This window comes from Cryobacterium sp. TMB3-10, assembly GCF_004402305.1.
GTDB classification, from domain to species: domain Bacteria; phylum Actinomycetota; class Actinomycetes; order Actinomycetales; family Microbacteriaceae; genus Cryobacterium; species Cryobacterium zongtaii.
This window is the reverse complement of the sequence record NZ_SOGH01000026.1, coordinates 57342-112892: the sequence shown is the minus strand read 5'-3', so window position 1 is coordinate 112892 and position 55551 is coordinate 57342. Positions and strand designations below refer to the sequence as shown.

The 55551-nt window shown below is 68.8% G+C and carries 55 protein-coding genes and 3 tRNA genes (2 of these 58 running past the window's edge); 37 read left to right on the top strand and 21 right to left on the bottom strand.

What is annotated here, in order from left to right:
- Together E3T22_RS14485 and ccsB are read left to right on the top strand one after the other, a co-directional pair.
- A protein-coding gene (locus tag E3T22_RS14485) for a cytochrome c biogenesis protein ResB (protein ID WP_134407785.1) crosses the window boundary here: on the top strand, positions 1-715 show its end. It extends 959 nt beyond the left edge of the window; only the last 715 of its 1674 coding nucleotides appear in the window; the start codon falls outside the window, past its left edge; the stop codon is at positions 713-715.
- Positions 716-766: 51 nt separating this feature from the next.
- On the top strand, positions 767-1717 hold the full coding sequence (gene ccsB / locus E3T22_RS14480) for a c-type cytochrome biogenesis protein CcsB (protein ID WP_088457807.1): 951 nt from the start codon (positions 767-769) through the stop codon (positions 1715-1717).
- A 149-nt stretch (positions 1718-1866) separates the two neighbouring features.
- Here the strand turns inward: ccsB and E3T22_RS14475 are convergent, their stop codons facing one another.
- From E3T22_RS14475 to E3T22_RS14455, 5 genes are read right to left on the bottom strand one after another with little or no spacing between them, the layout of a single operon-like run.
- Positions 1867-2847: an o-succinylbenzoate synthase gene (locus tag E3T22_RS14475; RefSeq protein ID WP_134480916.1), complete on the bottom strand. Its 981-nt coding sequence runs from the start codon at positions 2845-2847 to the stop codon at positions 1867-1869.
- Positions 2848-2889: 42 nt separating this feature from the next.
- Positions 2890-3153: a hypothetical protein gene (locus E3T22_RS14470; RefSeq protein ID WP_103430995.1), complete on the bottom strand. Its 264-nt coding sequence runs from the start codon at positions 3151-3153 to the stop codon at positions 2890-2892.
- The gene (locus tag E3T22_RS14465) at positions 3150-3482 is read right to left on the bottom strand and encodes an ATP-dependent DNA ligase (RefSeq protein WP_088454975.1); all 333 of its coding nucleotides are present in this window, start codon (positions 3480-3482) and stop codon (positions 3150-3152) included. The genes E3T22_RS14470 and E3T22_RS14465 overlap by 4 nt, the downstream gene beginning before the upstream one ends.
- A gap of 51 nt (positions 3483-3533) precedes the next feature.
- Positions 3534-4586, bottom strand: coding sequence for an RNA polymerase sigma factor RpoD/SigA (locus E3T22_RS14460; RefSeq protein WP_088454976.1), 1053 nt, complete (start codon positions 4584-4586; stop codon positions 3534-3536).
- The gene (locus tag E3T22_RS14455) at positions 4583-4936 is read right to left on the bottom strand and encodes a hypothetical protein (protein ID WP_088454977.1); all 354 of its coding nucleotides are present in this window, start codon (positions 4934-4936) and stop codon (positions 4583-4585) included. The genes E3T22_RS14460 and E3T22_RS14455 overlap by 4 nt, the downstream gene beginning before the upstream one ends.
- Before the next feature lie 198 nt (positions 4937-5134).
- On the opposite strand from E3T22_RS14455, the gene E3T22_RS14450 reads away from it, so the two are divergent.
- From E3T22_RS14450 to E3T22_RS14440, 3 genes are all read left to right on the top strand, one after another.
- Complete coding sequence (locus E3T22_RS14450; RefSeq protein WP_088454978.1) at positions 5135-6046, top strand: 1,4-dihydroxy-2-naphthoyl-CoA synthase; 912 nt, start codon at positions 5135-5137, stop codon at positions 6044-6046.
- 8 nt (positions 6047-6054) lie between these two features.
- The gene (locus E3T22_RS14445; RefSeq protein WP_174776267.1) at positions 6055-7212 is read left to right on the top strand and encodes an AMP-binding protein; all 1158 of its coding nucleotides are present in this window, start codon (positions 6055-6057) and stop codon (positions 7210-7212) included.
- 77 nt (positions 7213-7289) lie between these two features.
- Entirely contained in the window at positions 7290-8330 is a 1041-nt protein-coding gene (locus E3T22_RS14440; protein WP_088454979.1) for a 1,4-dihydroxy-2-naphthoate polyprenyltransferase, read from the top strand.
- Between the two features lie 74 nt (positions 8331-8404).
- Here E3T22_RS14440 and E3T22_RS14435 read toward each other — a convergent pair whose 3' ends face one another.
- A complete protein-coding gene (locus E3T22_RS14435) occupies positions 8405-8710 on the bottom strand; it encodes a DUF4229 domain-containing protein (RefSeq protein ID WP_088454980.1) in 306 nt (101 codons plus the stop codon).
- A gap of 70 nt (positions 8711-8780) precedes the next feature.
- Between E3T22_RS14435 and E3T22_RS14430 the strand changes: the two genes are divergently transcribed.
- From E3T22_RS14430 to E3T22_RS14415, 4 genes are all read left to right on the top strand, one after another.
- Positions 8781-9215 carry a PLD nuclease N-terminal domain-containing protein gene (locus E3T22_RS14430; RefSeq protein WP_134480915.1) on the top strand — a complete coding sequence of 145 codons (435 nt, stop codon included), beginning with the start codon at positions 8781-8783 and terminating at the stop codon, positions 9213-9215.
- On the top strand, positions 9208-10971 hold the full coding sequence (menD, locus tag E3T22_RS14425; protein WP_134480914.1) for a 2-succinyl-5-enolpyruvyl-6-hydroxy-3-cyclohexene-1-carboxylic-acid synthase: 1764 nt from the start codon (positions 9208-9210) through the stop codon (positions 10969-10971). Before E3T22_RS14430 ends, menD begins: the two co-directional genes overlap by 8 nt.
- Positions 10972-11113: 142 nt before the next feature.
- The gene (locus tag E3T22_RS14420) at positions 11114-11422 is read left to right on the top strand and encodes a hypothetical protein (protein ID WP_103460561.1); all 309 of its coding nucleotides are present in this window, start codon (positions 11114-11116) and stop codon (positions 11420-11422) included.
- A gap of 19 nt (positions 11423-11441) precedes the next feature.
- Positions 11442-11801 carry a hypothetical protein gene (locus tag E3T22_RS14415; protein WP_134480913.1) on the top strand — a complete coding sequence of 120 codons (360 nt, stop codon included), beginning with the start codon at positions 11442-11444 and terminating at the stop codon, positions 11799-11801.
- 157 nt (positions 11802-11958) lie between these two features.
- Here the strand turns inward: E3T22_RS14415 and E3T22_RS14410 are convergent, their stop codons facing one another.
- Positions 11959-13191 carry an isochorismate synthase MenF gene (locus E3T22_RS14410; RefSeq protein ID WP_241980052.1) on the bottom strand — a complete coding sequence of 411 codons (1233 nt, stop codon included), beginning with the start codon at positions 13189-13191 and terminating at the stop codon, positions 11959-11961.
- Positions 13192-13254: 63 nt separating this feature from the next.
- Between E3T22_RS14410 and E3T22_RS14405 the strand changes: the two genes are divergently transcribed.
- The 4 genes from E3T22_RS14405 (at position 13255) to E3T22_RS14390 (ending at position 17548) form a co-directional block, all read left to right on the top strand.
- Entirely contained in the window at positions 13255-13980 is a 726-nt protein-coding gene (locus E3T22_RS14405; protein WP_241980050.1) for a class I SAM-dependent methyltransferase, read from the top strand.
- A 31-nt stretch (positions 13981-14011) separates the two neighbouring features.
- A complete protein-coding gene (locus tag E3T22_RS14400) occupies positions 14012-15082 on the top strand; it encodes a polyprenyl synthetase family protein (protein WP_088454984.1) in 1071 nt (356 codons plus the stop codon).
- A gap of 10 nt (positions 15083-15092) precedes the next feature.
- Entirely contained in the window at positions 15093-16490 is a 1398-nt protein-coding gene (locus E3T22_RS14395; protein ID WP_088454985.1) for an FAD-dependent oxidoreductase, read from the top strand.
- Positions 16491-16561: 71 nt separating this feature from the next.
- Positions 16562-17548, top strand: coding sequence for an alpha/beta hydrolase (locus tag E3T22_RS14390; protein ID WP_088454986.1), 987 nt, complete (start codon positions 16562-16564; stop codon positions 17546-17548).
- Between the two features lie 75 nt (positions 17549-17623).
- Here the strand turns inward: E3T22_RS14390 and E3T22_RS14385 are convergent, their stop codons facing one another.
- Positions 17624-18112 (bottom strand): YajQ family cyclic di-GMP-binding protein, encoded by a 489-nt coding sequence (locus tag E3T22_RS14385; protein ID WP_088457811.1) that lies wholly within the window; start codon positions 18110-18112, stop codon positions 17624-17626.
- Positions 18113-18161: 49 nt separating this feature from the next.
- Complete coding sequence (locus E3T22_RS14380; protein ID WP_088454987.1) at positions 18162-19178, bottom strand: LacI family DNA-binding transcriptional regulator; 1017 nt, start codon at positions 19176-19178, stop codon at positions 18162-18164.
- A 156-nt stretch (positions 19179-19334) separates the two neighbouring features.
- Here E3T22_RS14380 and E3T22_RS14375 point away from each other — a divergent pair.
- The 3 genes from E3T22_RS14375 (at position 19335) to E3T22_RS14365 (ending at position 21933) form a co-directional block, all read left to right on the top strand.
- Positions 19335-19416: transfer RNA gene (locus tag E3T22_RS14375), tRNA-Tyr, on the top strand.
- A 100-nt stretch (positions 19417-19516) separates the two neighbouring features.
- Positions 19517-20350 carry an inositol monophosphatase family protein gene (locus E3T22_RS14370; protein ID WP_088454988.1) on the top strand — a complete coding sequence of 278 codons (834 nt, stop codon included), beginning with the start codon at positions 19517-19519 and terminating at the stop codon, positions 20348-20350.
- A 245-nt stretch (positions 20351-20595) separates the two neighbouring features.
- Entirely contained in the window at positions 20596-21933 is a 1338-nt protein-coding gene (locus E3T22_RS14365) for a M23 family metallopeptidase (protein ID WP_133159696.1), read from the top strand.
- A 130-nt stretch (positions 21934-22063) separates the two neighbouring features.
- On the opposite strand, the gene E3T22_RS14360 is transcribed toward E3T22_RS14365, so the two are convergent.
- Together E3T22_RS14360 and E3T22_RS14355 are read right to left on the bottom strand one after the other, a co-directional pair.
- The gene (locus tag E3T22_RS14360; RefSeq protein ID WP_240632336.1) at positions 22064-22825 is read right to left on the bottom strand and encodes a GTP pyrophosphokinase family protein; all 762 of its coding nucleotides are present in this window, start codon (positions 22823-22825) and stop codon (positions 22064-22066) included.
- Between the two features lie 130 nt (positions 22826-22955).
- Complete coding sequence (locus tag E3T22_RS14355) at positions 22956-24626, bottom strand: glycoside hydrolase family 13 protein (protein WP_134480912.1); 1671 nt, start codon at positions 24624-24626, stop codon at positions 22956-22958.
- A 173-nt stretch (positions 24627-24799) separates the two neighbouring features.
- Here E3T22_RS14355 and E3T22_RS14350 point away from each other — a divergent pair, with 173 nt between their 5' ends.
- From E3T22_RS14350 to E3T22_RS14325, 6 genes are all read left to right on the top strand, one after another.
- Positions 24800-26032, top strand: a complete 1233-nt coding sequence (locus tag E3T22_RS14350; RefSeq protein WP_088454990.1) for a maltose ABC transporter substrate-binding protein — start codon at positions 24800-24802, stop codon at positions 26030-26032.
- A 100-nt stretch (positions 26033-26132) separates the two neighbouring features.
- Complete coding sequence (locus E3T22_RS14345; RefSeq protein WP_088454991.1) at positions 26133-27758, top strand: ABC transporter permease subunit; 1626 nt, start codon at positions 26133-26135, stop codon at positions 27756-27758.
- 1 nt (position 27759) lies between these two features.
- Positions 27760-28677 (top strand): sugar ABC transporter permease, encoded by a 918-nt coding sequence (locus E3T22_RS14340; RefSeq protein WP_088454992.1) that lies wholly within the window; start codon positions 27760-27762, stop codon positions 28675-28677.
- Between the two features lie 7 nt (positions 28678-28684).
- Positions 28685-30640, top strand: a complete 1956-nt coding sequence (locus E3T22_RS14335; protein WP_134480911.1) for a glycoside hydrolase family 13 protein — start codon at positions 28685-28687, stop codon at positions 30638-30640.
- A 53-nt stretch (positions 30641-30693) separates the two neighbouring features.
- Positions 30694-30765, top strand: a tRNA-Thr gene (locus E3T22_RS14330).
- Positions 30766-30796: 31 nt separating this feature from the next.
- Positions 30797-30870, top strand: a tRNA-Met gene (locus E3T22_RS14325).
- A 153-nt stretch (positions 30871-31023) separates the two neighbouring features.
- Here E3T22_RS14325 and E3T22_RS14320 read toward each other — a convergent pair.
- The gene (locus tag E3T22_RS14320; RefSeq protein WP_133159695.1) at positions 31024-31767 is read right to left on the bottom strand and encodes a hypothetical protein; all 744 of its coding nucleotides are present in this window, start codon (positions 31765-31767) and stop codon (positions 31024-31026) included.
- 273 nt (positions 31768-32040) lie between these two features.
- A complete protein-coding gene (locus tag E3T22_RS14315) occupies positions 32041-33042 on the bottom strand; it encodes a LacI family DNA-binding transcriptional regulator (protein ID WP_103460550.1) in 1002 nt (333 codons plus the stop codon).
- Positions 33043-33291: 249 nt separating this feature from the next.
- Here E3T22_RS14315 and E3T22_RS14310 point away from each other — a divergent pair, with 249 nt between their 5' ends.
- The 8 genes from E3T22_RS14310 to E3T22_RS19080 all read left to right on the top strand — a co-directional run bounded on the left by E3T22_RS14310 (position 33292) and on the right by E3T22_RS19080 (position 42868).
- Positions 33292-34551 carry an extracellular solute-binding protein gene (locus E3T22_RS14310; protein WP_165791151.1) on the top strand — a complete coding sequence of 420 codons (1260 nt, stop codon included), beginning with the start codon at positions 33292-33294 and terminating at the stop codon, positions 34549-34551.
- A gap of 9 nt (positions 34552-34560) precedes the next feature.
- On the top strand, positions 34561-35574 hold the full coding sequence (locus tag E3T22_RS14305; RefSeq protein ID WP_134480910.1) for a carbohydrate ABC transporter permease: 1014 nt from the start codon (positions 34561-34563) through the stop codon (positions 35572-35574).
- Positions 35571-36455: a carbohydrate ABC transporter permease gene (locus E3T22_RS14300; RefSeq protein ID WP_088454998.1), complete on the top strand. Its 885-nt coding sequence runs from the start codon at positions 35571-35573 to the stop codon at positions 36453-36455. The genes E3T22_RS14305 and E3T22_RS14300 overlap by 4 nt, the downstream gene beginning before the upstream one ends.
- Positions 36456-36574: 119 nt before the next feature.
- Positions 36575-38854 (top strand): beta-glucosidase, encoded by a 2280-nt coding sequence (locus tag E3T22_RS14295; RefSeq protein WP_134480921.1) that lies wholly within the window; start codon positions 36575-36577, stop codon positions 38852-38854.
- A 505-nt stretch (positions 38855-39359) separates the two neighbouring features.
- The gene (locus tag E3T22_RS14290) at positions 39360-40493 is read left to right on the top strand and encodes an acyl-CoA dehydrogenase (protein WP_088455000.1); all 1134 of its coding nucleotides are present in this window, start codon (positions 39360-39362) and stop codon (positions 40491-40493) included.
- Positions 40487-41917 (top strand): bifunctional PIG-L family deacetylase/class I SAM-dependent methyltransferase, encoded by a 1431-nt coding sequence (locus tag E3T22_RS14285; protein ID WP_088455001.1) that lies wholly within the window; start codon positions 40487-40489, stop codon positions 41915-41917. Before E3T22_RS14290 ends, E3T22_RS14285 begins: the two co-directional genes overlap by 7 nt.
- On the top strand, positions 41914-42615 hold the full coding sequence (locus tag E3T22_RS14280) for a glycosyltransferase family 2 protein (RefSeq protein WP_240632337.1): 702 nt from the start codon (positions 41914-41916) through the stop codon (positions 42613-42615). Before E3T22_RS14285 ends, E3T22_RS14280 begins: the two co-directional genes overlap by 4 nt.
- Positions 42616-42706: 91 nt before the next feature.
- Complete coding sequence (locus E3T22_RS19080) at positions 42707-42868, top strand: hypothetical protein (protein ID WP_165787843.1); 162 nt, start codon at positions 42707-42709, stop codon at positions 42866-42868.
- A gap of 57 nt (positions 42869-42925) precedes the next feature.
- Here E3T22_RS19080 and E3T22_RS14275 read toward each other — a convergent pair whose 3' ends face one another.
- Together E3T22_RS14275 and E3T22_RS14270 are read right to left on the bottom strand one after the other, a co-directional pair.
- A complete protein-coding gene (locus E3T22_RS14275) occupies positions 42926-43672 on the bottom strand; it encodes an SGNH/GDSL hydrolase family protein (protein WP_240632338.1) in 747 nt (248 codons plus the stop codon).
- 69 nt (positions 43673-43741) lie between these two features.
- Positions 43742-44296, bottom strand: a complete 555-nt coding sequence (locus E3T22_RS14270; RefSeq protein ID WP_088455003.1) for a HEAT repeat domain-containing protein — start codon at positions 44294-44296, stop codon at positions 43742-43744.
- A gap of 148 nt (positions 44297-44444) precedes the next feature.
- Here E3T22_RS14270 and E3T22_RS14265 point away from each other — a divergent pair, with 148 nt between their 5' ends.
- The 3 genes from E3T22_RS14265 to E3T22_RS14255 are packed head-to-tail and all read left to right on the top strand — an operon-like array spanning position 44445 to position 47107.
- Positions 44445-45431 carry a methionine ABC transporter ATP-binding protein gene (locus tag E3T22_RS14265; protein ID WP_088457815.1) on the top strand — a complete coding sequence of 329 codons (987 nt, stop codon included), beginning with the start codon at positions 44445-44447 and terminating at the stop codon, positions 45429-45431.
- Between the two features lie 2 nt (positions 45432-45433).
- Entirely contained in the window at positions 45434-46201 is a 768-nt protein-coding gene (locus tag E3T22_RS14260; RefSeq protein ID WP_255416763.1) for a methionine ABC transporter permease, read from the top strand.
- A gap of 39 nt (positions 46202-46240) precedes the next feature.
- Positions 46241-47107, top strand: a complete 867-nt coding sequence (locus E3T22_RS14255) for a MetQ/NlpA family ABC transporter substrate-binding protein (RefSeq protein WP_240632339.1) — start codon at positions 46241-46243, stop codon at positions 47105-47107.
- Between the two features lie 50 nt (positions 47108-47157).
- On the opposite strand, the gene E3T22_RS14250 is transcribed toward E3T22_RS14255, so the two are convergent.
- On the bottom strand, positions 47158-47634 hold the full coding sequence (locus E3T22_RS14250) for a GNAT family N-acetyltransferase (RefSeq protein ID WP_088455005.1): 477 nt from the start codon (positions 47632-47634) through the stop codon (positions 47158-47160).
- A 64-nt stretch (positions 47635-47698) separates the two neighbouring features.
- On the opposite strand from E3T22_RS14250, the gene E3T22_RS14245 reads away from it, so the two are divergent.
- Genes E3T22_RS14245 through E3T22_RS14235 form a run of 3 tightly spaced genes read left to right on the top strand, consistent with a single transcriptional unit; the run spans position 47699 to position 49794 of the window.
- Positions 47699-48145 (top strand): MaoC family dehydratase N-terminal domain-containing protein, encoded by a 447-nt coding sequence (locus tag E3T22_RS14245; protein ID WP_088455006.1) that lies wholly within the window; start codon positions 47699-47701, stop codon positions 48143-48145.
- The gene (locus tag E3T22_RS14240; protein WP_088455007.1) at positions 48142-48582 is read left to right on the top strand and encodes a MaoC family dehydratase; all 441 of its coding nucleotides are present in this window, start codon (positions 48142-48144) and stop codon (positions 48580-48582) included. The genes E3T22_RS14245 and E3T22_RS14240 overlap by 4 nt, the downstream gene beginning before the upstream one ends.
- Positions 48583-48588: 6 nt before the next feature.
- Positions 48589-49794 carry a UDP-N-acetylmuramate dehydrogenase gene (locus tag E3T22_RS14235; protein ID WP_134480909.1) on the top strand — a complete coding sequence of 402 codons (1206 nt, stop codon included), beginning with the start codon at positions 48589-48591 and terminating at the stop codon, positions 49792-49794.
- 205 nt (positions 49795-49999) lie between these two features.
- Here the strand turns inward: E3T22_RS14235 and E3T22_RS14230 are convergent, their stop codons facing one another.
- The 4 genes from E3T22_RS14230 to E3T22_RS14215 are packed head-to-tail and all read right to left on the bottom strand — an operon-like array spanning position 50000 to position 53694.
- Entirely contained in the window at positions 50000-50623 is a 624-nt protein-coding gene (locus E3T22_RS14230) for a response regulator transcription factor (RefSeq protein ID WP_134480908.1), read from the bottom strand.
- Positions 50620-51873 carry a sensor histidine kinase gene (locus E3T22_RS14225; RefSeq protein WP_134480907.1) on the bottom strand — a complete coding sequence of 418 codons (1254 nt, stop codon included), beginning with the start codon at positions 51871-51873 and terminating at the stop codon, positions 50620-50622. Before E3T22_RS14225 ends, E3T22_RS14230 begins: the two co-directional genes overlap by 4 nt.
- A 46-nt stretch (positions 51874-51919) precedes the next feature.
- Positions 51920-52801 carry an ABC transporter permease gene (locus tag E3T22_RS14220; RefSeq protein WP_088455011.1) on the bottom strand — a complete coding sequence of 294 codons (882 nt, stop codon included), beginning with the start codon at positions 52799-52801 and terminating at the stop codon, positions 51920-51922.
- The gene (locus tag E3T22_RS14215) at positions 52798-53694 is read right to left on the bottom strand and encodes an ABC transporter ATP-binding protein (RefSeq protein ID WP_103460540.1); all 897 of its coding nucleotides are present in this window, start codon (positions 53692-53694) and stop codon (positions 52798-52800) included. Before E3T22_RS14215 ends, E3T22_RS14220 begins: the two co-directional genes overlap by 4 nt.
- Positions 53695-53815: 121 nt before the next feature.
- Between E3T22_RS14215 and E3T22_RS14210 the strand changes: the two genes are divergently transcribed.
- The gene (locus tag E3T22_RS14210; RefSeq protein ID WP_134408371.1) at positions 53816-54694 is read left to right on the top strand and encodes a hypothetical protein; all 879 of its coding nucleotides are present in this window, start codon (positions 53816-53818) and stop codon (positions 54692-54694) included.
- A gap of 7 nt (positions 54695-54701) precedes the next feature.
- Here the strand turns inward: E3T22_RS14210 and E3T22_RS14205 are convergent, their stop codons facing one another.
- Positions 54702-55551 carry the 3' portion of a pyridoxal phosphate-dependent aminotransferase gene (locus E3T22_RS14205; protein ID WP_088455014.1) on the bottom strand. Its footprint extends 353 nt past the window's final position, so only the last 850 of its 1203 coding nucleotides appear in the window; its start codon lies off the right edge, out of view; it ends in the stop codon at positions 54702-54704.

Below are 55551 nucleotides of genomic sequence, written 5' to 3'. Positions count from 1 at the left end.
GAAGGACCCTGAGGGCACAGTGGTGTTCACCGACTCCGTGCCGTTCCTGCCGCAGGACGCCAACCTCACCTCGCTGGGCATCGTGAAGGTGCCGGACGGCCTCGCCGAGCAGGTGGGCCTGGTCGGCTTCTTCTACCCGACCCAGGACGAGAGCAGCACCGGCTCGTACTTCTCCAGCTTCCCCGACCTTGAGTACCCGGTGCTCACCCTCAATGTGTACGCGGGTGACCTGGGCCTGGACGAGGGTGTGCCCACCTCGGTGTACTCCCTCGACACCGACTCCATGGAGCCGCTGGCCACCCGCACGAGCGACATCCAGCCGCTCGAACTCAAGCCAGGCGAAACCCAGGAGCTGCCCAACGGGCTGGGCTCGGTGACCTTCGAGAACGCCACTCCGGATGCCGCGGCGGGAGACTTCTCAGGCTCGGTGCCGCGGTTCGCGTCGTTCGATATCCACCACGACCCCACCCAGGGCTGGGTGCTGCTGTTCGCGGTGCTCGTGCTCGGTGGGCTGCTCACCTCGCTGTTCGTGCCGCGCCGTCGGCTCTGGGTGAAGGCCATTGACCAGGCGGATGGCTCGGTGCGGCTCGAATACGCCGGCCTCGCCCGCGGGGAGGACCCGGCCCTGGAGTCGGCCGTCACCGCCCTCGCCGACCGGCACATCGCCCTGCTGGAACGCTCGGCCCCGGTCGTTTCACCCGTCGAACCCGCTTAGGCTGTACTGGTGAATCTGAACGAGCTCTCGATCCTCAGCCTGTACTCGGCCATGGCCGTCTACGCGTTGGCGTTCATCGCCTTCTCGATCGACCTGGCCAAGCGCAGCTCTGCGGTGGACGCGGCCGATGTCGAGTCCGCCAAGGCCCGAGCGGGCGAGGCCACCTCGGTGGGTTCCGCCGGCGGAACCAGCACCCTCACCCGCATCAGCGCCCGGATGGTCAACGATGCGGCGACGCCGTACGGCCGCTCCGCCAGCCTGCGGGTGGGCGTCTCGCTGACCGTGCTCGCCTGGGGCCTGCAGCTCGTGGCCACGGTGTTGCGCGGCATCGCCGCCGAGCGGGTGCCGTGGGCCAACATGTACGAGTTCGCGATGACCGGAACTCTCCTCATCGTCACGGTGTACCTGATCCTGCTGACCCGCATCGATCTGCGGTTCCTGGGCACCTTCGTCACCGGACTTGTCCTGATCCTGCTCGGCATAGCCCAGCAGTATTACGTGGAAGTGGCCCCGCTGCCGCCGGCTCTGCAGTCGGTGTGGTTGGTCATCCACGTGTTCGTGGCGTCTCTCGCCACCGGGTTCTTCGCCCTCGGCTTCGCGCTCTCGTTCGTGCAGCTGCTGCAGGCCCGCCGCGAGGACCGGGTGGATACCGACAAGCCCGGCCGGCTCAAGTTCCTGAAGACCCTGCCGTCGGCGGTCACCCTGGAGAACCTGGCCTACCGCACCAACATCATCGGTTTCATCCTGTGGACCTTCACCCTCATGGCCGGCTCGATCTGGGCCGAACGGGCCTGGGGCCGGTACTGGGGTTGGGACACCAAAGAGGTCTGGACCTTCATCATCTGGGTGATCTACGCCGGGTACATCCACGCGCGGGCCACCCGGGGCTGGCGCGGATCGCGGTCGGCCTGGCTGGCGATCATCGGCTTCGCCGCCGTGATGTTCAACTTCGGCGTCGTGAACGTGTTCTTCAAGGGCCTGCACGCCTACTCCGGCCTGTAACCCGCGGCGAGGGTCGCGCCCGCTCGGTCCGCGCCCGATCGCCGGATCCGCAATGGGCGGGTGCCACGCCGTTATGCGGGTGGCGCGCCACCCGCACAACGGCGCCTAACCCGCAGAGCTCTAGGCGGGCCCTGCGTCGCGCCTCCTGATTACTCGGCGAGCAGGGCGTGCACGCGGGTGATGCGGGCGAGCCACCAGTCGCGCCGCTCAGGGCTGGCCGCGTAGGTGTCGAGAAGGTCGGCATCCGGCACCACCCGGCGCACCGGGATGCTGCCATCAACGGGCAGCAGCGGTTCATGGGTGACGTCGGCGGCCAGCAACGACGCGGTGGCCAGGCCGCAGTCGTAGTCGAGCTCGGGCAGGGCCGCCGCCAGGAACGCGCCCATCGAGATGCCGATCGAGGTGTCGAGGGCGCTGGAGACGATCAGCGGCAGGCCGGTCTCGGCCTGGATCGCGAGCACAGCGCGGATGCCGCCGAGCGGCTGCACCTTGACCACCAGGAGGTCGGCAGCGCCTGAGCGGGACACCAGCAGGGGATCGGACTCCTTGCGCACGCTCTCGTCGGCGGCGATCGGCAGGTCGAGGTAGTCGGTGCGGCGGCGGATCTCGGCCAACTCGTCGATCGACGCGCACGGCTGTTCGACGTACTCGAGGTCGAACTCGGCCAGGGCGTGGATCGCGTGCTCGGCCTCGTCGAGGTTCCAGAGCCCGTTGGCATCCACCCGGATGCGTCCCTCCGCGCCGAGTGCCTTGCGTACCGCGCGCACCCGCTCCACGTCTTCGGCGAGGGTCTGGCCGGGGTCGGCGACCTTCACCTTGGCGGTGCGGCAGCCGGGGAACCGGGCCAGAAGTGCCGGCACGTCGGCGGCGTCGATGGCCGGCACCGTCGCGTTCACCGGAACCCGGTCTCGTCGAAGGGCCGGGCTCTCTGCCCAACCGAACTCCAGCGCAGCCCGCAGCCAGGCCGACGCCTCTTCATCGTCGTACTCCACGAAGGGGGAGAACTCGGTCCAGCCGGCCGGCCCCTCGATCACTACGGCTTCACGGCTGGTGAGGCCGCGGAAGCCGGTGACGAGGGGGAGGTCGACCACGCGGGCGGTGGCGAGCACGTCGTGCAGTGAAGGGAGCATGGCTCTAGTGTGCCAGCATCCGCGGGTCCGCCCCTGAGCCGTTCATTCGGTGGAATCGGCGACGAACGTCTCCTCGGGAGTGAGCGTCACGTCCGGACCGTTGGGCTGCACGTCCACGATGGCGATCGCGGTGCCCGGAGAGATGAGCAGATAGGCATCCTGATAGCGCCCGGCGCCGCTGTTGACCCGCAGCCAGGTGGGCACGCCGGCCGCCGCCGCGTCGGAGATCTCGGCTCGGAGTGATTCGAGTGTGCGGTCGCCGAGCGTGTACGGCTTACCGCCGTAGACGATGTCGATGCGGGTCACGAATCATCCTTACCATTCGACGTGGATCCCAGGCGGTGCGGTTCCGGCACGATCTGCAGGCCGCCCGATGAATTCGCGGTCAGCATCAGCGCCTCGATCCAGTCGCGGTTGAGGCTGGGCGAACGACCGCCGAAATACTTGTAGGCCAAGGGGATGCTGGGATGCATCCAGATGGTGCTCCGTCCGTCACCGCCCTGCGGGTCGTCTCGCCAGGTGAAATAGAAGCACTCGCCCCGGCGTAGCTTGGCACCGATCACTACCTGGATGTGCGCGAGCACGCGATCATCGAAATCCGCCGTGAGGCTCGAATCGTACGTCAGCTTGCCCATTGCACCACTCCGTTGATAGGGGTAGGTGTTACGCTACGCCGGTTTTCGCTTCTAGTCCCTGAGATATCGCTCGAGTCGTGGCACCTTTAGGAGGGCCAAGGCTCGCTTCTCGATCTGTCGGACCCGCTCCCGCGTCACCCCCTGGATGACCGCGATCTGGTCGAGCGTGCGAGGTTCCTCACCGGTGAGACCGAAGCGGGCTGTGAGGATGGACCGCTCCCGGTCGGGCAGGGCATCGAGATAAAACGTGATGTCGGCAGCCCGCAGTGTGATGGTGGCGCACTCATCGGGCTGGGGCAGGTCGTCATCGATGATCAGCTCGGCGATGTCGCCGATGCCGTCGCCGACCGGTGCGTGCAGCGAGATGGGCTCGTTGTCGTACTGCAGCAGGCGGGACACGTCCCGCACCGCGATCTGCGACAGCTCGGCGATCTCCTTGAGCGTCGGTTCCCTGTCGAGGGTGCTGGTGAGGTCGCGGCGGATGCGCTTGATCTTGTTGAGCTTCTCGGCGGTGTGCACCGGGATGCGGATCATGCGAGACTTGTCGGCCATGCCGCGGTGGATGGCCTGCCGGATCCACCAGGTGGCGTAGGTGGAGAACTTGAATCCGGTCATGAAGTCGTACTTCTCCACCGCCCGCACCAGGCCGATGTTGCCGTCCTGCACGAGGTCCATGATCGGGACGCCGCGGCCGGAGTAGTGCTTGGCGATGCTCACCACGAGACGCAGGTTGGCCTCGATGAAGTGGTTCTTCGCCCGCCGGCCCTCGAACACCAGGCAGGTGAGTTCGCGCTTGAACTCGGGGGTCACCGGGGTGCCTTCGGCTTCCGCCCGGTTCATCTTCTCCTCGGCGAACAGGCCCACCTCGATCTTGCGGGCCAGATCCACCTCGTCCTCGGCCGAGAGCAGGGGGCCCTTGCCGATGCGGCGCAGGTAGTCGCCGAAGGCATCCGTGGAAGCCCGGCTGTAGCGGGAGGTGGCCGCGGCGCTGGCGGCGGCCGACGGCGAATACGACGACGGGGTCGACTCCGGCGGCGCTGCCGGGGTTTGAGTTGTGGCGCGAGCGCTCGCACGGGTGGTGGGCGGCTGGACGATGGTTGTCATGCGAGGACCCCCCGGGGGAGAAGACTGGCTGTGGCACGGTCAAAGGAAGTGAAGTAGGCGCGTTCCCGCGGACGACCGAGGTTGGTCACCTCGAAGGCGCTGCCGACGATCTGGATGAAGCCGAGTAGGGCGGTCGGGTCGTCATGCTCGATGCCATGGTCTGCGACGCGCCACTCCGTGGGGGAGAGTTCGGTGATCTCGACGTCGCCGAGGCCGAGGGCCGTGTCGTCGACGGTGCTGCCGGGTATGGGTGTCGGGTTCAGGACAGGAGCGGTGTAGGTTTCGGCGCTGGTGACGGGTGCGTATTCGGGTAACGCGGTGTCGGGTGCCGAGGGGCTGTTGTGAAACATGACCACCTCCAGGTCGTTCGGGTGACATAAGTACACAACTCGGCGTCAAGCCCGTTCAAGGGGTTGACGGGGAAGCCGCCGAGGAGGTACACCTGAATAGCCCTCATGTCTGGTGTGAGCGGTCCCAGCTGTATATCGGTCCATGTCAGGACCCGGCGACCAACCCGGCAGCCTGAGCCTGCCGCGTAGTCTGGTGCCATGCCCGAACTGGTTTCAGAGATCTTCGACCCGACCCAGTGGCGTTCGGTGGATGGCTTCGGCGCTCTTGCCGACATCACCTATCACCACGACCTCACCGGCCGCATCGCCCGCGTGGCCTTCAACCGGCCGGAGGTGCGCAACGCCTTCAGGCCGCAAACCGTCGACGAACTCTACGCCGCCCTCGAGGACGCCCGCACCAATCCGCACATCGGCGTGGTGCTGCTCACCGGCAACGGCCCGAGCGCGCGCGACGGTGGCTGGGCGTTCTGCTCCGGCGGCGACCAGCGCATCCGCGGCAGGGACGGCTATAAGTACGGTGAGGGCGAGACCGCCAGCGGCATCGACAAGGCCAGGGGCGGCCGGCTGCACATCCTCGAGGTGCAGCGTCTGATCCGTTTCATGCCCAAGGTCGTCATCGCCGTGATCCCCGGCTGGGCGGCGGGCGGCGGGCACTCCCTGCACGTGGTCTGCGACCTCAGCATCGCCAGCGCCGAGCACGGCAAGTTCAAGCAGACGGATGCCGATGTCGGCTCCTTCGACGGCGGCTACGGCAGCGCATATTTCGCCCGCCAGGTGGGCCAGAAGGCTGCCAGGGAGGTCTTCTTCCTCGCCCGCGAGTACTCGGCCCAACGGGCTCTCGAGATGGGCGCGATCAACGCCGTCGTCCCGCACGCCGAGCTGGAGAACGAGGCGCTGGACTGGGCGCGCACAATTCTGACCAAGTCGCCCACGGCCATCCGGATGCTCAAGTTCGCCTTCAACGCCGTGGACGACGGCATGGTCGGGCAGCAGGTCTTCGCGGGTGAGGCCACCCGCCTGGCCTACGGCACCGACGAGGCCGTCGAGGGCCGGGACTCGTTCCTTGAGAAGCGCGAACCGGACTGGTCGCCGTACCCCTGGCAGTTCTAGGGGATGCGGTGAGGCCCGTCCGCGCCGTTCCCGCCGGGGATCCGCTGCACCTGCTGACCGAGTTGCGCCTGGCGCTCTCCGCCACGGGTGACGCGCTGCTACCGGTGCCGGTGCCGTCGCCTACGGCCGACAACGGAACCGGGGCCGACCGGGCCGGGCTCGGACCGGTGCCGCGCCGAGTGGCCGTGGTGATCGAAACATCGGGCTCGACGGCCGCGCCCAAACGGGTGATGCTCAGCACCGACGCGTTGCTCGCCTCCGCGGCAGCGTCGAGCGTGGCCCTCGGCGGCGACGGCCAATGGTTGCTCGCCCTGCCCGCCCACTACATCGCCGGCGTGCAGGTGCTCGTGCGGTCGATCGTGGCCGGCACCGAACCCGTTCTGCTGCCGCCCGGCCACTTCGATCCCGTCGTCTTCGCCGAGTACGCCCGCCGCCTCGTCGAACCGTTGCGGTTCACCTCGCTGGTTCCCGTGCAGCTGGCCCGGCTGCTGGATGCCGCCGACGCCGACCCGGCGATCCTGACCGTGCTGCGGCGCTTCACCGGCATCCTCGTGGGCGGCCAGGCCGTGGCCCCGGCACTGATCGACCGGGCCGAACGGCAGAAGATCCGCGTGTTGCGCACCTACGGTTCGTCCGAGACCGCCGGCGGCTGCGTGTACGACGGCGTCCCGATCGGCAACACCTTGGTGCGTGCCGTCGACGGGCAGCTCGAGATCAGCGGAGCGGTACTCGCCGACGGGTACCTCGGCGTTGAGGATCGCACCGGCGACAGATTCCGGGACGACCACGGCGTGCGCTGGTACCGCACGGGCGACCTGGGTGCGGTCGCCGTCGACGGCACCGTGAGCGTCACCGGCCGGGCCGACAACGTGATCGTCTCCGGCGGTGAGAAAGTGTCGCTCGATGCCGTCGAGGCCCTCGTGCGCAGCCTCCCCGGGCTGGGCGAGGCCGTCGTGGTGCGCGCCGCCGACCCGGTCTGGGGGCAGACACCGGTGGTGGTGCTGGTAGCCGCTGCGCCGCCGGCGTTGGAAGCCGTGCGCGCCGCCGCGGCCTCGGCTCTGGGCCGCGCCGCCCGCCCCTCTCGCATCGTGACCGTCGAGACCCTCCCGCTCCTGGCCTCGGGAAAGCCGGACCGGCAGGCGTTGGAAGCGTTCATCGCACGCTGAGGGCCCGGCCCGCGGGACCGCCCGACGGCCCGGCGGTGACCCGGCGGAGACCCGAATGCGGCCGGTAACATGAGGGCGTGGCACATGGAGCGCGGCCGAACGAGCCGAAACAACAGAAGTCCCGTCAGACCAGCCAGAACGGCGCCCGGAACACGGCACCGACCGGGCCCAAGTACCCGGCGAAGTCGGGCAACCCGGCCCGGAAGAACTCTGCGAGGACCGGACCCGCACGCAGCGGGCCGGCAACTGCCGGCGACTGGATCTCCGGCGCGCGCCTCCGCACCTTGCCGCTGGCCGTCGCGCCGGTGGCGCTGGGAACCGGAGCCGCTGTCGTGGCCGGTGGCGCCGGCGAGTTCCACTGGGTGCGGGCACTGCTCGCGCTGGTGGTGGCGGTGAGCCTGCAGATCGGTGTGAACTACGCGAACGACTATTCCGACGGCATCCGCGGCACCGACAACCACCGGGTCGGCCCGGCTCGCCTCACCGGTGGGGGAGCCGCCAAGCCCCGCGCCGTGCTCACCGTGGCGCTGGCCTTCTTCGGCATCGCCGCCGTCGCCGGCCTGGTGCTCGTGGTGGTGAGCCAGTACTGGTGGTTGCTCGCCGTGGGCGCCCTGGCCATCGTGGCGGCCTGGTTCTACACCGGCGGTAAGAAGCCGTACGGCTACCTGGGCCTGGGCGAACTGTTCGTGTTCGTCTTCTTCGGCCTGGTGGCCACGGTCGGCACCACCTACGTGCAGGTGGGCACCGTCAACCTGGAGAGCTGGCTGAGCGCCGTCGCCATCGGCCTGATCGCCTGCGCGGTGCTGATGGTGAACAACCTGCGCGACATCAAGCCGGACAAGGCCGCCGGCAAGCGCACCCTCGCCGTGTGGATCGGCGCCCGGGCATCCCGCGTGGTGTTCTGCGTGTTCCTGCTGGTGCCCTTCGCCATCGCGGGCTTCTTCGCGCTGTTCTACCCGCTGGCCTGGCTCACCTTCTTCGTGCTGCTCCTGGTGCTGCCGGCCTGCCTGATCGTGGCGACCGCGAAGACGGCGAAGGAACTGATCCTGGTGCTCAAGCTCACCAGCTTGGCGGCGCTGCTCTACGGCATCACGCTCGGGCTGGCCTTCGCCCTGTAACGGCACAACTGTTGCCCGCAGCGGCAACAGGTAGCGTCGAGCCGCCCGCTCAGCGGATGACTACGAGCGGACGACTACGGCGCGGGCGGGGTGCGGCCGACGTTGGTCTGAGAAGCCGCGGCGCGGTCGACGGCGGCGTCCTCCGACTCGGCATCCGGGTGCACGGGCTCCTTGTCGCGGTGCCGCACCTCGTAAAGACCGCGGGCCACCGTTTCGCGCCGGGCGCGAAGGAAAATGTAGGACAGGCACAGGCCGATCACCGCGGCGAGCAGCGCCGCCAACCAGCCCTCGATGCCCAGCAGTGACAGCACCACGAAGGGCACGACGAACATCAGGACGCGGAGCACGGTGAAGACCAACCAGGCCGGAACAGCTTTCATACTTGCAGCTTAAACCGTGCCGCTGAGAGTACTCACCGATCTCTCGGCTGACCGGCCTACAATTAGCAGCATGTTCCGCCTGTTGTTCGGCCTCGGAGTCGTCGTCGTCATTCTCACCGTGTATGCGGTGGTGGATTGCGCGCTGTTCGACCGCAATCGTATACGTGGCGTGCCCCGGTGGGCCTGGATCCTGATGATCATCCTGCTGCCGGTGATCGGCGCCGTGCTGTGGCTGGTGATCGGTCGCGGCCGCCGCAGCACCGCCGCGAACACCGGCGGCCGGGTCACCCGGTCGATGGCCCCCGACGACGACTCCGACTTCCTGCGCGGCCTGGACCGCGTGAAGGACCAGGACCAGCGCATCCGCGATCTCGAGCAGGAACTGGCCGACTTCGACAAGATGGACCCGCCGGCCGACGACACATCCCATCCCGGCACCGCCGGAGTCGACCCCAAGAAGATCGAACCCGGTGAGGGTGACCAGCCGGGCCGACGGGATGCCTGAGACCACCGACGTTTCCGGCTCGACCACCCTGCCTGACACCGCACTCGTGCGTCCGGTCGCGCCGAGCGGCAGCCCCGCCACCGACTTCAGCGTGGCATTGTTGGCCGAGTTCGTGAGCCTCGGTGTGCGCGACATCGTGCTCAGCCCGGGGTCACGGTCCCAGGCGCTGGCGCTGGCAGCCACCGAATTCGAACGGCTCGGCCTGCTGCGCCTGCACGTGCGCATCGACGAGCGCGGGGCGGGCTTTCTCGCGCTCGGGCTCGCCATCGAGAGCGGTCGCCCCGCTCTGGTGGTCTGCACCTCCGGCACCGCTGTGGCCAACCTGCATCCCGCGGTGCTCGAGGCACACCATTCCGTGGTGCCCATGATCCTGCTCACCGCCGACAGGCCGGCCGAGCTGCGGGGCATCCGTTCGAACCAGACCACCGTGCAGCCGGGGATCTTTGCGGAGGCCGTGCGTCTCTGCGAGGACGTGGCAGCCCCCGACGGAACCGTGGGGGAGTCTGGCACCGCGCTCGCCCTGGCCCGGCTGGCCTACGCGACGGCGCTGGGCACCCAGACGAACAACCCCGGCCCCGTGCAGCTGAACCTGGCGTTCCGTGAGCCGTTGTCGGCCGCCGTCGAGCTCGAGGCCGTCGCCGCTGCTGCGTCCCTGCCGGGCCGGCCGGATGCGGCGGCGCCCGCCGATCCGCCGCATCCGTTGCCGCCGGGTCCCCGCACCGTCGTCGTCGCCGGCGCCGGTGCCGGGCCGGCCGCGGAGGAGCTGGCCCGACTCGCCGGCTGGCCGCTGATCGCCGAGGTCTCCAGCGGCGCCAGGTTCGGTCCGAACCTCGTCGTGGCCTACCGCGAACTGCTCGGGGACGCCGACTTCGGCGGCCAGGTGCAACGCGTGATCGTGTTCGGCCACCCCACCCTCAGCCGGGAGATCCCGGCGCTCGTGCTGCGTGAAGCCGTACAGACCATCGTCGTGGCCCCGGCCGGCCTCGAGTGGTACAATCCCGGGCACCGGGTAGCGAGGTTCGCGCGCGCCGTTGCCGCCACCGACGAGGCGATCGCCGTAGCGGGAACCCGCGAGGCCAGGGCCTGGGTGGGCCGGTGGGTGATGGCGAGCCGGAGCATCCTGGCCGAGGACACCGAGCTCGACGCCCCGGCCTTCAACACCCACGGCCTGTCCAAGGCCGAGTTCGCGGCGATGAAGGCCCCGGTCACCCGGGCAATGCTCGCCGACGCCGTGTGGCGCGCCTCCTGGCCGCACGACCGCCTGGTGCTGGGCGCGTCCCGGCTGATCCGCGAGCTGGACAGCCGGGTGGCGGGCAAGAAGATCCCCGTGCACGCCAACCGTGGTCTGGCCGGCATCGACGGCACCATTGCCACGGCGCTGGGCATCGCGTTGGCCAGCCAGGCGGGCCCGCATCCGCTGTCGACGGGCACGACCCGGCTGCTCGTCGGCGACGTGACCCTGCTGCACGACGCCGGCTCACTGCTGATTGCGCCCGGTGAGGTGCGACCGCGGCTGCAGGTGATCGTGGGCAACGACGGCGGCGGCACCATCTTCGACGGCCTCGAGGTGGCGACCACCGCAGCCCCGTCTGCCATCGACAGAGTGCTCTTCACCCCGCAGCAAGTGAATCTCGAGGCTCTCGCCACCGCCTACGGCTGGGACTACGCGCGGGCGGCGACCCGCAGCACCCTGGAGAGCGCCCTGACGGCGCCGGTGGCCCGCCCGACCCTGCTCGAGGTCCCCCTGGCCCGCTAACTGGAAGCCGGCCTTTTGTGTTGCCGGTGCGGACACGTGCGCCCGGCTGCGCTCTGCGCGACAGGCGGTGCGGGGCGTTGGCGGGTTTGGTACCGTTGCACTCGTTCCGTGCCAGACGTGCGGAACGGCCAAGGAGTGCCCCATGCCCGGTAGGACCGTACCACCCGCACCCGCCGCCTCTCCGCCGGCCAGGGTCAAGGCAGACACGCTCGCCCTGTCCGCCATGATCGTCGGCGTCGTCGCATTCCTCTGCGGCTGGATGCCCGTGCTCGGCCTGATCATCGGCAGCGTCGGCGTGATCCTCGGCCTCCTGGCCAGGCGGCGCTCGAACCGTCCGGAGCTCGGCCTGACCGCTCTGATCCTCTCGATCCTGGCGGTATTGACCAACATCGTCGTCGACGTGATCGTGGTCGTCCTCATTGTGACCCAGGCCAACAACCTGCCCGCCTAGGCCCGCGGTACGGTGCACCATGAGCGCGAACTCACCATGGAAGGCCCCGGCCGCATCGAGCGTCGGCGTACCTGTGCGCCATCATCCCGCGCAGACGGCGGCGCCGAAGTCCGCTGGCGAAGCCGGAGCAGATGCGCTCGGTGTGTGGGCGCTCGTTGTCGGCATGGTGGCGTTCCTCTTCGGATGGTTTCCGGTGTTCGGTCTGGTGCTCGGAGTGACCGGAGCAATTCTGAGCGTGCTCGCCAAGAGGCGATCGAATCGGCGCAACTTCGGCCGGATCGGCCTGATCTTTTCGTTGTGGGCGGTGGTGTTCAACATCGGCATGATCATCTTCATGGTGATGACACTCGTGCAGACCGCCAGCAACCTGCCCGGATAGGCCTGTCCGTGCCGGCTCGGCCGCGCGAAACATCCGCCAAATGGGCCCGCTACGGACAATTGCGTCCGGTGTGCCGGGACCATTTGTCCAGAGCGGGAACAGTTGCGGTCGGCGACTGGCCGGCGGATGACCGGATGCCCGAGCGCCCGAGCGGCTGTCAGCCGAAGGCCTCGACAACGGGGCGGAACTTCATCTTGGTTTCGGCCAGCTCACGGTCGGGGTCCGAGTCCAGGACGATGCCGCAGCCGGCGTACGCCGTGATGTTGCCGGTGGGGGACACCTGTGCGCAGCGCAGCGCGATGGCCCACTCGCCGTCGCCGTCCGCGCCGACCCAGCCCACCGGGCCGGCGTAGCGACCGCGGTCGAACGGCTCCAACTCGCGGATGAGCGCGAGAGCGTCCAGCGTGGGGGTGCCGGCGACCGCCGCGGTCGGGTGCATCGCCGCGATCAGGTCGAGGGAGGTGGACCCGTCGCTCAGGGTGCCCTCGACGTCGGTGGCCAGGTGCCACAGGTTGGGCAGCTTCACCGTGAACGGGATCTCACTCGTGGTGAGCACCGAGGTGTGCGGACGTAGCGCGGCGAGCACACTCTGCACGGCGAACTCGTGTTCGTCGCCGTCCTTGCTCGAGGTGGCCAGCGCGAGGGCGGCCTCGAGGTCGGCCGCGGCATCCGCCCCGCGGGAAATGGTGCCGGCCAGCACGCGGGCGTTGACCTCGTTGTGGTCGGCCCGGATCAGGGTCTCCGGGCTGGAACCGACGAGTCCGTCGACGGCGTATGTCCAGCAGTCCGGGTAGCCCAGGGCCAGTTCGGTCAGCAGCAGACGCAGGTCGGACTCGGCGGGCAGCCGGCCGACGAGGTCGCGGGCGAGCACCACTTTGCTCAGCTCCTGGGCGCCGATGTGGTCCACCGCGGCGGCGACGGCCGCCCGGTAGTCGGCCGGCTTCAGGGCGCCGGGCAGCAGGGAGATGCGGTACTCGTCACCGAGCGGGTGCAGCGCCAGCGGAATCTCGGGGGCGGCCTGGCCGGTGGGCCAGATCCGGGTGACCCAGCACTGACCGTCCTCGCGGCCCACGATCAGCTCGGGGACGATGAGCACGCTGGTCTGGCTGGAGGAGTCGTCGAAGGCGAAGGTGCCGAAGGCCAGCAGGCCGGTGCCCGTGCGCGCCAGCGGGTCGGTCACCGTGGCGGCCGCGACGACATCGCGCCAGGCTGCGGCGGCATCCGTCATGCGGGTGGGCCCGGAGAACTCCAGGCGCAGGGCCGTGCCGATGCCGGCGAGGCCCTGGTTGCGGCGCATCCAGAGCAGCGGCTGCCGCTCGTCGAGCAGCAGGATCAGCTGGCGAATGTCGGCAATCGGGGAGGTCTCAACCGTTAGAGCTGGCGCATTCACTTGTCTACCCTAAGCCCGCGCCCGCGGATACCCGGGCCGCGCGTCGCAATCTAGACTGGACCGGTGAGTAGAGCAGATCTAAATAAGCAGCCCGCGCAGGTCGCCGCCATGTTCGATTTGGTCTCGACCCACTACGACCGCACCAACGCGTTGCTCTCGGTGGGCAACGCCTCGTTGTGGCGCGTCGCCACGACCAGGGCCGTCAACCCGCGCCGCGGCGAGCGGATCCTCGACATCGCCGCCGGGACCGGCACCTCCAGCGTGGCCCTCGCGCACACCGGCGCGCACGTGGTGGCCGCCGACTTCTCCGCGGGCATGATCAAGGTGGGCCGCGAACGGCACGCGGACAACCCCAACGTTGAGTTCGTGCAGGCGGATGCCACCCAGCTGCCGTTCAAGGACGGCGAGTTCGACGCCGTCACCATCTCGTTCGGCCTGCGCAACGTGGTGGAGCCCAAGAAGGCCCTCGCGGAGTTCTACAGGGTCACCAAGCCCGGCGGCCGCGTGGTCATCTGCGAGTTCTCCACCCCGCCCGTCGCGCCCATCCGGGTGGGCTACTTCGCCTACCTCAATCATGTGATGCCGCGCATCGTGAAGCTGGCGTCCTCCAACGCCGAGGCCTACGACTACCTGGGCGAGTCCATCGCGGCCTGGCCGAACCAGCCCACCCTCAGCGCCTGGCTGCGCGACGCCGGATACGATGCCGTGGCGTACCGCAACCTCAGTCTCGGTATCGTGGCTCTGCACCGCGGAATCAAGACCGAGCACGCCCCCGCTTCAACCTCCTGAAACTCCCAGATCCGATCGTTAGGCTGACAGAGTGAAATTGACCGCCCCCGTGGCCCGCCGGAGCCCGTCGGTAACGTCGCAGCTGGGCCTGAGCGATCGAATCTTCTCCACCCCCGCCGACCGCGGCCTGGCTGCCAGCATCGACAAAGGCCTCGAAGAGGTGAAGACGACCCTGCTGGGTGAACTCGTCTTCGCCGACGAGATCGCCGCCGTGACCAGCCGGTACCTGCTCGACGCCGGCGGCAAGCGCGTGCGCCCGATGCTCGCGCTGCTCACCTCCCACCTCGGCGACGGCACCATCCCCGACGTGGTCCGCGCGGCCGCCGCCATCGAGATCACCCACCTCGCCTCGCTGTACCACGACGACGTCATGGACGATGCCGAGAAGCGCCGCGGCGTGCCCAGCGCCCAGGTGGTCTGGGGCAACTCCATCGCCATCCTCGCCGGCGACCTGCTCTTCTCCCGCGCCAACCAGCTGATGGGCAGACTCGGCGAACGCGCGGTGCGCCTGCAGGGCGACACCTTCGAACGCCTGGTGCTCGGCCAGCTGCACGAGACCGTCGGACCCAAGGACGGCGAGGACCCGATCGAGCACTACATCCAGGTGCTCGCCGACAAGACCGGCTCCCTGATCGCCGCCGCCGCCCAGGCCGGGATCATCTTCTCCAACGCTCCCGAGAAATTCGAGGAGCCCGTCGTGCTCTTCGGCGAGCGGATCGGTGTCGCCTTCCAGCTCATCGACGACGTGCTCGACCTGTCGCCGCAGCCCGAGGCGACCGGCAAGGTGCCCGGCACCGATCTGCGCGCCGGGGTCGCCACCCTGCCGCTGCTGCGCCTGCGTGAGCGTGCGGCAACGGATGTGCGCGCCGCCGACCTGGCCGCCCGCCTCGAGGCCGATGTGATGAGCAGCGCCGGCGTGGCCACCGAGGCCGCCGACTCCGCCATCACGGCTCTGCGCGAACACGACGTGACCACCCAGACCCTCGCGGAGGCTCACGGTTGGGCCCGTGATGCCGTTGCCGCCCTTGCCCCCCTGCCGAACGGCTCGGTCAAGAAGGCGCTCACCCGCTTCGCCGAGACCATCGTCGAGCGATCCAGCTAGAAAGGCTTCCATGACCAAGTTGCGATTGGCCATCGTCGGTGCGGGCCCCGCCGGCATCTACGCCGCAGACATCCTCCTGAAGGCCGAGCGAAACTTCGACGTTTCCATCGACCTGTTCGACCACCTGCCGGCCCCCTACGGGCTGGTGCGTTACGGCGTGGCGCCGGACCACCCCCGCATCAAGGGCATCATCAACGCGCTCCGCGACGTACTGGATCGCGGCGACATCCGCCTGTTCGGGAACGTGCGCTACGGCACCGACATCACCCTCGATGACCTCAAGAAGCACTACAACGCGGTCATCTTCGCCACCGGCGCCGTGCACGACGCCAACCTGCCCATCCCCGGCATCGAACTCGAGGGCTCCTATGGCGCCGCGAGGTTCGTGAGCTGGTTCGACGGCCACCCCGACGTGCCGCGCACCTGGCCGCTCGAGGCAAAGTCCGTCGCGGTGATCGGCAACGGCAACGTCGCCCTCGACGTCTCCCGCATGCTCGCCAAGCACGCCGACGACCTACTGCCCACCGAGATCCCGGCCAACGTCTACGACGGACTCAAGGCCTCCCCGGTGACGGATGTGCACGTGTTCGGGCGCCGAGGCCCCACCTCGGTGAAGTTCACCCCGCTGGAGCTGCGCGAACTCGGCGAGCTGCCCGACGTGGACATCATCGTCTACGACGAGGACTTCGACTACGACGACGCCGCCCGCGCGGCGGTGGCCAGCAACAAGCAGGTCTTCGTGATCGACAAGGTGCTCAACCAGTGGCGGAAGCGCGAGACCGGCCAGGCATCGCGTCGGCTGCACCTGCACTTCTTCGCCCGACCGGTGGAGGTCACCGACGACGGCAACGGCCACGTCGGCGGCTTCCGGTATGAGCGCACCGCACCGGATGGCCATGGCGGTGTGCACGGCACCGGCGAGATCCGCGAGCTGCCGATCCAGGCCATCTACCGGGCGGTCGGCTACTACGGCTCGTCGTTGCCCGGCATCCCGTTCGACAAGAAGCGCGGCGTGATCCCCAACCGCGAGGGCCAAGTGCTCTGGAAGGGTGAGCCCGGCTTCGAGTCCAGCACCGGCAGCCAGCAGATGTACGGCGTCTACGCCACCGGCTGGATCAAGCGCGGACCGGTGGGCCTGATCGGGCACACCAAGTCCGACGCGATGGAGACCGTGCGGCACCTGATCAACGACGTCGGCAACTGGTGGCGGCCAGAAGCGCCCGAGGAGCAGAGCATCGTGGAGCTGCTGGAGTCCCGCGGCGTGGCGTACACCAACCTCGACGGCTGGCACCACCTCGACCAGCACGAGCTGGCGCTCGGCGCCGAGCAGGGCCGTGTGCGCGTCAAGGTCGTCCCGCGCCACGAAATGGTCGAGGTCTCCCGAGCCCAAGTCCCCGCCGAACTGTAGGCAAGCGGCGAGCCGTGAGCAAAGCACCGAAAATCGAACGATTCGGGGGCTTAGCTCACGGCTCGCGTGCTGTGGCCTGGCAGGACGACATCCTGGGCAGTGACTACCAGGCAGCTACCCTGCCGCTGGGCAGCGACGGCGAAGGGGAGGTCGTCGCCACGCTGGTGCGGCACCGCCCGCCCCTGACCGACCTGGTGTCGCCGGCGGCCCCGGCGCACGGCACCGATGTGCTCTACCTGCACGGATGGTCGGACTACTTCTTCCAGACCGGCCTCGCCGAGCACTGGCACGGTCTCGGCGCCCGGTTCTACGCCCTCGATCTGCGGAAGTACGGGCGCAGCCTGCGGGAGCATCAGACACCCGGCTTCGTGGCCGACCTGGCCACCTACGACGCCGACATCGAAGCCGCCCTTGCCGCGATGGGCCACGGCGAAAACGCCGAACGGCCCTCGCGGCGGCGGCTGGTGCTGATGGGGCACTCCACCGGCGGCCTCACCCTGAGCCTGTGGGCCTCCAGGCACCCGGGGCGGGCCCATGCGCTCGTGCTGAACAGCCCGTGGCTGGAGTTTCAGGCCGGCGGTGTGGGCCGGGCCTTCATCACGCCGCTCGTGCAGCTGGGCGCCCGCGTGCAGCCGCTGGGCACCCTGCCCCAGGTGGACCTGGGCTTCTACAGCCGCTCGGTCTCGTCCGAGTTCGACGGCGAGTGGTCCTACGAACCACGCTGGCGCCCGCCGCGCGGTTTCCCACCGCCCCGGGCCTGGCTGAACGCGGTGCTCGAGGGACACGCCGCCGTGGCGGCCGGACTGGGCATCGAGGTGCCTATCCTCACGCTGCTGTCGGCGCGGTCCACGATCCTGCCGCGCTGGAGCGAGCAGATGCGGCACAGCGACAGCGTCCTGGTGGTGAACGACATCGCCAGGGCCGCCGTGCGGCTGGGTGCGACGGTGACGGTGGCGCGCATCGAGGGAGCCCTGCACGACGTCGTCCTCTCCGCCGAGGCGCCGCGCGAAGCGGCCTACGCCGCCCTCACCCGGTGGCTCCGCGCCTACGCGCCCTGACCATCCGCGAACCGTGAGAAAAGCCCCAGATCTCGGAAGATTCTGGGGCTTAAGTCATAGTTCGCGGAAGGGGAACTAGCGGAAGTTGACGAACTGGAGGGCCACGTCGAGGTCCTTGCCCTTGAGCAGGGCCATCGTGGACTGCAGGTCGTCGCGGCTCTTCGAGCTCACGCGCAGTTCGTCGCCCTGAATCTGGCTCTTGACGCCCTTGGGGCCCTCGTCGCGGATGATCTTGTTGATCTTCTTCGCGTTCTCCTGGTCGATTCCGGCCTTCATGCTGGCCTCGATGCGGTACTCCTTGCCCGACGGGTACGGCTCACCGGCGTCGAGGCTGCGCAGCGAGATGCCGCGCTTGATCAGCTTCGACTCGAACACCTCGAGGATCGCCTTGACGCGCTCCTCGGTGTTCGCCTTCATGAGCACCTTCTCGCCGCTCATTTCGATGGATGCCCCGACGTTCTTGAAGTCGTAGCGCTGCGCCACCTCTTTGTGAGCCTGGTTGAGCGCGTTGTCGATCTCCATGGGGTCGACCTTGCTGACGATGTCGAACGTAGAATCTGCCATGAGAGCCATGTTACCGAGAAGGGCCGGATGCCGCCCGACGGCGCTCTGATCAGTCGCCGGGGCGTGCCGTACTCGAGCGCACGATCAGCTCGAACGGCATCGGAGTGTTCAGGGCCGCCTGGTCGTGCTGGCCAGGATGCAGCTGGTCCATCAGGATCTCCACGGCCTTGGCGCCCTGGCCCTGCGGGAACTGCGCGATGGTGCTCAGGCCGAAGAAGTCCGCCAGTTCGTGGTCGTCGATGCCGATCACCGAGACGTCCCGCGGCACGACCAGGCCCAGGTCCCGAGCGGCCAGGATGCTGCCGATCGCCATCTCGTCCGACGCGGCGAAGATCGCCGTCGGACGGTCGTGCGGGCTGCCCAGCAGCTGCTTCGCCGCCTGGTAACCGCCACGGATGGTGAAGTCGGCCGGTTGGAACAGCTCGGGGGCCACGCCGATACCGGCGGCTTCCAGGGCAGCCTCGTAGCCGAAGCGCCGGTTGGTGGGCAGGTGGAAGTCGAGGTCGTAGTCCTTGGTGCCGCCGATGTGGGCGATCCGGGTGTGGCCGAGCGCGAGCAGGTGCTCGGTGGCGAGCCGGGCCACGGCCGCGTCGTCGATGGTCAGGGTGCGCACGCCCGTGATCGGGCCGCCGACGCCCACGAGCGGCTTGCCGAGCGCGTGCAGCCTGGCCACCTCGCTCTCGGTCAGTTCCAGCGAGATCGCGATCACGGCATCCACCCGCTGACGGAGCAGGAAGTGCTCGAAGACGCTGCGGCGCTCGTCGCCGCCGCCGGTGAGGTTGTAGAGGGTGAGGTCGTAGCCGTTGTGCAGCAGTTCCTTCTGAGCGCCCTCGACGACGCTGGAGAAGAACCACCGATTCAGGAACGGCACGACCACGCCGATGTTCTTCATGCGACCCGACGCCAGGCTGGACGCGTTCGACGACACCACGTAGCCCAGCTCCAGGGCCGCGGCCTTGACCTTGAGCCTGGTCGTGGGCGACACGTGGCCGTTGCCGCTCAGGGCGCGCGAAACCGTGGCGGTGGAGACGCCCGCGCGACGGGCGACCTCGTCGATTCCGACCATTCGGGTTCCTAACCGGCGTGCAAGAGGGGGTGTGAAGTGATCATATCCACCGGTTCGGCGCCCGGCCGCCCACCCTGATTTCGCACTTGGGCCCTTCGGCTTGTATTCTGTCTGAGCGTCTCCGGTCACGTGGCTACATATGGCCGGGTATGCACTGGCGAGTTACCCAAGCGGCCAAAGGGATCTGACTGTAAATCAGACGGCGTAGCCTTCGTGAGTTCGAATCTCGCACTCGCCACAGCAAGAATGGGGCAAGACCAGCACCACCACAACGCGCCGGGCCTCCGGCGCGTTTGTGCGTTAACCCGCCCGTTACCGCTCGGGCGTACCGTGGTCAGATGACCCCTTCCGCCACGACCGAACTGCTCACCCTCGCCCAGGAGACCGCGATGGTGGCCGGAGAGCTCGCCCGTCGCCGGCGGGCGGAAGGCGTGCAGATCGCCGCGTCGAAGTCGTCCCCGGAGGACGTGGTCACGCTCGCGGACCGGGAGACCGAGGCGCTCATCCGCGGCCTGCTCGCGGATGCGCGACCCGACGACGGCTTCTGCGGCGAGGAGTCCACCGCCACCGCGGGCACCTCCGGACTGACCTGGGTCGTCGACCCCATCGACGGAACCGTCAACTACCTCTACGGCATCCCCTGTTACGCCGTGAGCATCGCCGTGGTCGAGGGCGACGCCGACCCGGCCAGCTGGAGCGCCCTGGCCGGCGCGGTGCGCAACCCGGCGATCGACGAACTGTTCTCCGCCCGCGCCGGCGATGGTGCGCACCTGAACGGGCGCGCGCTGCAGGTGACGAGCGGGGTGCCGTTGTCGTTGGCCCTGTTCGGTACCGGATTCTCCTACGACTCGGTCCGGCGAACCCGCCAGGCGAAGGTCCTGCACGGTCTGATCAGCCAGGTCCGTGACGTGCGGCGGATGGGCGCGGCCTCACTGGACCTGTGCTCGGTGGCCGCCGGCCGGCTGGACCTCTACTACGAGCGCGGATTGCACCCCTGGGATCACGCCGCCGGGGCCCTCGTCGCCACGGAGGCCGGCGCCCGGGTGGGCGCGTTCGGCGCGGACCGTGAAGGCGTCAGCCTTCTCATCGCGGCCGCGCCCGATCTGTACGCCACCGCCGAGCCGCTGCTCGCGAATCTTTTCGAGCAATTTATGGCCGACGACGACATTTGAGAATCGGAGTGCCGCTGACGGCTCCGCACCCGCTGGATGGCGGGGCAGACGCCCGATCCGCTATCACGCCTGGCCCTCCTTGCGCATCCTCCACAGGGAGGGATACACCCCGTGTTCGGGTGTGATTTGCCGACATCAAATGGCCATCCGGCGCTCCGCAAGCTAGCCTTTATCTATTCGTTACTTTGGCTCACGTCAAAACGCGAGCCTCTAGCCCTGTCCAACGCGCCGAAAGTACCCGTCCTTTGTCACGTCACACCCCGTTGTCGGATGCCCCCGCAGCCGACTCCAGTGACCTCTCACAGAGCGACCTCGGCAGCACTGATTCGACCGAGCCGGCCCTCGCACCGCACCGCACGCTCACGCGTCGCGAACAGCGCGAGCTCGAGCGTCGCGCGGAGCTGGCCGCCGAACCGACGCCGGTAACCGAGCCGGCACCCACCGAAACCGCCGACTTTGTTGCCGTCTCCGACGTGGAACCCCAGCCGGTCACCGAGCTGTCGCCCGCGGCGCACCTCCTGGTCGGTGCCGGACTGGCCGAACCTCACCTCGAGACCGTCGTTCTCAAGGAACGCGATCTGGCGCTGCCTGCCGAGCCGGCCTACGAGCAGATCCCAAGCGACGTTTCCCCGAACACCACGACCACGACGATCATCCTGCCGTCTCGCGCGGCCCTGCGTGCCCAGCTGCGCGCCGTGCAGGCGATCGACGACCAGGCGCCGGCCGGCGAGCCTGCTGCGGCGTCACAGGCCCGCACGGAGCCGAGTGAGCCGGAGCACACGCTGCCCGCCTTCGTTCCTCGCACCCGGGCCCTACCGTCCTCCGCCAAGCCCGGTGTGGCATCGGCACGTTCGGGACACCACCGTATGCGCATGCTGGCCACCAAGGGTGGGTCGATCATCGCGATGACCTTCGTCGCACTGATGGCCGTCGCCACCTCGATCCCCGCCGAGGCGCTGCTGTCCTCCAGCGACGTGCAGGCCGCGGCCCTCGAAGCCAAGAAGCCCACGAGCGGCGCCGACCCCGCCCAGGTCATCAACCTGGCCAACGGCACAGACACCATCACCGTCGAACAGGACAGCTACCAGTCGCAGTCCATCGCCGAGGTCGCGGCGGCGAGCGGCATCCGTATGGAAGACACGTTCAGCAACAACCCGAACGGAACCATCCAGTGGCCGTTCGCGGTCGGCGTGCACGTGGGCGACCAGTTCGGCTACCGCAACTGCGCAGGCTGCTCGGTCAACCACGGCGGCCAGGACTTCAACCCCGGCCTCGGCGCCCCCACCCAGGCAATCGCCGACGGTGTGGTCAGCTTCACCGAGGACGGCGAGGGCAGCCTCGGCGTGCACATGATCATCGATCACATGATCGACGGCAAGCTGGTCTCCAGCGTCTATGCGCACATGATCCACGGCTCGATGCTGCTGAAGACCGGTGACGTCGTCAAGGTCGGCCAGGTCCTCGGCAAGGTCGGCTCCACGGGCATGTCGACGGGCCCGCACCTGCACTTCGAGATCCGCCTCGGTGGTATCAACGGCACCAAGACCGACCCGCTCGCCTGGCTCTACGCCAACACCAACTAGCTCGCGCTTCGCCTGATCTCGACAGGCTCGATCAACGGCGGTCTCGCGCCCCAGGCATCCCGCGAGAGCGGTCAGGTGGCCGCTTCGCGGGCGTCGAGGCGACCAGAAGCCCGCTTTCGCGAGGTCCGGGTCAGGCTTCTTTGGCGAGAAACGCCTCGAGCAGCGACCGGGGGAGCGGGAACGGTGCGACGCCGTCCGCCCCGTGCTGGGCCGGCCGTGCCTCTCGCGGCGTCACGGGCTCGGACGCTTCGCCCAACGACACGACCTGGTCGTGCAGGCGTTCCATGTCGATGTCGAGCCGGTTGGCCACGTCGGCGGCCTGCTTGAGCTCACCCACCAGCGCGGTCGGCACCGCGCCGTCGTACTTGTAGAAGATCTTGTGCTCGAGACTCGCCCAGAAATCCATGGCCACGGTGCGGATCTGCACCTCGACGGTGACGGGCTGCACCCGGTCGGACATGAACACCGGGATCGCCGCGATCAGGTGCAGGCTCTTGTAGCCGTTGGGCTTGGGGTTCTTGATGTAGTCCTTGACCTGCAGCACAGTGATGTCCCGTTGACCGGTGAGCATCTCGAGCACCCTGTAGGTGTCCGAGATGAAGCTGCAGGTGATCCGGATGCCCGCGATGTCCTGGATGTTCTCGCGGATGCCCTCGAGGTCCAGCGGGTAACCCTTGCGGTTGGCCTTCTTGAGGATGCCCTCCGGCGACTTGAGCCGGTGGCTGACGTGCTCGATCGGGCTGTAGTCATGGATCGCGCTGAATTCTTCCTTGAGGATGTTGACCTTGGTCATCATCTCGTCGGTCGCGAACTTGTACGACATCATGAACCGGGTGAGCTCGGTCCGGATTTCCCGGAGGTCACTGGGCCATTCGACAACCTGGTCAGTCACGAGCGCTCCCCAATCAACGGCGGCCCAGCGAACGCCGGTGGCCACCTCGAGTCTGCCATCCCCCGCATCGGTACTCGCTGGGAGCGAGCTGCGAGCGGGGGAGTGGCGACTACTCGGTGATGCGAGGTGGTCAGCCCTGCAGCCAGGCCGTGGTGTCACCCGGCAGCGTGCGCCCGGTGAGGGTGGCGCTGGAAAGCAGCACATCGCCGGCGGGCAGCTCGATGGGCTGGTCGCCGGTGTTGGCGACCACCACGACATTCCGGTTGCGGAATACGAGCACGTCCTCGCTGGGCGAGGGCAGCCAGTCCACCGAGCCGAAGCCGAGTTCGTTCGCGCGGCGCAGGGCGAGGGCATCGGTGTAGAGCTCGAGGGTCGAGCCCTCCACACCGGCCTGCGCGTCGCGGGCCAGGGTGGCCCACTCGGCGGGCTGGGGCAGCCAGCTCTGGGCGCTCGGCCCGAAGCCGTACGACGGCTCGGCGCCTTCCCACGGGATGGGCACCCGGCAGCCGTCGCGGCCGTAGCGCTCACCGTTGGTGCGGAACCAGGTGGGGTCCTCCCGCGACGAATCGGGCAGGTGGATGACCTCGGGCAGGCCGAGTTCTTCGCCCTGGTAGATGTAGCTCGACCCCGGCAGCGCGAGCATCAGGGCGGATGCGGCGCGGGCGCGACGCAGTCCCACCTCGGTGTCCGGCAGGCCGACGGTGTTCGGGCCGATGCCGTGACCCTGCAGGTTGTCGGCGGTGAGCGCGAGCCTGGACGCGTGGCGCACGACATCGTGGTTGGAGAGCACCCAGGTGCTCGGCGCGCCAACGGAGCTGAACGCGGCGAGCGAATCGTCGATCACGCGGCGGAGCGCGGGAGCCTGCCACGGCGTCTCCAGGTAGGCGAAATTGAAGGCCTGGTGCATCTCATCCGGACGCACCCACTGCGCTACCCGCTCGAGCGGGTCGACCCAGGCCTCAGCGGCCAGGATCCGGTCACCGTCATACTCGTCGAGCACGATGCGCCAGTCGCGGTAGATGTCGTGCACGCCGTCCTGGGCCCAATACGGGGCTCCGGCGACGGGCTCCGCCACAACGCCGGGTTCGAGCGCGGTGGTCGCGCCGCCCATGCTGCCGCCGTCGACGGGCGGGGTGTAGTCGGGCAGGCCCTTGGCCTTGATCATGCCGTGGGCGACATCCACCCTGAATCCGTCGACGCCGCGGTCCAGCCAGAAGCGAAGCACATCCCGGAACTCGGCGCGCACCCACTCGTTGTCCCAGTCGAAGTCGGGCTGGGTGGTGTCGAAGAGGTGGAGGTACCACTGGCCGGGGGTGCCGTCCGGGTCGGTCGTGCGGGTCCAGGCGTTGCCGCCGAACACGGACTCCCAGTTGTTCGGCGGAAGCTCACCGTTCTCGCCCAGGCCGTCGCGGAAGATGTAGTGGCCGCGCTCTTCGCTGCCGGGGCCGGCGGCCAGTGCGGCCTGAAACCACGGGTGGTCGCTCGAGGAGTGGTTCGGCACGATGTCGACGATCACCCGGATGCCCAGGTCGTGCGCGGCGGCCTGCATCTTGTCGTAGTCGGACAGGGTGCCGAACAGGGGATCGACATCGCAGTAGTCGGAGACGTCATAGCCGGCGTCGCGCTGCGGCGACGTGTAGAAGGGTGACAGCCAGATGGCGTCCACCCCCAATTCGGCGAGCTGCGGCAGCCTGGAGCGGATGCCGGCGAGGTCGCCCATGCCGTCGCCGTTCGCGTCAGCGAACGACCGTGGGTAGATCTGATAGATAACGGCGTTACGCCACCACTCTGTGCCTGTCATGACGGACACACTACGGCATTTTGAGATGCATGCAAGCGCTTCCACAAACGTTGCTGGCGAATGTGGCATCAGAGCTGTCGATAACCACACACTGGGTTGCCAATCGAGGAAATGGCAGGTATACATGTAACCGCTTGCACAAAATGTCAATGTTGATTATGAAAGGCACACCAATGATGGTGAAGAAGAATGGCCTGCTGGCCGCCGGCGCAATTGCCGTCGCAGCGTCCCTGGCCCTGGCCGGCTGCTCGGCCGGTTCGAACTCGGGCGACACCTCGTCGGAGGCCGACTCCAGCGCCCTGACAGTGTGGGTGGACGCCGACCGCGCCGCCGTGCTGAAGGACGCCGCCGCGGCCTTCACCAAGGAGTCCGGCGTCGAGGTCAAGCTGGTGCAGAAGGACTTCGCGAAGATCCAGGAAGAGTTCATCGCCCAGGTCCCCACCGGCAAGGGGCCGGACATCACCGTCGCCGCGCACGACTGGCTCGGTAACTTCGTCAGCAACGGCGTTGTGCAGCCCGTCGAGCTCGGCGACACCGCGGCCGACTACCAGCAGGTCGCCGTCACCGCCATGAGCTACGAGGGCACGACCTACGGCGTTCCGTACTCCATCGAGAACATCGCCCTGCTGCGCAACACCGCGCTGGCCCCCACCGCCCCGGCCACCTTCGACGAGATGACCGCCGCCGGCGTCGCCGCGGGAACCGAATTCCCCTACCTGGTACAGATCGGCCCCGAGGCCGACCCGTACCACCTGTACCCGTTCCAGACCTCCTTCGGGGCCCCGGTGTTCGGCACCAATGCCGACGGCAGCTACAACCCCGATGACCTCACCGTCGGCAACGCCGGCGGAGAGGCCTTCGCCACCTGGCTCGCCGCCGAGGGTGCGGCAGGCCGCATGAGCGTGAACCTCACGGGCGACATCGCCAAGGAGAAGTTCTACGCCGGTGCCTCGCCGTTCCTTCTGACCGGACCGTGGAACGTGCCGGACGCCCAGGCTGCCGGCATCGACGTGTCCGTTGACGCCGTGCCGTCGGCCGGTGGCCAGGCTGCCCAGCCCTTCGTGGGCGTGGCGGGCTTCATGGTGAGCGCCAAGACCAAGAACGCCATCGCGGCGAACGAGTTCCTGGTGAACTACATCGGCAGCGAAGACGTGCAGACCGCACTCTACGAGGTCGGTGGACGTCCGCCGGCACTGACCGCCGCGTTCGAGGCCGCCAGTTCCGACCCCATCACCGCCGGATTCGGCGCCGTCGGCGCCACCGCCGTGCCGATGCCCAACATCCCACAGATGGGCAAGGTCTGGCAGTTCTGGGGCGTCACCGAGGCTGCGATCATCAGCAACCAGGGTGACCCGGTGCAGCTGTGGCAGAAGATGACCGCGGACATCGCCTCCGCCATCGAATAACCAGCACCACCGAGTGCGCCCGGCCCCACCGGGTCGGGCGCACCGCACCATCCGCACGCAGCACCCGCACGATCACCGCCTGGCGGCTAGAGAGCAGACAATGATGACTACCCCCGGAACCGAGCGCGATCGGGCCCAGATCGTCGCCGCCAAGAAATCCCGGCAGGCGGGCCGCATCGCCGAAGCCGCATCCGCGGGCATCAAGGTGCTGCTGGTCAAGGTACTGCTGCTCGGCATCGTCGACGCGATCAGCGTCTACGCGCTCTTCGTGCTCTTCATCAAGCAGGACTGGCTGGTCTTCAGCCTCGTGCTGCTGGTCACCATCGTCGTCAACGGGATCTACTTCCGCGCCAAGGGCCTCCCGGCCAAATACCTCACGCCGGGTCTGATCTTCCTGATCATCTTCCAGATCTTCGTCATCGGCTACTCCGGCTACATCGCCTTCACCAACTACGGCACGGGCCACAACAGCACCAAAGAAGACGCGGTCAACTCGCTGATCCTCTCCTCGCAGGAACGCGTGCCGGACTCACCCAGCTACGCCGTCACCGTGCTCGAACAGGCCGGCGCCTACAGCTTCCTGGTCACCGACCCCGACGGCGAGATCAGCGTCGGCAACCCGGACGCGCCCCTTGAGCGCGTCTCGGATGCCGAGACGGATGCCTCCGGCCAGGCCATCGCCCTGCCCGGCTACACCACGCTGAACTTCTCCGACATCGTGAACAACCAGGAGGCCATCGCCGCTCTCGCGGTCCCCGTCTCCGACGACCCCAACGACGGCAGCCTGCGCACCCCGGACGGCTCCGCCGCCTACCTCTACCTCTCCGACCTCGTCTACGACGAGGCGGCCGGCACCATGACCGACGCCAGCACCGGTGTCGTCTACACCGAAGACCCCTCCCAGGGCTCGTTCATCGCCGAAGACGGCGCCGACCTGCAGCCCGGCTGGAAGGTGGAAGTGGGCCTGGCCAACTTCGCCAAGGCATTCGGCACCGACTCCATCCGCGGTCCGCTGATCAGCGTGACCCTGTGGACCTTCGCCTTCGCGTTCCTGTCGGTGGCCACCACCTTCGCCCTCGGCCTGTTCCTGGCGATCGTGTTCAACGATCTGCGGATGCGCGGCCGCAACGTCTACCGCGTCGTCATGATCCTGCCCTACGCCTTCCCCGCCTTCCTCTCGGCACTGGTCTGGGCGGGCATGCTCAACCCGCAGTTCGGCTTCATCAACCAGGTCCTGTTCGGCGGGGCGGAGATTCCCTGGCTCACCAACGAGTGGCTGGCGAAGTTCAGCATCATCTTCGTGAACCTCTGGCTGGGCTTCCCCTACATGTTCCTGGTCTGCACCGGAGCACTGCAATCCATCCCCGACGAACTGCAGGAAGCGGCCACCGTCGACGGCGCCAAGCCCTGGCAGGTGTTCAGGCTGATCAAGCTGCCGCTGCTGCTCGTCTCGGTCTCCCCGTTGTTGATCGCCTCGTTCGCATTCAACTTCAACAACTTCAACCTCATCTACATGCTCACCAACGGTGGGCCGCGAGACGTGACAGCGGGGGTGAACGTCGGAGCCACCGACATCCTCATCTCGATGGTCTACAAGGTTGCGTTCGTCGGCGCCAACCGGGACTACGGACTCGCGAGCGCCTTCTCGATCCTGATCTTCGTGCTCGTCGCCCTCGTGTCGATCATCAGCTTCAAACAGACCAAGGCGCTAGAGGAGTTGAACTGAGATGACCATCGCCCCGAACATCGCAGCCCCGGACAACCAGGAATACATCCCCGTCAAGCAGCCCTTCAACTTCGGCCGGTGGTTCCGCGCCACCGGCTGGCGCCACCTGGTCGGCGCTGTCATGGTGGTCTTCTCCGCCTTCCCGCTGCTCTACGTGCTCTCCGCGTCGCTGCACCCCGGCGGCACCCTGATCACCGCCAACGGCCTGTTCAGCGAGGTGGACCTGGGCAGTTACGTCACCCTGTTCAACCTGCCGCAGCAGCCGTACGCGGCCTGGTACGGCAACACCCTGCTGATCGGCGGCATCACCTCCGCCGGCACCGTGTTCCTCGGCGCGCTGGCCGCGTACTCGTTCTCGCGGATGCGTTTCACCGGCCGCCGGGCGGGCCTGCTGATGCTGGTGCTCGTGCAGATGTTCCCGCAGCTGCTCGCCGTGGTGGCGATCTTCCTGCTGCTCAACGGCATCTCCGACATCTTCCCGGCCATCGGCCTGGACACCCAGATCGGCCTGATCATGGTGTACCTCGGCGGCGCGCTCGGCGTGAACACCTACCTGATGTACGGGTTCTTCAACACGATCCCGGCCTCCATCGACGAGGCCGCCAAGCTCGACGGCGCCGGCCACGCCCGGATCTTCTTCACCATCATCCTGCGCCTGGTCGCGCCCATCCTCGCCGTGGTCGGACTGCTGTCGTTCGTGGGCACCACCAACGAGTTCGTGATCGCCAGCATCGTGCTGATCACGCCCGAGAAGCAGACCCTCGCGGTGGGCCTCTACCAGTTCGTCTCGCAGGAGTTCTCGAGCAACTACTCGGTCTTCGCGGCCGGCGCGGTGCTCGCGGCCCTGCCCGTGATGGCGCTGTTCCTCTGGTTGCAGAAGTACATCGTCGGCGGCCTGACGGCCGGATCGGTCAAGTAACCGCCGGATGCTCCCGCACCAGCCGCTCCCGCACCGCCTGCTCCCGCACAGCCCCAAGCCGCTCCTCGCCCTTCCGCACCATGACGGCTCGCCGCTCTACGTCTCAACCCAGGCGCCGGCCCTCGGCGACACCGTCACCGTGCGGCTGCGCATCCCGACCGCCTTCGGGGACGTGGCGACGGTGCGTACCCGGGCCAACCCCGACCGGGAACCGCGCTTCGAAGACGCCCGGCGGCTCGGGGGCGCCGGCGCGCCGGACCACGGCTACGCCTGGTGGGCCGCGGACCTGGTGGTGGAGAACCCGGTGCACGGCTACAGGTTCCTGCTCGGCATGGCCGACGGCGGCCACTGGTGGCTGAACGCCAGCGGTCTGCACGACATCGAAACCCTCGACTCCGAGGACTTCAAGCTCGTCGCCCACCCGGCCCCGCCGGACTGGGCGGCGACCAGCATCATGTACCAGGTCTTCCCCGACCGGTTCGCGCGGTCCGCCGCCGCCGATCACCGCGAGGCGCCGGACTGGGCGATTCCGGCCGAGTGGAACGACGCCGTCGACCAGCTCCCGCCAGGCCGTTCGCACCAGTTCTACGGCGGCGACCTCGACGGCATCACCGAGCACCTCGACCACCTCGAGCGTCTCGGTGTGACCCTGCTCTACCTCACGCCGGTGTTCCCCGGCCGCTCCAACCACCGCTACGACGCGGCCAGTTTCACCGAGGTCGACCCGCAGCTGGGCGGCGACGCGGCGCTGATCCGGCTCGTCGAAGCCGCGCACGCCCGCGGGTTGCGGGTGATCGGCGACCTCACCGCCAACCACTCCGGCCACGGCCACGAGTGGTTCCAGGCCGCGCACCACACCCCGGCGGCTCCGGAGAGCGCCTTCTACTACTGGCTCGACCCCGAGCAGCGCGACTACCAGTCCTGGCTGGGGGTGCCAGAGCTGCCCAAGTTCAACTGGAACTCAAGGGAGCTTCGCCGCCGGTTCATCGACGGCCCCGACTCGGTGGTGGCCAAATGGCTCAAGCCGCCATTCCATCTGGACGGCTGGCGCATCGACGTGGCGAACATGACCGGCCGACTCGGCGACGAAGACCTCAACGCCGAGGTGCGCCAGGCCATCCGCCGCACCATGATCGAGGTGAACCCCGACACGATCCTGCTCGGCGAATTCACCAACGACGCCTCCGGCGACTTCCAGGGCGACGCCTGGCACGGTGCGATGACCTACGCCAACTTCACCCGGCCGCTGTGGTCGTGGCTGTGCCGGCCCGACCCGGTGCCCTCCTTCTTCGGGCTGCCGCTGGGCAGCATCCCGGCGCACACCGGCGAGCAGTTCCACCGGGCGCACACCCGCTTCGCCGCCGGGTTCCCGTGGCGCACCCGGCTGGCCACCATGAACGCCCTCGACACCCACGACACGGCCAGGTTCCGCACCCACGCCGACGCCGACGCAGTGCCGGTCGCCCTGGGCCTCTCGGTGACCCTGCCGGGCATCCCGGTGGTCTTCGCCGGCGATGAATTCGGCCTGACCGGCGTCGACGGCGAACACTCCCGCACCCCGATGCCGTGGCCCAGCGCGGCCGAGCCGCCCGTCGCCGCGACCATCGACCTGTACGCGTCACTGATCGGCCTGCGCCGTGCCCACGAGGCACTCAGCACCGGCGGACTGCGCTGGCTGCACGTGGGCGATGACGCGCTCGTTTACGTGCGGGAGACCGGGCACGAGTCGGTGTTGCTGCTGGCCACCCGGGCCGCCGCAGAGGTGACCCTGCCCGACTGGGTGCTGCCGGTCGGCGGCCGTGCCGGCGAGCTGCCGCCCGAGGCCGGAACGGCTGTCTGCACGGTCTCCGACACCGGGGTCCGGCTGGTCGCCACGGGCGCATCCTTCACGGCCTGGGTGCTGCCCGGCGTCATAATTGCCCCGGATGGCCCCGCTGTGTCACCGAGGGGTCTCGCGAGGTGATAATGTTTACCGGTTGCCAAAAGCACGGTTCAGCTTCAGATGTTTGAGGTTTTGCCCCCTTAGCTCATTGGTAGAGCACTTCCTTGGTAAGGAAGAGGTAGTGGGTCCGATTCCCACAGGGGGCTCAGGCTTGAGAGCTAGGCTCTGAAGGTCTAAGGCGGGGTAGCTCAGTTGGTTAGAGCACACGGCTCATAATCGTGGTGTCGCGGGTTCAATTCCCGCTCCCGCTACACATAAAGGCCCTTTGACCAGGAATTTGTCCGGTCACGGGGCCTTTCTTCTTTTCGCGCATTCTCGCAGCAGCAGCCAGGGATCCCGCCACAGAACCCGCGATCCGCAGGCGTCTCGTCCGGTACCGCGGCGAATCCCAGGTGGGCGCTGCCTTACGCGGCAGGTACTTTCAGCGGGACCTTGGAGACGGCGAGTGCGCTATCCATGACGACGCGCACGAGCACCTGGAGGTCGAGGCCAGAAGTCTTGGCCATCTCGAGCATCAGCTGGATAGCTATGCCGTACGACGTCGGCCAGAGCTGCGGGTCGGGAGCGTAGCGTCGCAGCGAGCCGCTGACGTTGGGCCACAGTGCGTCGGCGTACTCGAGAGGCGTGGAGGGGACTCCCGTCCCGGGAGCGAAACGCGGCACCCCGAAGGCCGGCCCACCCAACGACTGCGCGCTGTGCACGAAGTACTCGCGCGCCTCGGGGATCGGCTCTCCCACGCTTCGCAGGTACCCAACGATGAGCGCGAACACCGAGTACTGGCGCTCGGCGAGCTGCCGGTTTATCGCGTCGCCGGCAAGGTAGGTGCCGCCGTCCTTGGTGCTGATGGTGTTGAGGGTCAGCCTGTTGAGTGTCGGATCGGTGCCCGCCTGCCCCGAAAGGCCGGCGATCAGGCACGCGCGCCCGGCGAGGCCGCCGAGAATTGTCGCGACGACCTCGATCTGCACCCCGCGTTCGTCTTTGACCATGGTGAGGATGTTCTGATAGATCTCCTTGCCCGCGATCTGCGCACCGAGCAGCGGCTTCTCGGCGAGCTGCGATTGCACATGGCGCATGAGCGCCTGGGTGCCGGGGCTTTCGAGCGACTCTGCGGGCTGTTCCCGTGGGGGTGGCTTACGTCGTCCGAACATGCTCCTCACGCTACCGACGCGCGCGCGTCGGGTCAGGTCCCACTACGAGGGGCTCCGACGGCCCGGGCCGGTGGCAACGGCTCGACTCGAGGGGATGCCAGAGCCCCACGTCGGCCACCTCGGGTTTCACACTCGGCGCCCCTTCTGGACCGCCCCGAGCCACTCGGCACGGGGCGTCAGCGGTACGGAGGCAGGTCGGTCGGCGGCGGTTGTTACGTCCACGCGGCGGCCCTCCGAGGCCGCGCGTTGCAGGGACTCCATGACGTCGAGCACTCAGATCTGGGGCGGCGCCGTCGTCGCCCGGCGCACGAGCCCGGTCGGCAGCCGGATGTGGTTCTGCGGCAGTATCTCGCCGTTCAGCAGCGAGACGAGCATCCCTGCCGCGGTGGCGCCGAGTTTTTTCATCGGCTGACGGATGGTGGTCAACGCCGGGTTCATCTGGGAGGCCTCTGGAATGTCGTCGAAACCGATCACCGAGAGGTCGCGCGGCACGTCGAGTCCGAGCTCCGCGGCGACCTGGATGATCGCGATCGCCGAGAGATCGTTCGCGGCGAACACCGCCGTCGGGCGGTCCGTCATCGACAGCAGCGACGCGGCGGGCGCCTTGGCCGTCTCCCGCTTGTACAACCCGACCCGAACCAGGGCGGGGTTGAACTGGATGCCCGCATCCGCGAGGGCCTGCCGGTATCCGGCCTCGCGGAGGGTGGCGCTGCGGAGGTCGGGTCGGCCGGCCAGGAAGCCGATCCGGCGATGGCCGAGCTCGATCAGGTAACGGGTGGCCTGCAGGGCACCGCCGAAGCTGTCCGACTCCACGGTGGGGAGGTCGGCCCGGCCGGTGTGCGGGTCGATCGCCACCACGGGGATTTCCGCTGAGGTGGTGTCGACGGTGGGCGTGACCATGATGGCCCCGTCGATCAGCGTCCCGCTGAGCCGGCTCAGGGAGCGCCGTTCCCAGCCGTTGGTCTCCCGTTGCCTGGAGCCGCTGTAGGCGAGCAGGTCGTAGCGGGAATCCGCCAGGGCCACGCCGACGCCCTTCAGGATCTCGGCGCTGAACGGCTCGAAGTCGGCGACAAGGATGCCGATGACGCTGGTGCGGCGGGAACGCATGCTGCTGGCCACGAGGCTGGACTCATAGCCCAGCTGCTGCACCACATCGAGCACCCTGGCGGTGGTCGCGGCCGAGATGCCGTACCGCCCGTTCACGGCCTTGGAGACCGTCGCTACCGAAACGCCGGCCGCTGCGGCGACATCGTGGATCGTGGCACGGGGAGTCATGGGTTCAGCATAGGGCGATTTGGAAAATGATTTCGAAAACGTTTGACACCCTATTTTTCCGCTGTGACACTGAGGCCATCCGGAACCTACAGGGCAGCCCTGTCGGAGTCCGAACCGAACAGCAGCCCGTCAGGGCGCGGCTTCACACCAAGACCATCGACCACCGATGGTGTCCCTCAATGAAGAGAAAAGGTTGAACCAATGAAGGTGAACCACACCACCACGGCGAAGAGGATCTTCGCGGGAACGATGGTCCTGGGCCTCAGCGCCCTGGGCCTCACCGCCTGCAGCGCCGATTCGAACGAAGGGTCTTCGGGCGGCGACGTCACGATGAGCCTCTGGCAGAACTCCACCACCGGCCCCGGCCAGGAATTCTGGGACAAGACCGTCGCCGACTTCGAGGCCGACAACCCCGGCGTCACCATCGACGTGCAGGCGATCCAGAATGAAGACCTGGACGGCAAGCTGCAGACCGCGCTGAACTCCGGCGACGCACCCGACATCTTCCTGCAGCGCGGTGGCGGCAAGATGGCGGCCATGGTCGCGGCCGGCCAGCTGATGGACATCACCGATGGCATCTCCGACCAGGTGCATGAGGAGATCCCCGATGGCTCGTTCATCGCGAACAGCCTCGAAGACAAGGTATACGCGATGCCGGTCGCCGTGCTCCCCGGCGGCATCTTCTACAGCCAGGACCTCTTCGACGCCGCGGGTATCACCGAAGCGCCGGCCACGATCACCGACCTCGAAACCGCGGTCGAAAAGCTCAAGACCACCGGGGTCGCCCCGATCGCACTCGGCGCCAAGGACGCCTGGCCCGCCGCGCACTGGTTCTACTTTTTCGCGCTGCGCGAATGCAGCCCCGATGTCCTGGCCGAGGCCGCAGACACCAAGGACTTCTCGGATGACTGCTGGATCAAGGCCGGTGAAGACCTCGAGAGCTTCGCCGCCACCGAGCCCTACAACCAAGGCTTCCTGACCACCGCCGCCCAGCAGGGCGCCGGCAGCTCCGCCGGCCTCCTGGCCAACCACCAGGCAGCGATGGAACTCATGGGCGCCTGGAACCCCGGCGTGATCGCATCGCTGACCCCGGATGAGAAGCCGCTGGCCGACCTGTCCTGGTTCGCGTTCCCCGAGGTTGACGGCGGCGAGGGCGAGCCCGGCTCGATCCTCGGTGGCGTGGACGGCTACTCCTGCTCGGTCGACGCTCCCGCTGAGTGCCTCGATTTCCTCAACTACATCGGCAGCGCCGATGTGCAGAAGGAGTACTACGCGGCATTCAATGCCCCGCCGGTGAACACCGTGGCGCAGGAAGCCGTCACCGAGCCCTACCTGCAGGAAATCATCGCGGCCTACAACGCGGCCCCGTACGTCTCGCAGTGGCTTGACACCGTCTACGGCCAGAACGTCGGAAACGCGCTGAACGTCGGCGTTGTCGACCTGCTGGCGGGCAAGGGCAGCCCGGAGCAGCTGATCCAGGCTGTGAACGACGCGGCCAAGAAGGCCTAGGCACCACTCATGTCAGTTCGCGAGAACACTCCGACGCGATTAGAGGTGGATCTCGCGAGCGGTGGGGCCACGGGCACCACGCCCGTGGCCCCGCCCGTGCGGCGCCGCCGCAGCAGTTCGATCGGGGCCAGAGTCGAGATCGCGGTCCTCGTCGGTCCCGCTCTCATCGTCTTCCTCGGCTTCGTGATCTTCCCCGTCGTGATGGCGGCGTACTACGGCTTCTTCAGCTGGCAGGGCTACGGCCCGCCGACCGACTTCGTTGGGTTCCGCAACTACGTCACGATCCTCCAGGACCCCACGTTCCAGGAAGCCCTCACCCACAACGGCGTCATCGTCGTTCTCTCTCTCGTGCTCCAGGGGCCGGTCGCGATCCTCCTCGCGCTGCTTCTCAACCGCAAACTCCGCGGGCAGTCCCTCATCCGGGTGCTGATCTTCGTGCCGTATGTGATCTCCGAGGTTGTCGTCGGCACCGGCTGGAGCCTGATGCTGCAGTCCAACGGCGCGGTCAACGGCATGCTGGAGAAGCTCGGGTTGGGCGCTTTCACCCAGGATTGGCTGTCGAACCCTGACATCGCCATCTGGACCCTCATGGTGATCATCACCTGGAAGTACGTCGGCTTCGCCGTCATCCTCTTCCTCGCCGGTCTGCAGGGCATTCCGGAGGAACTGCCGGAGGCCGCGGCCATCGACGGTGCCTCGTTCTGGCAGATCCAACGGCACATCACCCTGCCGCTGCTCGCTCCCACCCTGCGTATTTGGGCGTTCCTGTCGATCATCGGCGCCCTGCAGCTCTTCGACCTCGTCTACATCATCTGGGGTCAGTACATCGCGTCAACCGCGGGCACGTCGACCATGGCGACCTACCTCGTCGCCAACGGCCGGAACGCCGGCAACTACGGATACGGAAACGCCGTCGCCGTCGTGCTCTTCCTGATCTCCCTCGTCGTCGCGCTGATCTATCAGCGCTTCGTGCTGAGTCGGGACACCGAAGGCGCAATCACCGAGAAGGGGACGAGCAAATGACCGCGCTCACGACGCCCGCTGTGGCGCTGCCGCCGGCCAACCCGCCGGCCCCGATCAAGACGAGCCGGCGCTGGGGCACTCCCGTCGCCTACGTCGTCGCGGTGTTGGTGATCGGCCTGATGCTCGCCCCGGTGCTTTTCATCATCATCGGCGGGTTCCGCACCAACGCCCAGATCACCACAGACCCGTCCGGCTGGCCGAGCGTCTGGAACATCGGCAACTACCTCGACGTGTTGACCGGTGGCACGTTCTGGCGGCTGGTGGGCAACTCCCTGATCGCCGGGTTCGCCACCACTCTCGGCGTCGTGGTGCTCGGCCTGATGGCCAGCTACGTGCTGGCCCGGTACAAGTTCCGCGGCCGGGGCATCCTCTACGCCACCTTCGCGGCCGGTCTGATGTTTCCCATGACGGTGGCCATCACCCCGCTTTACTTGGTGGTGAAGAACCTGGGCCTGATGAACTCGCTCGGCGGCGTCATCCTGCCGCAGATCGCGTTCGCGTTGCCGACGACCATCATCATCCTGGTGCCGTTCCTCCGGGCCATCCCCGATGAGATCCAGGAGGCCGCGTTCATCGACGGCTGCAGCCGGCTCGGCTTCTTCTGGCGGATGATCGTGCCGCTGGCCATGCCCGGCGTCATCACCGTGGGAATCCTGGCGTTCATCGCCAGCTGGAACAGCTACCTGCTGCCCCTGTTCATCCTGAACAACGACGCCGTGTTCACCCTGCCGCTGGGTGTGCAATCGTTCGCGTCGCAGTACTCGGTGGATACCGCAAAGGTGTTGGCCTTCACCTCGCTGTCCATGATTCCGGCGCTGGTGTTCTTCGCCCTGTTCGAACGCCGCATCGTCGGCGGGCTGACCGGCGCGGTCAAGGGTTGATCGGCTGCCCGCGACACGTGCAGCCTGATTCGTCGACGTTGAAGAAGTAGAAAGAGATCGTTGTGACTAACCCAGAACTGCCCCAGGCATCCGACCGAGTGCGCGAACTGCACGCTCGGATGACCCTCGAAGAAAAGCTTGCCCAGCTCGTCGGCTACTGGGTCGACCAGGGCGGTGAGGTCGTCGCCCCCCTTGCCGGGGAAATGGCCACCTCGACGAAATACGACGAGGCGACGCAGCACGGGCTCGGCCACCTCACCCGGGTGTACGGCACCCGGCCGGTCGACCCCGTGGAGCGGGCCGAGTGGCTCTGGGCGGAGCAACGCCGCCTCACCGGAGAGACCCGGCTCGGCATCCCCGCCATCGTGCACGAGGAGTGCCTGACCGGACTCGCGGCGTGGAAAGCCGCGACGTTCCCCACCCCGCTCGCCTGGGGGGCCGCGTTCGATCCCGCCCTGGTGCAGGAGATGGGCCGCCTGATCGGCGGATCGATGAAGCAGCTCGGCATCCACCAGGGGCTCGCCCCGGTGCTCGACGTGATCCGCGACCCCCGCTGGGGCCGGGTCGACGAGTGCATCGCCGAAGATCCCTATGTGGTCGGGACCATCGGCACCGCCTACGTCACCGGTCTGCAGTCGGCCGGGGTGCACGCCACCCTCAAGCACTTCGTGGGCTACTCGGCCACGCAGGCCGGCCGGAACCACGCCCCGGTGCACGCCGGGTCGCGGGAGATCAACGACGTGTTCCTGCCCCCGTTCGAGATGGCCGTGCTCGACGGCGGGGTGCGGTCGGTGATGAACTCGTACGCCGAGATCGACGGCGCACCCGTGGGCGCCACCCCGGAGTACCTCACCGAGATCCTCCGCGACCGGTGGGGCTTCGACGGTGTCGTGGTGTCCGACTACTTCTCGGTGGCATTCCTGCAGCTGATGCACGCCGTCGCCGCCGACCGCGGCGAGGCCGCGGAACTCGCCCTGATCGCGGGGATCGATGTGGAGCTGCCCACCGGCGACGCTTTCCTCGCGCCACTGGCCGAGCGGGTGCGTGCCGGGCTGACGGATGAGGCGCTCATCGACCGGGCCGTGCTGCGGGTGCTCTCGCAGAAGGAAGACCTGGGCTTGCTCGATGAGACCTTCACCATGGCGCCCACCGAGATCGACCTGGACTCGCCAGAGCACCGGCGGGTGGCGCGGGTTCTGGCCGAGGAATCCCTGATCCTGCTCACCAACGACGGCGTCCTTCCGCTCCTGGGCACCGGCGATCGGGGCCCAGGCACCATCGCGGTGCTCGGCCCGAACGCCGACTCGACCGAGGCCCTGATGGGCTGCTACTCGTTCGTGAACCACGTGCTGGCGCACCACCCTGACGTGCCGGCGGACCTGACCATGCCCACGGTGCTGGAGGCGCTCCAGCAGGAGTTCCCCTCGGCGGAGGTCGTGTGGGCCCAGGGCTGCGAGGTAGAGGGGTCCGACGCATCCGCGATCGCCGCCGCCGTCGAGACGGCTCGCGCCGCCGACGTGGCCGTGGTCGTCGTGGGCGACCGGGCCGGCCTCTTCGGTCGTGGCACCGTGGGTGAGGGCAACGACGCGGAAAGCCTCGAGCTGCCCGGGGTTCAACGTGAACTCGTGGAGGCGCTGGTCGCGACGGGCACTCCCGTGGTGATGGTGCTGATGACGGGCCGGCCGTATGCCGTGGCGTGGGCCGTCGACGGCCCGCACGCGCCCGCGGCGGTGCTGCAGGCGTTCTTCCCCGGTGAAGAGGGTGGAGTCGCGATCGCGTCGGTGCTGTCCGGCGCGGTCTCGCCGACCGGGCACCTGCCCGTGTCGCTGCCCAGGTCTGCCGGCGCGCAGCCTTACTCCTACCTGCACCCGATCCTGGGTGGCCCGTCTGACGTGACCAGTGTGGACAGCACCCCGGTGCTTCCGTTCGGGCACGGGCTGAGCTACACCACCTTCGACCGCACCGGCCTGGTGGCCGACGCCGAGGTCGCGGCCGGCGGCACATTCTCGGCGAGTGTGCGCATCCGCAACACCGGCGAGCGGGCGGGCACCGATCTCGTGCAGCTATACGCGCGGGATGTGCACGCCAGCGTCACCCGGCCGGTCGCCCAGCTGCTGGGCTACCACCGCGTCACTCTCGAGCCCGGCGAGGAGGTCGTGGTGCGCTTCGCCGTTCCGACGGCCCGGCTGGCGTTCACCGGCCTCCGGCACGAGCGCATCGTCGAGCCCGGCCAGGTGGACCTGTGGGTGGGCGCCTCCTGCGCCGACAAGCAGACCCTCGCGCAGATCACCATCACCAGTGCCGTGCACCGTGTGACGGTGGCGGATGCTCGCCTGGTGCAGAGCCAGATCGAGCGGGTGACTGAGCTCACGCGGGGGACCGCGGCGGTGCCGGTCTAGCAGCGGGGTGGCGGCGGCGCGCCCGGCACGGCGGCTTCGCGGCGTCGGCTGAGGTGTGCGGGTCAGACGCCGCTATGCGGGTGGCACGCCACCCGCATAGCGGCACGTGACCCGCCCGCCCGTGAGCGGCATCCTCCCGCGCCTCCGCACTCGCCGCCGCGCGCATCCACCCGCCGCGCTCGCCTCGGAGTTGCCGGGCGGGGCTCAACGGGGACGGAAGCCCCGATGGGCAGAGGAAGGGGCAGGCCACCCCGATGACGGCCCGCCCCATGCGGTGGTGTTTCGGGTGTGACCTCGGTCGGGCCCTATCAACGGTGCCTCAGGGTCACACTTCGGGGAACACCCCCGTATGGGGGATGGTATCCCCGTTCTTCCGTCTTCGAAAGGTGTCGGGCACGGATTCCTGCCGTCGCATGGTGTGATGTTTGGCAGGATGATCTGACACGTATCGCCACGCGGCCCCGGATGCTCCGGGCTGCCGCCGTGCCGGATCAGGGGGAGAGCCATGACGACGCAGCCAGGCCCCGCGGCCGCACCCGCAGTGCTGACCGTCGGGGGAGTGAGCAGGAGCCGCGGCTCCCGGCCGCCGGAGGATCTCGAGCGGCTGGCCCACCTCGTCGAGGCCGCCTGGGCGGTGGACGGTAACGCGGAGCGGGCCATCCGGTTCGCCGTCGCGTCGGCCGGGACCCTGCCACACCCCGGCTCCGGCCGCACCGATGCCCTGTTCGACGCGCTCGCCACCGTGGCGGCGGCCGACCTCACGGCCGCCCGGGTGCTCGAGGCGCATACCGATGCCCTCACGATCATGCAGCAGGCGCCGGGCGGCACGGCCGAGGCGGTCGCCACCCTGCCGGGCGCGGGCGGCGCGGAGCCGAGCAGCTGGGGCGTCTTCGCGGCGGAGGGCCCCGGCCTGCGGGTCGGCGCCACCCGCAGCCCGGGAGGCTGGCAGCTGAGCGGCCGGAAGCCCTGGTGCTCGCTGGCCGGCTCGCTCAGCCACGCGCTCGTGACCGCGCACACCACGCCGGACGGTGAGCAGCCGGCCCGTCGGCGGCTCTTCGCCGTGGACCTGGCCGATGCCGGCGTCGCGGTGCAGGAGGACGCCTGGTTCGCGACCGGACTCAGCCAGGTGCCCAGCGGTCCGGTGGACTTCACCGGTGTCCCGGCGGTGCCCGTCGGTGACGACGGCTGGTACCTCACTCGGCCGGGTTTCAGTTGGGGCGGCATTCAGGTGGCCGCTTGCTGGTGGGGCGGCGCCGTTGGCGTGGCCCGGCAGCTGCGGCAGGCGGCAGAGCGGCGTGAACCCGACCAGATCCTGCTGTCCCAGCTGGGCGCCGTGGACCTGGCCCTGATGGGCGCGGGCGCGGCGCTGGCTGCCGCGGCCGCGGCGATCGATCGGGGTGAGGCAGAAGGCACGGCCGGCGGGCTGCTCGCCGCCCGGGTGCGCGGCCTCGTCGCGCGTACCGTGGACGAGGTGCTCGGCAGGGTCGGGCACGCGCTCGGCCCGGCCCCGCTCGCCCTGGATGCCCGGCACGCCCGCCGGGTGGCCGATCTCACTCTGTACGTTCGCCAGCACCACGCGGAGCGAGACGATGCGGCGTTAGGCCGCCGCCTGCTCGCGGAGGAGGCGGCCTCGTGGTGAGCTTCACGCACGACACGGGCGGTACCAGTGAACGGCGCTGGGACGAGGCCGACTGGTCGGACCGGAACCGGCCGCTCACGTTGGAGGGTTGTGCCCGGCTGATCGTGGTGGCCGCCCACCCCGATGACGAGTCCCTCGGTGCCGGTGGGCTGATCGCCGTCGCCGGGCAGCTCGGGCTGGCGATCACGGTGATCGCCGCAACGAACGGTGAGGCCTCGCATCCGCGTTCGCCCACCCTGACCCCCGCCGATCTCGCCGCGGTACGCCGGGTGGAGATGGTGAACGCGGTGCGGGCGCTCGCGCCGACGGCGACGGTGCGCCTGCTCGACCTGCCCGACGGTGACCTGTCCCAGCACCGCAACAGCCTGGAGGAGGCGGTGTCGCAGGTGGTTGCGGCGGACGAGGCGGCCCCCGGGCCGGCCGGCGGGACCTGGATCGTCGCCCCGTGGCGGTTGGACGGGCATCCGGACCACGCGGCAGCTGGCGAGGCGGCTGCCCTCGTCGCCGGCCGCACCGGCGCCAGGCTGTTGGAGTACCCGATCTGGGCGTGGCACTGGTCGTCGCCGGAGGACCCGGTCTGGCCCACGGGTGCGGACGGCACGGCACTGTGCCGCCTCGACCTCGACGCGGCGGCCCGGGAACGCAAGAACACCGCCATGGCGGCGCACACCAGCCAGGTGCAGCCTTTGTCGGACCGGCCCGGTGACGAGGCCATCGTGCAACCGGGTTTCGCCGCCCACTTCGAGCGGGACCATGAAGTCTTCGTCGGCGCCGCGGCCGACGTCCTCCCGGCAGCACCGGTCGCCGGGTCGCCCCTGGCCAGCCTCACGGCCGGCTTCTTCGACGAGTTCTACGCGGGGTCGGCGGATCCCTGGGGATTCGAAACCCGCTGGTATGAGGCCCGCAAACGCGCCGTGACCCTTGCGGCGTTGCCGCTGCCGCGCTACGGCGCCGCCCTCGAACTCGGTTGCTCGATCGGCGTGCTCAGCCGGGACCTCGCCGAGCGCTGCGACACCCTCCTGGCCACCGACATCAACGAACAGGCCCTCACCATGGCGCGCGAGCGGCTGGCCGGCCTGCCAGGCGTGACAGTGGAGCGGCGCGCCCTGCCGACCGAGTGGCCGGCCGGCACCTTCGACCTGGTGGTGCTGTCGGAGATCGGCTACTACTGCTCACCCGCTGACCTGGCCGTGCTGCTGGAACGGTGCCGGCGAAGTCTCACCCCGAACGGCGCTCTGGTGGCCTGCCACTGGCGGCACCCGGTGGGGGAATACCCGCTCGGCGGCGACGAGGTGCACGCGGCGCTCGCCGCCCTGCCCGGACTCGACCGCACCGTGCAGCACGTGGAGCGCGACTTCGTGTTGGAGGTCTACGAGCCGTCCCCGGCACCCTCCGTGGCGCAGCGAGAGGGGCTCACGGAGTGACGACTCGCATCGACAGACTCATCGTGGTGGTCCCGGCCCGCGATGAGGAGAGCCGGCTGCCGCGGTGCCTGGCCGCGCTCGCCGACGCCGTGCAGGCCGTCGAGGACGAGTTCGGCACGGACGCCCCGGCCATCTCGGTCGTCGTGGTCCTCGACCGCTGCACCGACGGGTCTGCCGAGGTCGTGGCGCAGTGGCCGCAGTTCAGGGCGTTGGAGTGCTCGGCGGGATCGGTCGGCTCGGCCCGCCGGGAGGGCGTGGCCCACCTGTTGACCGACGCGGCGGCGGCGCACACCTGGGTGGCCACGACGGATGCCGACTCCGCGGTTCCCCGGCGCTGGCTGACGGCACAGTTGGCCCTGGCCCAGGCCGGCACCGAACTGGTGCTCGGCACCGTGCTGCCCGACGACGAACTGCCGGTGCAGGAACGTGCCCGCTGGCACGGGTCGCACACCCTGGTCGACGGTCATCCGCACGTGCACGGCGCCAACCTGGGTGTGCGCGCCGACCGCTACCTGCAGGCCGATGGGTTCAGCGACGTCGACTCGGACGAGGACGTGCTGCTGGTGGAGGCGCTCCGCACCCTCGGCGCGCGGGAGTGCCGTACCGCGCTGATCCCGGTGCTCACCTCTGGTCGGCTGGGCGGCCGGGTGCCGGGCGGATTCGGCGGCTACCTCGCCGACCAGGTGATGACACGCTGACGAAAACTCAGAAATAGCTCGCGATCAGCGCCGTGAGGGGTCTAACATCTCGAACACGAGGAAACCCTCGGTTCTAGGAAAGGTTTGACACATGAATCTTCTAGTCATCATCATCGCCATCGTGGCCGTGGTCCTGCTCATCACCGGCGGGCTCGTCGAGTCCCTGCAATTCCTGCTCTGGGTCGGTGTAGTCCTCGCAGTGATCGCCGTCATCGTCTTCCTGCTCCGGACGATCTCGGGCCGCAAGGTCTGATTCGTCCTCGACACCAAAAACGGGCCGCGTGGGCAACCACACGGCCCGTCCTGCGCCCTACGGTGTCTCGACGACGGTGAGCTCGGGGCGCTTGGGCGGGCGGCCGTCACCGGATGACCGGCCGGTGAGCCGGCGTCCGATCCAGGGCAGCACGTAGGCGGCGTAGTACGCGGCGGTGTCCTGGATCCGTTCCCGCGGCGGGGCCTCGCCGGCCGCGCCCTGGGCCCACCCGGCGGGAATCGGCACGTTCAGTGCGGCGAGCACATTCGTCGCGACCCTGGTGTGCCCGCGGGCGTTCAGGTGCAACTTGTCGGCCGACCAGAACCGGCCGTTCATGAGCTCGGTATCGATCCAGTTGTCGACCAGGGTCACGCCGGGCTTGCCGAAGGTCTCCCTGGCGGCCTCGGCGAGCCTGTCGCCGCGCTTCTGCATCAGGGAGCCCAGTGGCAGGTGCCTGGACGGGTTGCCGCCGCTGAGCACCACAACGTGGATGCCGTCGGCCACGGCCTTCTCGACGACGTGGTCGAGCAGATCGACGACGTAGGAGATCTCCACCCGCGGGCGCATCATGTCGTTGCCGCCGCCACATACCGTGAGCAGGTCGGGTTTCAGCGCCAGAGCCGGCTTGAGCTGGTCGCTCACGATCGGACCGAGCAGCTTGCCGCGGATGGCGAGGTTCGCGTACGAGACCGGTTCGGGGGTGGCCGCAGCCAGCCCGATCGCCACGAGGTCGGCCCAGCCGCGCACCTGGCCGTCGGGCAGGTCGTCGCCGACGCCCTCGGTGAAGCTGTCGCCGATCGCCACATACCGTCGGTACGGCTGTGCGTTTCGGTGCGGGGTGCTCTGATTCGGAGTGGGGATGGCGTTCGTGGGTTACTCCTTGGGCAGGTTGAGCCGGGTCATGATGGCATCGCGGGCCTGCTGGGCGGCGCGGCGCACATCCTTGTCGGGGTCGCGCAGGCGCACCACGATGGTGGGGATGTCCTGTTCGCGACCCTGCTCGGCGAGGGCGTTGAGGGCGGCGACCCGCACGCGGGGCACCTCGTCGGTGGTGGCCTTCACGAGCTTGGGCGCGACATCCAGCTTGCGCAGCATGACGACCTTCGCGCACATCTCGCGGATGCGCCAGGCCTCGTTGTTCAGGCCAACGACGACGTACGGGGCCGCGGAGTCGTTCCAGACGTGCAGCAGCGCACGGGCTCCCCACAGCTCGGGCCAGTACAGCGCCGGCGCTCCCTCGAGGATGCCGAGCGCGTGCCGGCCGCCCACGTAGAGCAGGAAGTCCTTGCCGGCGTTCTTGCCGCGCATCAGGGCGACGGAGTGGTCGACGACGGTGGACTCGCCGTAGTGTTCGACGGCCTTGGCGAGTCGTTCGGCCGTGGGCAGGTCGATCGGAAGATCGGGGTGTGGGGTCAATTTGTTATGCATAACGAGTCAACGTTATCCCGCGCGGAGGGTCGGCGCGGCTTCCGGAGGCCCGGCGACTTATTTCGTCACAGTGATTTGGCCCGCGGCGTTGCGATTGACACACTCGGAATCACTGCGGTACAAGGCCGCGCGAACCCTCAGGACCACCGTGATCTCCGTACAGCACGTCTCCAAGACCTTCCGCTCCGGCGGCACCGTCACCGCTGCCCTGCAGGACGTCTCGCTCGAGGTCGCCGAAGGGGAGATCTTCGGGGTGATCGGTCAGAGCGGTGCCGGTAAGAGCACCCTGATCCGCGCGATCAACCTGCTCGAACGGCCGGACTCCGGCACCGTGACCGTCGACGGTGACGAGCTCACCGCGCTCTCGCCCGCCGATCTGCGCCGTGCCCGCCGCAAGATAGGCATGGTTTTCCAGCACTTCAACCTGCTGGCCGGCCGCACGGTGCGCGGAAACGTGGAACTGGGACTCGAGATCATCGGCGTCGACGGCGACGCCCGCCGACGCCGTGCCCTCGAGATCCTCGACCTGGTCGGCCTCGCCGACAAGGCCGGCGCCTACCCGGCGGAGCTGTCCGGCGGTCAGAAGCAGCGGGTGGGCATCGCCAGGGCGCTGGCCGGCAGCCCCAAGGTGCTGCTCTCCGACGAGGCCACCAGCGCGCTGGACCCCGAAACCACCCGGTCGATCCTCGACCTGGTCAAGACCATCAACACCGACCTGGGCCTGACGGTGCTGCTGATCACGCACGAGATGGATGTCGTCAAGCGCATCTGCGACTCCGCCGCGCTGATCGAGGACGGCCGGATCGTCGAGCAGGGGCGCATCGTCTCGCTGATCTCCACCGCCGGATCCCGCCTTGCGCACGAGCTCTTCCCGCTCGGCGCCGTGCCGTCGCTGCCGGGCGACACCGTCATCGACATCACCTTCAGCGGCGGGTCGGCCGACCGCCCCGTGATCGCGCAGCTGGCGCGCACCTACGGTCTGGACGTGTCGATCCTCGGCGCGGCCATCGAGACCATCGGCGGCAATCAGGCCGGCCGCACCCGCCTGGCGCTGCCGGGCAGCGCGGCGGGCAATGCCGCGCCCATCTCAGACCTGCGCAGCCAGGGCATGCTCGTCGAAATCGTGGGGGAGTAACCGTGCTTCTGGATCCATCGCTGCCGCAATTCTGGTCTGACCTGTTCCAGGTGCTGCTCATCGGCACCGGGCAGACCCTCTACATGGTCGGCGTCTCGCTGCTCATCACCATCATCGTGGGCCTGCCGCTGGGCATCGTGCTCGTCGGCACCGAACCCGGCGGCCTGTTCGAGAGCCCGTTCGGCTCCCGCCGGCTCGGCCGGGTGGTCAACCGGGTGCTCGATTTCGTCGTCAACCTCGGTCGCAGCGTGCCGTTCATCATCCTGATGGTGGCCCTGATCCCGTTCACCAGGCTGGTGGTGGGCACCTTCATCGGGCCCACCGCCGCCATCGTGCCGCTGGCCGTTGTGGCCATCCCGTTCTTCGCCCGCATGGTGGAGATCGCGATCAAGGAGGTCGACACCGGTCTGATCGAGGCCGCGGAGTCGCTCGGTGCGACCCGCTGGCAGATCGTGTCCAAGGTCCTCGTGCCCGAGGCGCTCTCGCCGATGATCCTGGGCCTGTCGACCACGGTGACCTCCATCATCAACTTCTCGGCCATGGTCGGCACCGTCGCCGGCGGCGGCTTGGGCGACGTGGCCGTGCGCTACGGCTACCAGCGCTACAGCACCATCCACATGATCGCCGTGATCATCGTGATCTTCGTGATCGTCATGGTGCTGCAGGGGCTGGCGACGATGCTGGCCAAGCGATTCGCGCACAGGTCCCGGCCGACTCGCGCGGAGAAGACCGTGCCGGCCCTGCGTGCCAGCGCCGTCACCGGCGCGTAACCCCGACCCCACCCGACCGCGCCGCGTCAGCATGACGGCGTGGCCACCACCACCCACGAGAAGAGCCCTCCCATGCAGTTCACCTCCCGCGGAACGCGCCTTGCCGGTGCCGCCGTCACCCTCTCCGCCCTGTTCGCCCTCACCGCCTGCGCGGGAACGACCGACGAGCCCGCCACGACCGGAGCCGGCGACGACCTCGGCACGATCACGGTGGGCGCCCTGGCCACCCCGGCCGGCGACATCCTCAAGTTCGTGCAGGACAACCTGGCCGCCGACGCCGGGCTGGACATCACCTTCCAGGACTTCACCGACTACAACACCCCCAACGTGGCCCTGTCCGACGGTTCGATCGACGCGAACCTGTTCCAGAACGCCACCTTCCTGAAGACCTACAACGAGCAGGCCGGCGGCAGCCTGGTGAGCGTCGGCGAGATCTACCTGCCCAGCGCCGCGTTCTACAGCAACACCGTGGACTCCCTCGACGGCCTCAAGGACGGCGCCACCATCGCCATCCCCAACGACCCGACCAACGAGGGCCGCGCGCTCAAGATCCTCGCCGCCGAGGGCCTGATCGAGACGACGGACGAGCCCACCTCACTCGCCGACATCACCGACAACCCCAACAAGTACGAGTTCCGCGAGATCGAGAACGCCACCCTGCCGCAGGCCGTGCAGGATGTCGACGTGGCGTTCGTCACCATCTCGTTCGCTCTGCCGGCCGGCCTCACCGCCGACCAGGCGATCCTGATCGAGGGCTCGGACAGCCCGTACTTCAACGTGCTGGCCACCACGCCAGAGCTGGAGAACGACCCGCGCATCGTCAAGCTCACGGAGCTGCTGCTCTCAGACGAGACGCAGGCCTACATGGAGGAGACCTGGGGCGGACTGGTCATCCCCGCCGTCTGACCCTGACGACCCGGCGCACGCACGCCCCGTCACTGCCGGCCGCTACGGCCTCAGTGGCGGGGCTTCGTCGTGACAGCGTCGAGGTCGAGCTCGAAGGCCGTCGCGTTCTCGTAGGGACCGTAGCTGCCGATCTCGGCGAATCCCAACCGACGGTACAGCGCCAGCGCCTCCGGCTGGGCGTGCCCGGTTTCAAGCCGCACCGTCTGATAACCGAGCTGGCGGGCGAGGCCGGCCAGTTCGCGCAGCATCCGGCTGGCGTAGCCCTGGCGGCGGTAGTCCGGGTTCGTCCACATGCGCTTGATCTCCACGACGGTGTCGTCGATGCGCCGGATGCCGCCGCCCGCGACCGTCGTGCCGTCGTCCAGGAGCACCACGAACGCTCCGGTCGGCGCCTCGAACTCGCCGGCGTCGACATCCAGCACCGACTCGCCGGCGCCGTGCCCGTAGCGGGCGTCGTACTCCTGGCGCAGGCCGGTGAGCAGGGGGGCAACCTCGGGGGCGGTCAGTGCGACCTGTACGTAATCCACTGGGCCAAGTCTGCCCTAACCGGCCCGACCGAACAATTCTGCGGGGCGCAAGTACACTCGATACGTGTCCGTGAATCCAGCAATCCAGGGTCGGGTCTTTCCCGCCGTGCCGCCGTATCTGGTCGGCCGGGAGAAGGTGCGCGAGTTCTCGCGTGCAGTCTTCGCGACCAACCCGATCAATTTCGACCCCGACGCCGCCCGTGCCGCGGGGCACAGCGACATCGTCGCGCCGCCGACATTCGCCGTGGTGGTGCAGGAGGCGACCCTCGCCCAGCTGCTCGCCGAGCCCGACGCCGGCATCGACTTCACCCGGGTGGTGCACGGCGACCAGCGGTTCAGCTACAGTCGCCCGATCGTGGCAGGTGACGAACTCACCGCAACGCTGCGCGTCGCCAGCGTGAAGAGCCTGGGCGGCCACTCGATGGTCACCGCGGAGTCGACAATCGTCGATGCCACCGGCGCCCACGTGGTCACCGCCACCTCCACCCTCGTCGTCAGGGGAGACGAATGACCACCAGCGCACCCGTCACGCCCAGCCTCGAGAGCCTCACCGTGGGCGACATCGTCGCCGAGAGCAGCTTCCCACTGACCCGGGACTCCCTCGTGCGCTACGCGGGTGCCTCTGGCGACTTCAACCCCATCCACTACCGCGACGACGTCGCCCACGCGGTGGGGCTGCCCGGCGTGCTCGCGCACGGCATGCTCACCATGGGCCTGGCTATCCAACCCGTCGTCGACTGGGTCGGCGACTCGGCCCGGGTTCTGGACTACCAGGTGCGCTTCACCCGGCCGGTGCCAGTGGACCCCGACCTCGGCGCCGTGGTGACCGTGGTCGCCAAGGTGGGCGCGCTCGACGCGGATGCCGGCGTGGCGCGGATCGACCTCACCGTGACCTTCAACTCCGTCACCGTTCTCGGCAAGGCGCAGGCGCGCGTCTCGCTGGTCTAGGCGACCATGACCGACCCTGTAGCCGCGCCTGTTCCGGTGCCCGTGACCCTGGCCGACCTGACGACACTGCGGGTCGGCGGTGCCCCCGCGCACCTCGTCGCGCCGGCCGATGAGGCCGGCTTGATCCAGGCGGCCCTGGATGCCTGGGGCTCCGACGAACCGTGGGTGCTGCTCGGCGGTGGCTCGAACACCGTCGCGGCCGACGCCGGCTTCGACGGCACCGTCATCCGCGTGTGCACCCGGGGTGTGGAGGTGCTCGCCCCGGCGGCCGAGACCGGCGCCGACGCGGAAACCGACGCGGATGTCGACGGGCGCCCGGTGCGCATCCGTGTGCAGGCCGGCGAACCGTGGGACGACCTCGTCGCCCTCACGGTGGCCAACGGCTGGGCCGGCATCGAGGCGCTCTCCGGTATTCCGGGGACCAGCGGTGCGGCCCCGGTGCAGAACATCGGCGCCTACGGCCAGGAACTGGCCAACAGCCTGGCCGCCATAGACTTCCTCGACTTCGAGTCCGGCGAGGTGGAGCGGCTCAGCGCCGCCGAACTCGGCCTCGGCTACCGCACCTCGGTGCTTAAGCAGGGCCGCCGCGGAGTGGTGCTCGCCATCGAACTCGAGCTGCGTGACATGTCGGCACAGGCCGCCGTGCTCGGCAGCGCCCTGAGTCAGCCGGTGACCTACCCGCAGCTGGCCAATGCCCTCGGGGTACAGCTGGGCGACCGGGTGCCGCTGGCCGAACTGCGCCAGAGCGTGCTCGGCCTCCGGGCCGGTAAGGGCATGGTGCTCGACGCCGCCGACCCCGACACCTACAGTGCCGGGTCGTTCTTCACCAACCCGATCGTCACCGAAAGCTTCGCCCGCACCCTGCCCGACGAGGCCCCGCGCTGGAAGCAGGCCGAGATCGAGCTGCCCGACCGGGTGATCCCGCTCGACGAGTACGCCGGTGTAGGGCCGATGCCGGGCGTCGAGGTTCTGCGCACGGTGAAGCTCAGCGCAGCTTGGCTGATCGAGAACTCCGGCATCCACCGTGGCTTCCGGCTGCCCGGCTCCGGCGCGGCGATCTCGAGCAAGCACTCCCTGGCCATCACCAACACCGGCACCGCCACCGCCGACGAGATCGGCCAGCTCGCCCGGTTCGTACAGCAGCGCGTGCAGGCCGACTTCGGCGTCATCCTGCACCCTGAACCCGTCTTCGTGGGCTTCTCGCTGCTCTAGCCGCGGCGCCGCGAGTTGCGCGAAAAACCCCTTCGGAGGCATCCAGAGGGGATTCTGCGGCAAGTCGGTGAGAACCCCTTGCGTGACTTGCGGGAAAAGTCCCTTTGGAAGCATCGCAATGGGCGTTTTGCGGCACGTCGGCGCTGGGGAGCGTGGGCGGGATAATTCGGCTGGCTGGCAGGCGGCACCAGGGCGAGCGGATGCGTCAGAGCAGGCGCAGCTCCATCGCCAGGGTGACCGCCCGGGTGCGGTCGCCCACGCCCAGCTTCTCGAACACGTGCAGCAGGTGCGTCTTCACCGTGGCCTCGCCGATGAACAGTGACCTGGCGATCTGCGGGTTGCTCTCGCCGGCCGCCACCAGACGCAGCACCTGCAGTTCGCGGGCCGACAGCCGAGGCGCCGGCACGGCATCCGCCCGCACCCGCTGCACCAGCCTGGCGGCGATCACGGGTGCGAGCACGGTCTGGCCGCCGTATACCGAGCGCACACCCTCGATGATCTCCGCCTGCGGGGCCGCCTTGAGCAGGTAACCGCTGGCGCCGGCGGCGATCGCGCCGAGGATCTGGTCGTCGGACTCGTACGTGGTGAGGATCAGCACCCGGGTGGCCGGGTTCTGCTCCAGCATCTGCGCGGTGGCTGCGGCGCCGTCCAGGTGCGGCATCCGAAGGTCCATCAGCACCAGGTCGGGCCGCAACTCGCCGGTCAGACGCACCGCCATGGCTCCATCGGCGGCCTCGCCGACCACCTCGATGTCGTCGGCGCCGCCGAGCAGGCCCACAATGCCGCCGCGCACGATCGGATGGTCGTCGGCGACCAGCACCCGGATCATCCGCGCCCGCCGGTGCTGGGCGCCGTCACCAACAGAGGCAGGGTCACCCGCAGCACCGTGCCGGAGCCGTTCGCCGAGTCGGTCACCTCGAGCCAGCCGCCCACCAGGCCGACCCTGTCGCGCATACCCGTCAGCCCGAAGCCGTGCTCGGACTCCGGGCGGTAAGCGCCCAGGCCCCGGCCGTTGTCGGTGACGGTGAGGGCGACCTCCTGGGGTGTGCGAGCGATGGCGATGCGGGCGGCGCCGGCGCCGGAGTGTTTGCGCACATTGGCGAGGCCCTCCTGGCCGCAGCGCAGCAGGACCACCTCGAGGGCGCGGTCCAGCGGGGGCAATTCGGTCCCGTGGTCAGCGCCCGCCGGGTCGAGGCCGGTGAGTTCGACGGTCACCTGGATCCCGGTCTCCCTCTCGAAGCGTTCCGCGAGCCGGGTCACGGTGTGAGCGAGGTCGCCGTCGGCGGCGCGCACCGGCGACATCGACGCCACCAGGGCACGGGCCTCGGTGAGGGCGTCGCGCCCGGTCGACTCGATCAGGTCGAGACTGTCGGCAACGGCCGACGTGTCGCCGGGAACGGCGGCGAGCTCGGAGCGGGTGCGCTGGGTGAGCATCACCAGGCTGGTGAGGCTCTGCGCGATGGTGTCGTGGATCTCGCGGGCCAACCGCTCACGCTCGGCCGCGCTGCCGGCATCCCGCTGCGCCGCCGCCAGCTCGTCCTGGGCCAGGGTGAGTTCCTCCACCAACCGGCGCTGGTAGGCGCCGGCCTCGACGATGCGGGAGATCCAGGTGCCCATCGCCAGCGCGAACGCCAGTGAGATCCCTTCGATGGCGGCCGCCTGCACGGCGGCGTCCGCCGTGCGCCCGCCGCTGATCCACAGGCCCAGCCCGGTCACGGTGGCCAGGGTGATGTTGAGCAGCACCGCGCCCCGGTATGTTCTGGCGAGCACCCAGAGAAACGGGAACACCAACGTCTGCAGCGTGGCCATGCTCGGGTCGAACGCCGTCGCGACGCCACAGGCCACGATCACGACCACCCGGAAACCGGTGTCGGCAACCGAGGGCGCGACCTCCGGCCGGTCGGTTGCCCGGGCGATCGCCAGGCGGCCCCAACCGAGGTACGCCACGCCGACGGCCGCGAGGCTGAGGAGCGCCCCGATCCGTGCCGGTGCGCCACCGCCGGAGCCCTCGATCGCCATGACGGTGAGGACGGTCAGCGCCCCGGCGACCGCCACATCCCACCAGCGCCGTGTGCTCATGCGACAAGCATCCCATGTGCCGCACGCCCCGGGCACGGCGGGTGCATCAGGAGTCCTTGCGGATCCAACGGAAGGTGAGCCGACTGCCGACGAGCCCCACCACCAGCCAGATCAGCAGCGCGATCGCCACTAGGCCCAACTCCCAGGCGCCGTTCTGCTCCTGGGCGGCGAAGCTGTCCGGCAGGAACACCGCACGCATGCCCTGCGCCATCCACTTGAGTGGGAACAGGCTGGCGACGTTCTGCATCCAGTCCGGCAGGGCGTTGAACTGCAGGTACACGCCGGAGATGAACTGCAGCACCAGCACGATGGGGATCACCACGGCCGACGCACTGCGGCCCGACCGTGGCAGTGCCGAGAGGGCGATGCCCAGGAACGCGCAGGTGATCACGCCCAGCAGGAACACCCAGATGAAGGTGAGCCACTTCTCCGGCTCGGTGGGCAGGGCGATGTCGAAGGCGAACCGGGCCACGATCAGCAGCAGCACGGCCTGCAGGATGCCCGTGACGAGCACCTGGCCGATCTTGCCGATGAAGTAGCTCAGCGGCGACAGCGGGGTGCCGCCGAGCCGTTTGAGGGTGCCGTCGCCCTTCTCGCCGGCGATGTCGATCGCGAGGTTCTGCAGGCCGGAGAGCAGCATGCCCGCGGCCAGCATGCCGGGCAGGTAATACGCGCCGACGCTGATGCCGCCGGAGCCGTCCGGGTTGGTGCCGATGTTGCCCTGGGCGCTGAACGCCGCGGTGAAGATGCCCAGCATGATGAACGGGAACAGGAACGTGAAGAAGACGGTGTCGGTGGAGCGGAAGTACAGCTTGATCTCGAAGCCGATGCGGGCCAGGCCCAGGCTGAACAGCCCGTGCCGAGTAGTGCGGTGACCGGCCGGTTGGGGCAACTGTGGGGTCGGTTGCGGGGTCAGGGTCGCGCTCATGCGAGTACCTCCGTGCTTGCGGTGTCACTGGTGCTGCCGGCCGCGTGACCGCGCACCAGGCCCAGGTAGATGTCTTCGAGGCTGGGTCGGATGACCTGCAGTTCGGCGGGTTCGCCGCCGAGGTCCCTGGCCAGCTGGGCGACCAGGCCGGCGGGGGTCTCGGTGCGCGCCTCCCGCTGCACCCCGTCGGCGTCCCGCCAGCGCACCATCGGGATGCGGGCGGCGGGGCCGCCGAGTTCGCCGATCGTGCCGATGTCGATGAGCCTGCCGCCCACGATGATGCCGGCGCGGTCGCTGAGCTCCGCCGCCTCGTCGAGGTTGTGGGTGGTCAGCAGAATGGTGGTGCCCTCACCCTTGAGGGTGCGGATGAGATCCCAGAACTGGTGCCGGGCCTCGGGGTCGAATCCGGTGGTCGGTTCGTCCAAGAAAAGCAGTTCCGGCCGGCCGATGATGCCGAGCGCAACATCCACCCGTCGTTGCTGACCGCCGGAGAGCCGGTGGATGCGGGTCTTCGCCTTCTCCTCAAGCCCGACCGCGGCGAGGACCTCCTCCACCGGTCGGGGGTTGGGGTACAGGCTCGCGAAGTGCCGCAGCTGCTCGAGCACTGTGGCGTTGCCGCTCTCACCGCTGGATTGCAGGACGATGCCGATGCGGGCCTTCCAGTCCAGACCGGCGTGCTGCGGGTCAACGCCCAGGACCGTGACGTCGCCCTCTGAACGGTCGCGGTAGCCCTCAAGGATTTCGATGGTGCTGCTCTTGCCGGCCCCGTTGGGTCCGAGCAGCGCAAAGGTCTCGCCGGGGCGGATGTCGAAGCTGATGTCGTTGACGGCATCGAACGCGCCGTACGACTTACTCAGCCGCGAGACGCGCACTGCCGGAGGTGAAGTAGTCATGTACCCACAATCGTCCCAGTGCCGATTCTGGGCAACACCCTCCCGACCGACCTGCCTATCCACCACCCGGTGGATGCCAAAGGTCGATAGGGTTCGAGGAACAAACCGGGGGAGAAACACCATGAACGACGCCAATGGAGCCAACACGCACCAGGAGCCCGCGGGAGCGGAGGGGGACCCGGCAGTGGCCGGCGCTCCGGTGAGCGGCGCGCCAGAGAAACGTCGCAGCGCGTTGCGGCCGTGGCTGTGGCTGCCGGTGGCGGGCTTCGCGGTGCTGTCCATCACGGGTGCGGTGGTCAGCGGTTTCCTGGTCGGCGGCAGCGTGGTCGACGGGGTGAACGCGGGCCGGGCCGGAGTGCTCGCGGTGCCGACGGAGGCCGCCACCGACGTCGCGGAGCCGACCGACGCACCGACGCCCGCGTCAACCTCCGGCGCCGATCTGGCCGGGCAGGAGGGCACCGTATCCCTCGACGACCAGGTCGACCTCGGGGGCACCTTCCCGGCGTGGGGATACCCGATCCTGGACGGCTGGGGGGTCACCGTGTTCGACGAGCAAGGCATCAACCAGTCCGAGAATTCGGAGCTCGGCTGCCAATTGACGTCATCCCAGAACGTGCAGAGCGCCTACGACGCCGGCGCGACGGACGATCTGACCGACACTCTCGCAACCGTGGATGCGCTTGAGCAGCAGCTGCTGTCGGCCGGAAACGACGCCACACTGGTCGGCGAACTCGGATTCACCGACTTCGGCATCAACCTGCCCGGCGCCGCGGAGCGCATCGAGTTCCTCACCACCCGTATCGACTACGTGGATCCTGAAGCGGGCGTGAGTTACACGAACGAGATCGCGGCCAGGGCGATGCCGCTGTCGGAATCGTTCATGTACATCGTGGTGCGGTGCCCGACCTCGCTGGTCGACGCCGGCGGCAGCCCGTTCGAGGAGCTGCGGGCCGGTCTCGCCGTCATCATCGACGGGCCGGGGAAAGTCGGTCCGGAGTGAGCCGGGCCTAGGAGAACAGCTTCTGCAGGCGCTGGACACCCTCCAAGAGAGCGTCGTCACCGAGAGCGTAGGACAGCCGCAGGAAGCCGCTGGGGCCGAAGGCCTCACCGGGAACCGCGGCCACCTCGGCTTGATCCAGAATCAGGTCGGCCAGCTCGAGCGAGGAGGTGGGGGTGACCCCGCCCCAGCTGCGGCCGAGCAGTCCGGTCACGTCGGGGTAGACGTAGAACGCGCCCTGCGGGGTGGGCGTGCGGATGCCCGGGATCTTGTTGAGCTCGGCGACGATGAGCTTGCGCCGACGGTCGAACGCAACCCGCATGGCCTCTGCGTCGTCCTGCGGGCCGTTCAGCGCGGCGATACCGGCGCGCTGGGAGATGTTCGACACGTTCGAGGAGAGATGTGACTGGAGGTTGGCCGCGGCGGTGATCGCATCCTGGGGCCCGACCATCCAGCCCAACCGCCAGCCGGTCATGGCGTAAGTCTTGGCGACGCCGTTGACCAGGATGGTGCGGTCGGCCAGCGCCGGGACGACCTCGACGATCGAGACCGCTTTGACACCGTCATAGGTGAGGTTCTGGTAGATCTCATCACTGATGACCCAGAGCCCGTGCTCTTGGGCCCATTCGCCGATGGCGCGGGTCTGCTCCTCGGAGTAGACGGCGCCGGTGGGGTTGGACGGCGAGACGAACAGAAGCACCTTGGTGTTGTCGGTGCGGGCAGCCTCGAGCTGCTCCACGGTGACGAGGTAGCCCTGGTCGCTGCCGGCGAACACATCAACGGGAACGCCGCCGGCCAGGCGGATCGCCTCGGGGTAGGTGGTCCAGTACGGAGTGGGCAGAAGCACCTCGTCGCCCGGA

Excerpts from the sequence above, each read along its gene's own strand:
- E3T22_RS14345 (WP_088454991.1), top strand. The coding sequence starts at position 26,133 with ATGATGACTACCCCCGGAACCGAGCGCGATCGGGCCCAGATCGTCGCC.
- E3T22_RS14210 (WP_134408371.1), top strand. The coding sequence starts at position 53,816 with ATGAACGACGCCAATGGAGCCAACACGCACCAGGAGCCCGCGGGAGCG.
- E3T22_RS14305 (WP_134480910.1), top strand. The coding sequence starts at position 34,561 with ATGTCAGTTCGCGAGAACACTCCGACGCGATTAGAGGTGGATCTCGCG.
- E3T22_RS14215 (WP_103460540.1), bottom strand. The coding sequence starts at position 53,694 with ATGACTACTTCACCTCCGGCAGTGCGCGTCTCGCGGCTGAGTAAGTCG.
- E3T22_RS14230 (WP_134480908.1), bottom strand. The coding sequence starts at position 50,623 with ATGATCCGGGTGCTGGTCGCCGACGACCATCCGATCGTGCGCGGCGGC.
- E3T22_RS14350 (WP_088454990.1), top strand. The coding sequence starts at position 24,800 with ATGATGGTGAAGAAGAATGGCCTGCTGGCCGCCGGCGCAATTGCCGTC.
- E3T22_RS14300 (WP_088454998.1), top strand. The coding sequence starts at position 35,571 with ATGACCGCGCTCACGACGCCCGCTGTGGCGCTGCCGCCGGCCAACCCG.
- E3T22_RS14465 (WP_088454975.1), bottom strand. The coding sequence starts at position 3,482 with ATGGGCAAGCTGACGTACGATTCGAGCCTCACGGCGGATTTCGATGAT.
- E3T22_RS14225 (WP_134480907.1), bottom strand. The coding sequence starts at position 51,873 with ATGAGCACACGGCGCTGGTGGGATGTGGCGGTCGCCGGGGCGCTGACC.
- E3T22_RS14460 (WP_088454976.1), bottom strand. The coding sequence starts at position 4,586 with ATGACAACCATCGTCCAGCCGCCCACCACCCGTGCGAGCGCTCGCGCC.
- E3T22_RS14415 (WP_134480913.1), top strand. The coding sequence starts at position 11,442 with ATGAGCGCGAACTCACCATGGAAGGCCCCGGCCGCATCGAGCGTCGGC.
- E3T22_RS14370 (WP_088454988.1), top strand. The coding sequence starts at position 19,517 with ATGACCCCTTCCGCCACGACCGAACTGCTCACCCTCGCCCAGGAGACC.
- E3T22_RS14395 (WP_088454985.1), top strand. The coding sequence starts at position 15,093 with ATGACCAAGTTGCGATTGGCCATCGTCGGTGCGGGCCCCGCCGGCATC.
- E3T22_RS14355 (WP_134480912.1), bottom strand. The coding sequence starts at position 24,626 with ATGACAGGCACAGAGTGGTGGCGTAACGCCGTTATCTATCAGATCTAC.
- E3T22_RS14385 (WP_088457811.1), bottom strand. The coding sequence starts at position 18,112 with ATGGCAGATTCTACGTTCGACATCGTCAGCAAGGTCGACCCCATGGAG.
- E3T22_RS14235 (WP_134480909.1), top strand. The coding sequence starts at position 48,589 with ATGACCGACCCTGTAGCCGCGCCTGTTCCGGTGCCCGTGACCCTGGCC.
- E3T22_RS14295 (WP_134480921.1), top strand. The coding sequence starts at position 36,575 with ATGACCCTCGAAGAAAAGCTTGCCCAGCTCGTCGGCTACTGGGTCGAC.
- E3T22_RS14380 (WP_088454987.1), bottom strand. The coding sequence starts at position 19,178 with ATGGTCGGAATCGACGAGGTCGCCCGTCGCGCGGGCGTCTCCACCGCC.
- E3T22_RS14315 (WP_103460550.1), bottom strand. The coding sequence starts at position 33,042 with ATGACTCCCCGTGCCACGATCCACGATGTCGCCGCAGCGGCCGGCGTT.
- menD (WP_134480914.1), top strand. The coding sequence starts at position 9,208 with ATGCCTGAGACCACCGACGTTTCCGGCTCGACCACCCTGCCTGACACC.
- E3T22_RS14475 (WP_134480916.1), bottom strand. The coding sequence starts at position 2,847 with ATGCTCCCTTCACTGCACGACGTGCTCGCCACCGCCCGCGTGGTCGAC.
- E3T22_RS14270 (WP_088455003.1), bottom strand. The coding sequence starts at position 44,296 with ATGCATAACAAATTGACCCCACACCCCGATCTTCCGATCGACCTGCCC.
- E3T22_RS14340 (WP_088454992.1), top strand. The coding sequence starts at position 27,760 with ATGACCATCGCCCCGAACATCGCAGCCCCGGACAACCAGGAATACATC.
- E3T22_RS14240 (WP_088455007.1), top strand. The coding sequence starts at position 48,142 with ATGACCACCAGCGCACCCGTCACGCCCAGCCTCGAGAGCCTCACCGTG.
- E3T22_RS14430 (WP_134480915.1), top strand. The coding sequence starts at position 8,781 with ATGTTCCGCCTGTTGTTCGGCCTCGGAGTCGTCGTCGTCATTCTCACC.
- E3T22_RS14290 (WP_088455000.1), top strand. The coding sequence starts at position 39,360 with ATGACGACGCAGCCAGGCCCCGCGGCCGCACCCGCAGTGCTGACCGTC.
- E3T22_RS14220 (WP_088455011.1), bottom strand. The coding sequence starts at position 52,801 with ATGAGCGCGACCCTGACCCCGCAACCGACCCCACAGTTGCCCCAACCG.
- E3T22_RS14420 (WP_103460561.1), top strand. The coding sequence starts at position 11,114 with ATGCCCGGTAGGACCGTACCACCCGCACCCGCCGCCTCTCCGCCGGCC.
- E3T22_RS19080 (WP_165787843.1), top strand. The coding sequence starts at position 42,707 with ATGAATCTTCTAGTCATCATCATCGCCATCGTGGCCGTGGTCCTGCTC.
- E3T22_RS14455 (WP_088454977.1), bottom strand. The coding sequence starts at position 4,936 with ATGTTTCACAACAGCCCCTCGGCACCCGACACCGCGTTACCCGAATAC.
- E3T22_RS14320 (WP_133159695.1), bottom strand. The coding sequence starts at position 31,767 with ATGTTCGGACGACGTAAGCCACCCCCACGGGAACAGCCCGCAGAGTCG.
- E3T22_RS14335 (WP_134480911.1), top strand. The coding sequence starts at position 28,685 with ATGCTCCCGCACCAGCCGCTCCCGCACCGCCTGCTCCCGCACAGCCCC.
- E3T22_RS14435 (WP_088454980.1), bottom strand. The coding sequence starts at position 8,710 with ATGAAAGCTGTTCCGGCCTGGTTGGTCTTCACCGTGCTCCGCGTCCTG.
- ccsB (WP_088457807.1), top strand. The coding sequence starts at position 767 with ATGGCCGTCTACGCGTTGGCGTTCATCGCCTTCTCGATCGACCTGGCC.
- E3T22_RS14310 (WP_165791151.1), top strand. The coding sequence starts at position 33,292 with ATGGTCCTGGGCCTCAGCGCCCTGGGCCTCACCGCCTGCAGCGCCGAT.
- E3T22_RS14450 (WP_088454978.1), top strand. The coding sequence starts at position 5,135 with ATGCCCGAACTGGTTTCAGAGATCTTCGACCCGACCCAGTGGCGTTCG.